Raw genomic sequence first — 57,671 nt, 5'->3', positions numbered from 1 at the left:
CAGCAATACTGATAGCATTCATCTTGATGGTCAACACGTAAGTATGCTGTGTCCCTTTTTTAAAAGTTCCTTGCGGCAATTTGACTTCTTTATCCGTCACAGTACTTGTCAGATTACTACTATCATTCACCTTTGTCACAACATCATAACTAATCTTTAGGCTCAAATCCCCTTCCTTGGCTGTACCGTTTTGGTTATTCACAGGAATGAAATAAAGAGCTTCCTTTTCTGAGAACAAAGCTGTTGCATCGGTATTACTACTCACGTCGACAGCACTCTTCTTATACCCCCATTGGTCAATGCCTGTTCTATTCACAAACTCACTAAGGTCTTGCTCAGCCGAAAAATAGGATGCGGAAGGTGAGATGGCATTCCAAGCATCAGTACCGAAATCATAAACCGCTTTGTTGTAAAGTATTCCACTTCCCGGAGACAGTTTTAATCCTGTTACAAAGATTCTTGTTTCAGCGCCCAGATTCACGTCCGGCTTCACCTTGACATTGGCTATTTGGGTAAGCACATGGCTGAATTTAAACTGGACTGTTCCTTTGTTACCGACATTGCTCTCAGAAGTCAAGTCTTTTATGGCAGTACGGCAATCCGTTACTAAATCCACCATATCTTTCCAATTATTTGAAGTTTTTACTTCAAAGGTGATTTTAGGAGCCTCTTTATCACTTTGTGCCGATAAAATTATTTTTTGGTCTGTTCCCTCTCCCGGATTGGATTCATAAGGTGCATAAGCGAAGAAAGTTATTTTATCATCATTCGTCGGCCAAAAACGCAGAGAAGCATACCCCCAACTACCGGAAGTCCATGTAACATGTTCATTATACATAAAATCGGGTGTTGTACTCGCTTTCTCACTATCCCATCCTTCCTTGCTTGTTTTATAGGCAAAAATACCGAAACCGGCATCCGCTTCTTTCAGCGTGGACGTAGTGGTTTCCGTTCCTCTGGTCTGTACTCCCGTATATACATCCAAACCGATTGTCCGGTCTGCATCCGGATTTATCTCCGTAACTTCATTTTGCGAGCAACCGGCTATCGTCAGCGCTGCCATTGCCATCAATAAACTTTTCGTTCCCATCTTCTATTCATTTTTTCAATTAATATTAATTATGTCCTCAAATATCTATATCACTGTTCACTTCATCCTCCCAGTCATCCACGTTGGCGTCAAAACCCGAACTTCCTTCAACTTTCACATTCGGTACTTTTTTTTCGCACGTCATGTCGATGAAAATGCTCATTCTTCCATCTCCTTCTTCCAACTGGCTTATTTTCAGATCATCAAAACTTTCTTCAAATGTGGTTTTCCCGTCCACCAATTCTGCTCTCAAATGCAGGTTATGTGAAATCTCCGTATCAAAACCAAACACGCTGATAGAGGCGCTTAGTGTTCCGTCCGTCGCCGATCCGGAATTATAAACGGGATTACCGAGACAAAACTCCTGCGCCACAGTCTTTTCTGAAATCTGTCCCGAAGCGAGAAACACAGATTCTGCAATACCATCCAATTTACAAGTGGCATTACGTATATTGTTCATTCCTTTAATACGGATTTTAACTGTTATCTTTTGAGTCAGTTTTTGGGGAAGGAAACAGAGCTGGCAACCATTTTTACTACCGTCAATCTTTTTGCTCCCCCAGTTAGTCATGCCCGATGAATAGTTTCCCGACATGCCCGGAGTCACTTCAAAACTTTCCATACAATCGGCTGCAAGTTCGTCGGGACTATCCATAATGATTATCTCCGTGGAAGGGACATTCTTTGTCACCACATTTGTGGCATGTGCCTCCAACGTCCGGTAGGCATCTTCTCCCCTAAAGCCCAGGTTACCAAAATCGTCAAATGAACGGTTAAAGAGAACAACGTCATAACGTCCTTCTTTCAGATACACAGTCTTATACGTTCGGTCGCCCATCAGTACCATAATGGGACTACTGCCGTCTGTAGGATAGAATACAGTGGTGGCACCATAATCCTGTTCCTTCTCATTCAATCCCGACCGACTCCAATCGGCACTGATCATGATTTCAGTTTCAAGGGAGTAAACCTGCTCACGGTGACTACAAGCGACCAACATGAAGAAGGTGAAGTTGTAAAACACCCACAATAGCAGCATGTTTCCCGATGCAAAAAGCAAGTGTTTTATTTTTATAAGTATCATTATAATTTGCTTTGTCAAGCCGTTACTTACCAATAATCATAAAGACATATATAAAATGAAAACAAGTTCCAAATAAATATAGATAAATCATCTATATATCAATAATTTATATACGAGTTTTTATTTTCAGTTGTTTTCTACGTTTTCAGTTGCTTTGCTCTTTTTAGGTACATTTTTGTTTCTTGTTTGTTTCTTGATTTCGTTTTTTATTTGTACCTTTGTGATAGGAAATAACGAATAAAAGGACACAAATATGCCAAGGACCAGAAAGCCAATAAAAGTAAAGGAGCCGATTCGTCTTCGGACGAAGGAGTTGGCCAATGGCAGCAAGAGTTTGTATCTGGATATATACCGAAATGGTAAGCGGACATACGAGTATTTGAAAATGTATCTTATTCCGGAAACGGATCGTAATGCCCGCCAACAGAACGAAACGACAATGGCTGCCGCAAATGCAATCAAATCGAAGCGTATCATAGAGTTGACAAGTGGTGAAGCCGGTATCATGAATCACAAGGATAAGGTTTATCTGCTGGACTGGATGCAACTCTATAAAGAGGAACAGAAGAAACGTGGTAAGAAAAACATAGGCCAGATAAAATCTGTTACCGGTATCTTGAAAGAGTATGCAGGAGAAAGATTCACATTAAATCAGATTGACCTCACTTTTTGCCACGGCTATATCGACTATATGCTGACAAACTACCGTCCCAAAGGAAAACCCATCTCGGCTTCTACGCGTAATACCTATTACCAGATTTTCAACGGTGCGTTAAATGCCGCTGTCCGTGCGAAACGGATCTTAAAGAATCCATTCAACGAAATGGAAAAATCGGAGAAGCCCAAGATGCCGGAAAGTGTGCGTTCGTATATGACTATTGAAGAAGTGAGATCATTAATCGCTACACCAATGCAGAACGAAGGGGTAAAAAGTGCCTACCTGTTCTCCTGCTTCTGTGGACTACGTATCAGTGACATTATCGGATTGCAATGGAAAGATGTGTTTATTGACAACGGCCAATACCGCTTGGCAGTAGCCATGCAGAAGACGAAAGAACCGATTTACCTTCCGCTCTCCAATGAAGCGTTGAAGTGGATGCCGGAACGTGGGGACAAGACAGCAGACGACCATGTGTTCGATTTGCCTTCAGGTATCAACCAACTTATCAAACCGTGGGCCAAAGCCGCCGGAATTTCCAAGCGATTCACCTTTCATACCGCCCGCCACACGTTCGCCACAATGATGCTGACATTGGGGGCCGATTTGTACACTGTATCTAAATTGCTCGGTCATACATCTGTAAAGATGACCCAAGTGTATGCCAAAATCGTCAATAAGAAAAAAGACGATGCAGTAAATCTGACCAACGGTTTATTCGATTGACAATGCAATGAACATCAGATATGTAATCACTTATAAGGGTGTTGTTCCGACAGGATTCTCTTTCGGGAGCAACACTCTTATAATATATCATATAAATCCAATTTAAAATATTTCATCATGAAAAGACCTAACAATGGCCCTCTCTCTTTTTGGAGGGAAAAAACATCTGCACCATTTTGTTGCAGAACAGGATGTAGCGAAAGAATTATTCGCATTGCTCGTTGAAGCAAAAACAATGTATCTCCGTGATGTCGTGACGGGCAATAAGCAGTACTACCGTTACGTGGAGGATTTCGTAAACAGCCACCGGTATATCAACTGTGACCATGCGGTCTGCCGGAACTGCCATGAAATGAACATTCATATCGTCAAGGGGCTATTAAACGATTGCTCCCATCTTATCCGAGCATTTTTTACCGAAGCAGACTTCTCGTTCGAGAAGTGTATGGAACTGAAACGAACGTATGATACGTTTGTGCCACCATCACAGTCCGTCACGTGCTGCAAAGATGGACCGACAAGAATTTATCCTCTTTCTTTTGGATGCAATCTCACTCGTAAACAGATGATAGGTATTACAGCTTGTGCCAATGCTTATCATCTGTTTTGCGTTTCTACCCTACACGTTGAAGATATGGAAGCCCTGCTTTCCTGCAAAGAAGGATTCTGTATTCGTGTAAACAATATCCGCCATGTGGCCATCCTGTTTGATACACTCCTTGAGCACTCGTTTATCCAAGCCAAATGGCAGTCCGTTCTCAGTAATGGGCGGTTCTTGCAAACCAAGGATGGAAAAGGATTCGTTTCAGCTTCAAGCCTTTCATCCGCTCTGTCTGCCTTACGTAACAACATGACATCAACAGGTTACGGTATCAGACGAGCCATTGATGAACTGAGAGAGTGGTAAGAAGTGCCAATAAGCGAAGTATGTGAAAGGTAAAAGCGTGACAGTTGCCGTGATACGTGGTTACTATCACGGTACAAACTCACGCTGACCTTTTGGGTTGCCCTATCTTTGACCTCCGTTAGCGCGCTACATAACGGAGGATATACTTCATTGTCTAAATTTATAATAACTCATTTATGCAAAATAATAGATTGACATTCATGGAACGGCTGAGTGAACGGCTTACAAGCGTCGAAGTCATCCTAAAGAAATTAGATCCGATAGAAAGTCTGTTGGAACGCATCGCATTGCTGGAAAAAAATATATATACCACCAAACAGGTGTTTACCTTCCAAGAGGCTTGTATGTATATCGGAATATCCGAGAGTATGCTGTACAAGCTAACATCAGGCAAGGAGATTCCGCACTACAAGCCACGTGGCAAAATGATATATTTCGCCAAAGAAGATCTGGACGAATGGCTTTTGCAGAATTATGAACCAACCGTAGATGAAGCAGCACGTATGGCAAACGAGGCCGCTGCCACACAACCTTTCTTTAATCAAAGACGCCATGGAAAACGAAAGAAGAACTGAATATAATGTGGATATGAGGCCGGAGGAGGATTTCTTATCGGATATCCTCTCCGCCTCGCAGATTCGGGCGACGGATACCTATGAAACGCCGCCACAGATTATCTGGATAGACAACTCGACCATTGCTACGCTCGGCAACTTCAGCGCATCAACCGGCAAGGCGAAATCAAAAAAAACATTTAACGTTTCGGCCATTGTCGCTGCATCGCTGGCAGGGAAACAAGTGCTGAACTACCGGGCGCACCTCCCGGAAGGTAAACGCAAGATTCTGTACGTGGACACGGAGCAGAGCCGCTTCCATTGTCACAATGTACTGGAACGCATCTTGCGGCTTGCCGGACTGCCCACTACAACCGACAGTGAAAACCTCGACTTTATTTGCTTGCGCGAATACTCTCCGGCAATACGCATTGGGGTCATCGACTACGCCTTACGTCAAAGAAAAGGATACGGACTTGTTATCATCGACGGTATCCGTGACCTGATGCTTGACATAAACAGTACCGGTGAGTCCGTGGAAGTCATTAACAAGATGATGGAATGGTCATCAAAGTATGACCTGCATATCCACTGTGTGCTACATTTGAATAAAGGAGATAACAATGTGCGCGGGCATATCGGTACGGAAATGAGCAACAAGGCGGAGACTGTACTGGTCATCAGCAAAAACAACGATTGTCCCAACGTCAGCGAAGTTCATGCGTTACACATCCGTGAGAAAGAGTTTAAACCTTTTGCTTTCACTGTCAATGAGGGCGGGCTCCCGGTTCTCGCAGAAGGGCATTTGTTTGAGAATGCCCCACATCAGAAACCGAAACAGCGGACGGGTTTTATGGAACTAAGCATCGAACAGCACCGTGAAGCCCTTTCCGCTGCATTTGGAGACAAACCCATCCGTGGGTTTGAAAATATGCTGCAAGCCATGATGACTGCTTACGAGGCAATCGGGTTTAAGCGTGGGAGAAACGTAATGGTCAAACTGCTGCAATATCTGACTGACACCTTAAAACTGGTTATCAAACGAGATAAACTTTTTTATTATGACATGACACAGGCAGAAACCATGCTTTTCGATGAAGAATGAGAGCGGGCGCGGGCCTATATAATTCAGTTTAATTTAGTATTTATATATATAGGGGCGCAAACTAAACTAAACCGCTTTTGTACAAACAAGTGAAAAGAAATTTAATATGACCATAGACGAAGCAAAACGAGTGCGTATCGTGGACTTTTTGGCCCAGCTCGGCCACCGTGCGCAGTATATGAAATCAGAGCAATATTGGTATCTTTCGCCTCTCAGGAAAGAGGTGACGCCATCGTTCAAAGTCAATGACCGGCTGAATGAATGGTATGATTTTGGCGAGGCCACCGGAGGCGACCTTGTGGAACTGGGTAAGTACCTTTGCGGAACTAAAAGTGTGAGTGAAGCATTAGCATACATCAAACGGTATGTCAATGGTGTGTCGCTGCCGAGAACCCGGGCGTTGCCCGCAACCTCTCGACCAGTGGAAGCCGACATGAAGAATTTGATTATCGTGCCGCTGCGACACCACGCACTGCTCTCATATCTCCATTCACGTATGATTGATTCGGATATCGGACGAATGTTCTGCAAGGAAGTCCATTACGAACTGCGCCAGAGACGTTACTTTGCACTGGCCTTTGGCAATATATCCGGTGGATACGAGGTACGAAACCCTTATTACAAAGGATGTATCAAGAACAAGGACATTTCCTTGATACCCCAATCGCGTGGTGAGGCACAGAGCCGTGTCTGCCTATTTGAAGGATTCATGGACTTTCTGTCCTATCTAACCCTAAAACAGACGGACGATAGTGCCATTTGCATTAATGCTCCCTGTGACTACCTTGTTATGAACTCGGTCAGTAATCTGAAAAGGACATTGACGTATTTGCAAAAATACACGTATATTCACTGTTACCTTGACAATGACCTTGCCGGACAAAAGACAGTAGAAACCATAGCCGGGATGTATGGCAGATGCGTCTATAACGAATCAAACTGTTATGCCGGTTACAAAGACCTGAACGACTACTTACGTGGGAAGAAACAATGAACAACCCGCTCCCTAAGCCCTCCTTCATCACGGAGGGCTTTTTTATATCCCTACTTTTCCTGTTTTCTTATCCAAAATCATATTTGAATATGATTTTGAAATATGATTTTTGGATTTTGAAAAAATATTATATTGAAACGATACGTTTTATAATCAATAATTTTATCTTTCAAATTATCCATTCTTATTTTGCACACACAACCAAATATAAAAATCATATTATACAAAAATATATGAAATCATATTTTATTTTCACCATTGTCCTGACGGTTGCCTATCTCGTCTATTATGCAGTTATCATCGTGCAGGACCTTTATGGAAAAAAAGGAAATGGCAAGCCGGAAGAAGAGGTATTTGACCTCGGTGCGCCAGAAGATGAGCAGAGTGTGTACGTGACGGAGAGCGATACGGGATTCAATGTGGGTAATGAGAAATATGAAACAGATATTGCCCCTACCGCTTCGCCTGCACCACAGGAGACGGAAACCGCAGACAATAATGGCGAGATAGCCGTGGCGGAGAAGCTAAAACGCCTGAAAGCCCAAGCGGAGGAACAGATGGAAGAAACCGAGACCTACCTGTCGGACGCATACACGGCAGACGAACTATACAAAGCGATGCTTGCCAAAGGAAAGACGGGCAACCGTCCGAAACTGGTATGGAAACCTCTCAAAGACCGATTGTAAAATGTCGAAAGCAAAAAAAATATTATGTGCACTGTGCTTTGTCCCTTATGCGGCATTCGCCAAAAGTGGCAGCGTAAACTACAGTTGGGGTGCAGACGCACTGGCAACGATGCACGACTTCGTGGTGACGATGATGCTGTACGTGCTGTACATCTGCTACGCTGTCGCCTCGGTTTTCGTAGTCGTTGCCGCGCTCCAGATCTATATCAAAATGAACACAGGCGAGGACGGCGTGGTGAAGTCTATCGTATCACTTGTCGGTGCGTGCCTCTTCATCATTGGAGCTTCAATCGTGTTCCCTGCTTTCTTCGGCTACCGCATATAGGTGGCTGACAGAAGTGTAAAATAAATTCAAAAAACAAGAGTACCACAAAAATGTAATAAATATGTTTCAGAAATTTAAAAGAATGTGCCGAAAGGCAAAGAAAACTATCATGCAAGTTTCCACCAAAGTAAGAATGTTAATCATTGCCCTGTTGGGAGGCATACCTGCTATGGCTCAAAGTACGGCAGGCGATTACTCGGCCGGTACGACAGCTCTATCAACCGTAGCGGAGGAAATTGTGAAATACGTTCCTGTCATGGTCAAACTCTGCTATGCCATTGCTGGTGTCGTGGCCATCATCGGAGCCATTTCGGTGTATATCGCCATGAACAACGAGGAACAGGATGTCAAGAAGAAGATTATGATGGTAGTTGGGGCGTGCCTTTTCTTGATTGCGGCAGCCCAAGCATTACCTCTGTTCTTCGGAATTAACGCATAAACAGTCAGGGGAAATGATTAATGACGGACGTTATCCGGATTATCCGCTGTTCAAGGGGTTACAACGGCCTTTGGAGCTGATGGGATTACAAGGTCGCTACATCTATTGGGCGGCAGGCGTGGCTGGTGGAGCCATTGTGGGCTTTATCGCCGCCTACTGTCTTATGGGCTTTGTGGCCGGACTGGTCGTATTGGCAACTGTCTTATCTGCGGGAATCGTGCTTATCATCCTCAAACAGCGAAAAGGGCTGCACAGCAAAAATGTAAAACGTGGAGTGTATGTGTATGCCTATTCGCACAAAGTATGACTATAAGAAAAACCATCACGGCAATGTGTGTGGCTGATTGATTGTTGAACGCGGGCGGGTTCGCCTCCAGCCGAGGCAGACCTGCCCCTATTTAATGAACGCATATCGGAATGACCCTATATATCATTTTATTTTTCATCGCCCTATGTACGGGTATGGCCTTGTCAGTCTATACGTTCGGTACGGGCGGCAAGCGCAAGCACATCTTTCAGAATATCTATTTCTCTGTGGAAGATACAGATGGTGTGGGTGTGCTGTACACCAAGACGGGTGAATATTCCGCCGTCTTAAAAATCGAAAATCCGGTACAGAAGTATTCGGCGGACATTGACAGCTATTACGATTTCACGCATCTATTCTCTGCCCTTGCGCAAACACTGGGCGAAGGATATGCCTTACACAAACAGGACATCTTCGTGAGAAAACAGTTCGCGAAGGAGCCGGAGCATAATCAAGAATTTCTTTCGGCATCGTACTTCCGTTATTTTAATGGGCGTCCGTACACGGACAGCCTTTGCTATCTGACTATCACACAGGAAGCCAAGAAGAGCCGTCTTTTCTCTTACGATAGCAAGAAATGGCGCGATTTCCTCGTGAAGATTTATAAGGTTCGAGACCTACTACGCGACAGCGGTGTACAAGTGAAATTCCTGAACAAAGCCGAGGCAAGCGAATATGTGGACCGTTACTTTGCGATGAACTTCAAAGACCGTACGGTCTCGATGACGAATGTCAAGGCTGACGACGAAACGGTATCTATGGGTGACAAACGCTGTAAGGTGTACAGCCTCGTGGACGTGGACTGCGCCGCACTCCCCTCGCTGATACGTCCCTATACCAATATTGAGGTGAATAATACCGAGATGCCAGTGGATCTTGTCTCGGTGGTGGATAATATTCCGAACGCAGAAACGGTGGTGTACAACCAAATTATTTTCCTGCCCAGTCAGAAGCGTGAACTGGCATTACTCGACAAAAAGAAGAACCGGCACGCAAGCATACCCAATCCGAGTAACCAAATGGCCGTAGAGGACATCAAGCAGGTACAGGACGTAATAGCCCGTGAAAGCAAACTGCTCGTGTACACGCACTTCAACATGGTGGTGGGCGTGCCTGCCGACACCGACCTTCAAAAATGCACGAATCACTTGGAAAACGCTTTTGGGCGCATGGGCATACATATCAGTAAGCGTGCATACAACCAACTGGAACTGTTCGTCAGTTCATTTCCGGGCAACTGTTACAGCCTGAACGAGGAATATGACCGTTTTCTGACCCTCTCCGACGCTGCGGTATGCCTGATGTACAAGGAACGGGTGCAGCATAGTGAGGAAACGCCGATAAAAATTTATTATACTGACCGTCAAGGTGTTCCGGTAGCTATCGACATCACGGGAAAAGAGGGAAAGAACAAGCTGACCGACAACTCGAATTTTTTCTGCCTGGGGCCTTCGGGCAGCGGAAAGAGTTTCCACATGAACTCCGTCGTGCGCCAGTTGCATGAACAGGGGACGGACGTGGTAATGGTCGATACGGGTAACTCATACGAGGGGCTATGCGAGTATTTCGGCGGCAAGTATATCAGCTATACCGAGGAACGGCCCATCACGATGAATCCGTTCCGCATCAATCGGGAAGAGATGAATGTAGAAAAAACGGGATTCTTGAAAAACCTCGTCTTGCTTATCTGGAAAGGTACGCAGGGAACGGTCACAAAGACGGAAGACCGTCTGATAGAGCACGTCATCACGGAATATTACGACGCCTACTTCAATGGTTTCGAGGGCTTCACACCCCAACAGCGTGAGGACTTGCGTAAGAGCCTCGTTATTGATGACCGCAACAGCAGTGAGAAGCGGCACGAAAGCGAACGGGAACGCGCGGTCCGCATCGAGGGTATCATTGACGAGATAGAGGGCCGACGCAAGGAACTGAAAGTGGAGGAACTGTCATTCAACTCTTTCTATGAATATTCCGTGCAGCGCATCCCGGATATCTGTGAGGAGAACCGTATCACGGGCATCGACCTCTCGACATACCGCTATATGATGAAGGACTTCTATTTGGGCGGCAACCACGAAAAAACGCTGAACGAGAACATGGACAGCTCGCTGTTCGACGAGACGTTCGTGGTCTTCGAAATCGACAGCATAAAAGATGACCCGCTGCTTTTTCCTTTGGTCACGCTGATTATCATGGATGTTTTCTTGCAAAAAATGCGCATCAAGAAGAACCGCAAAGTCCTTGTCATCGAGGAAGCATGGAAAGCCATCGCCAGCCCGCTGATGGCGGAGTACATTAAATTTATGTACAAAACAGCGCGTAAATTCTGGGCCAGTGTGGGCGTGGTGACACAGGAAATACAAGACATCATCGGCAGCGAAATCGTGAAAGAGGCCATCATCAATAACTCGGATGTGGTGATGCTGCTTGACCAGAGCAAATTCAAGGAACGTTTCGACACCATCAAGACGATTCTTGGCCTAACAGACGTGGACTGTAAGAAAATTTTTACCATTAACCGCCTTGAAAACAAGGAAGGACGCAGCTTCTTCCGCGAGGTGTTTATCCGTCGGGGCACGACCAGCGGTGTTTATGGCGTGGAAGAACCGCGCGAGTGCTACATGACTTACACGACCGAACGAGCGGAGAAAGAGGCTCTGAAGCTTTACAAGCGCGAGTTACAATGCAGCCACCAAGAGGCTATCGAGGCATATTGCCGCGACTGGAATACCAGCGGTATCGGCAAGGCATTGCCGTTTGCGCAGAAAGTTAATGAAGCGGGATGTGTACTGAACTTAACCACTAAAATAACATCATAATGAAAACGAAAAGGATTTTAATCACCCTGTCACTGGGCTACGGGATAAATATGATGGGGTTTGAAAGCAGCTTGACGCGCGAACAAATCTCTGTCAGCAATCCGGAACTCACTGTTTTGTCCCTCCGGGAGTTTTGTATGCTGTCCAAGGAGAACCTGCTCCGCATGGATGACATGACACCGGACAAAGTAGCCGCCATCGAACGGTTGTTGGCAGAGTATTCCCTTCGGTTGGGTATGTCCGATGTAGAACTGGAAGCGTATTTGAACCGGTATTATGAAGAAAACCCCAAAGAAAAGGAGTTTTACGATATGTGCGACAGGCTATGTAACAGCAAACCTGTCTTCGATGAAAACAGGTTTCGAGAAGAACTATTCAGGGAACTGAACAGTAGTCCGATGAGTGAAAAAAGACTAAGTGACTTGGGATGGCTACGTTATCAGACCGTGCGCGAAACTTATCTAAACCAGCCTTTCTTTTTGAGATGGTTCGGCTCCCAAGAAGCCCGGATCAAAAGGGCCATCAAGGATACTACCATCATACATGATATGTTCTGCCGACTTGTCACGGAGAATTGTATCGAATCTGAACGGTGGTATTTCAATCACAAGGAACCGGAATACATAAAAGAGGTCTGAAACGATGAAACGGCTGTTTATCTTTTGGGTTATCCTATTGCCTGCCCTGACACAGCATGTTCACGCACAATATTACAGCGTGAACTATGACGCTCGTACCGTGGCGGCCATGGCCGCAGCATTCGGCACGGAGGCAGTAGCCGAAAGCTACTACCGCGAGCAGGTGGATGATATTCTGAAACACTATACAGCGGCAGAAGTGGCGGCAGCAGGGATATTTTCTTCCAAATTTTTGGAACACAAGGCTCTGTCCGACCTTGGCATCTGGTGCAGCAGCACGGAAAATTACTACTATCGTCGAATTTACCACATGGTGGCAGAAAAAATCATGCCGAAAATATGGGTGGTGGCGAAGCTGATGCTGCGCTCACCACAAACAGCAATCCACTGGGGCAGCTACCTGATGAAAGTGTGCGACGATACGAAGAGCCTGTGTATGCAGTTCGAAAGTGTGGTGACAAACAGCACGCTGTCGTTCTCGGACATCGCTTTTCTGGAAATTGACCGTGACATTGCCACCTTGCTGAACCTCGCAGAACTGGGCGGTACCGATTGGCAACGGATGTTGGACAACTTTACCAAAGTGCCGGGCAATTTCACGATTGAGAACTTAAAGGGCGACATTGACAACCTTTATAACATGGGCGTAGGGCTGGCAACATCAGGTATGGAGAACCTCGGTGACGCTCTACTGCAAAGTAGTGCGTTCCATGACCTGTTGGGTGGCAAAGTCAATGAAATCGGCAACCTGTATGAACACTACGGTACTCTCTTCGAGCAGGCGGAACATGACATCGGCAGTCTGCTAATCGACATGATGGGCGGTCAGGATAGCGTGGCCGCATTGTTCAATTTCAGCAACTACGACCTCACATCGTGGATGACCGACTATATGGACAATGCTGTCGGGAACTATTACACGCAACGGTGGTATATCGCACGGCGTGATCAAGGAAGCATTTCTCTATGCGACTACTACCCACCGACAGACGACAACAGCATATTGAACGGGGGCGCATGGACACGCTTTAACACGAGTGATCCGGGATTTTATCCGAACGCTTCGCAACGGGAGCAGGCCCTCGCCAATTCAGAACGGTATGCCGGATGGTCAAGAAGCCGAGTGCAACAGCTCAACAATAGCAACGATGGCTACACCTATACTATCAATACCCGACAACAGGCCTATATCATCAGTAAGGGTAACAAGCAGACAAAGAAGGCATACGCCTACGAGATACACGTGACACAGAGTTGGAATCGGACGGAGGTGGTCTATGAGGATGTCTTCAATTCCTATTCGATGGATTTGAATACGTTCAAAGCGCAGCTCAATGCCCGCCTCTCGGAGTTCAATGACAACGAGGAAGGCTATGTCTATTACATAGCATCCGATGCACGGAACTATTATCAGGCGACGGACGCCGCAAAATTGCAGGGATGCGAAAGCGTGACCATCAGTGTAACCTGTTCAGACGGGGCGACGCTGGGGCAAGGCTCGACACAATACAAGTGTCGCAAGTGTGGCGGCTCACTGGATGCCCACTCCAAAGAGTGTGTCATGCAGACCTCGGTAACGGAGAACGAACTGGACCTTTCAGAACTGGACGCACTGATACGGGAAGCGGACAATCAAGTCGCCGTTCTTCAATCTCAGATTAGTGCCTTGGAAAAGGAAAACGCCGACCTTCTGAAAAAAATTGCCGAGGCGAGCGTGGAAGACGCAGCAGCTTACCGGCAACAATATAACTCCAACCGGACACGTATCGAGGAACTGAAAAGCGAACTTGCCGAGTGGCAACAAAAACAGAAGGAGTACGCAGATGCGAAGCAGGAAGCGGAAGCAGAGAACGATGTGCCGACAGATGATTACTACCGCCTACCGGCTATCATGCAGGATTGCAAGACAGCCTATAGCCTCACTTGGCAGGACGGAGGTACATGGAGCGGCTATACGTTCGTCCGTAAGGCGACGATGCCGAACATCAATGGTATCATTACGTTCCGTGCGACTATTTCTATCGCACGGAAGCCGAAATACTTTCTGGGTATCAAGATTCACCGTGCCATTATCCAAATCAGTTGGGAATTGACTTCGGCATACACAGACACGCACGTTGCCGATGTACTGACACTCGATCCGAACCTGTCGAACGAGGAAAAGACTAAAATCGTGAATAATCGCATATCGGAAATCGCACGGGAATATCCCAACTGTAAAATCACTACCGAGTATGCCCGTACAGAACCTATGGAAGAAGTACCGAACAGCGACGTGTACCACCTGCTTTGGTCAAGTGACCGCCTCGAAATCGCACGAGAAGTGGATTCACGTATCACGAAAATATACGCCGACCTCGTATCCTTGGAGAAGATGATGCACTACAAGCGGAACATCATCGACGTACTGAAGGATGTGCTACCGGAACTCGATACGGACGAGGGGCGTAGGCTGACACTCGTGGAAGAGTGCCATGACCGCTGGGTAGAAAACGCACGGACATCCCGAAGTGGCAGAAAGGAGGTACGGCCATGAAACGCACTATACTGATAGCCATTACGTTGCTTGCGCTACTACCCGATGTCGCCAAGGGCCAATGGACATTCGATATCGTGTCGGTGGAAGCGTACATAAATGACCACAAAAAACAACGCAGCCTGTTGCTGGCCCGAAGCACGCTGGAATACAGCAACCAACTGCTGCACGAGTACAGCCGTGAGGAGACGGGCAAATACAAGGAAGTAAATATCGACCTTGACCGCTATACCCGTGCCTTTGATGTCATCGACGTGATGTACCAGTCCCTGCGGACGGTGCTGAACGTGAAGGATACCTACAGTTCGGTAAGTGACCGTATCGGTGACTATAAGACCATGCTGGAGGCTTTCCATGAGAAAATCCTGAAACATGGGAACATCGGGCCGTCAGACGCACTGATACTGACTATCAATGAAAAAGCAATACGGGACATCGCCAACGAGGGCGAACACCTCTATAAGTCGGTGAGCGACCTCGTGCTGTATGCCACGGGCGCAGCGGCCTGCTCGACCAGCGACCTGCTTATGGTACTGGAGTCCGTGAACAAGTCGCTGGACAGCATTGAGCAACACTTGAACCGGGCATACATCGAGACATGGAGATACATACAGGTACGTATCGGCTACTGGAAATCGAAGATTTACCGGGAACGTACCAAACGGGAAATTATTGACGGTGCTTTCGGACGATGGCGCAATGCGGGACGACTGGATTATTGACGGTAAAAGAGGAAGGAGGTAAATAATGCCACAAGTTAGATTATGACTTCTATGTACCGAAATTGATAAGGAATATCTTAAAACGCAGGAAAAGCGTTTCGTCCTGAATGTTCGGAGAAGTACAAACAGAGAAAGAAACTTTAAGTACAAACAAGTCTATCTGGCCTATAACCAAGAGGCAAATGGACATTAATAAAAGATGTAATGAAAAAGATCGTTTTTGAAAAAGACATTACGCTATATAAAGCCGATTGCCTTGAAGTAATGCCTCTTCTCCCAGAATCAAGTATTGATTTAGTTCTATGCGACCCACCTTTTGGAATTACAGCCTCGCAATGGGATAAGATAATACCATTCTCGAAAATGTGGGAGGAGATTAGAAGAGTGAGAAAGGATAATGCGCCTACGGCTTTATTTGGCAGCGAACCGTTCAGCAGCCTTTTACGCTGTGGCAATTTAGCCGAATTTAAATATGACTGGGTATGGGAAAAGTCAAAAGCAAGCAATTTCCTTCTTGCTAAAAAGCAACCTCTAAAAGCGCATGAGCTAATCAGTATCTTTTGTAACGGCAGAACTCCTTATTATCCAATCATGGAGGAAGGTGAGCCTTATGAGAATCGTACAAAGAGAGGAAGTAACTGGACAGGAGTAAACAAGGTACCAAATCCTACATTCAGAAATGAAAACAAAGGAACGAGATACCCACGAAGTGTGAAATATTTTAAAACTGCGGAATCAGAGGGCAAAACGATTCATGTTAATCAAAAACCAGTCGCATTGTTGAAATATCTGATAAAAACATACACAAAAGAGGGTGACACAGTCCTTGATTTTGCCTCTGGAAGCATGAGCACTGCAATCGCCTGTATTCATACGAATAGAAAATGTATTTGTATTGAAAAGGATGATATGCACTTCTTGCGGGGAGAGGAAAGGATTAGAAATGAATATAATATAAAAAGAAATGTGGAATAATACTGGTGATTAACTGATTGAAGCACATTGAGTATTGAAAGATTAATAACAAATAACCGAAAGTAAATATGGACAGAATACTCTTACTCGTGACGGTTACAATAATTGCAACCACGGCGGCAAAGGCACAATCCGTGACCTATAACCACGATTCGCCGAAACAAAACCAAGTAACAGTAATGGAAACCGGTACGGGAGCACTCTCGCCCGACCTCTACTATTCCATACTGCACAACAAGTATAAAAAGTCGGCAGCAGTCAAGAACAAACTGTCGTTCCGCACACTGGCGGGCGTCAACCTATACAACCAAACGGACGAAGCTGAAGCCATCGACTCGGCATTGGTGAGCCGGGCAAAGATAGAAGCCTTGAACGTGGCTGACCGTCAAGCGGACATCGCATGGGTCGCTGAAGGCGATAAGGTCAACGGACAGATGGTACGGCTCAAACGAAACATAGACCGTATCTTGCCTGTCGGGGGGACACCGGAGGATAAAGACAGATGGACGGAATATTACCATATCTACCAGTGCGCCATTGATGCAACGAAAGATGCCTATATGCCCAACGCACAGCGGAAGAAAGAGTATCTGCGCATATACGAAGATATAACTCGACAGAACGAAATCCTTGTCGGCTACCTTGCCAAACGGCAGAATACTACGATAACAAGTACGCTACTGAATGCTACCGCTGACCGTACTCTGGATAAGGAGAGTATTGTCCGCGATGCGGTGAACCGATGGCACGAATCGCGCTTTGCCGTGCGCGGCCCGCAATCAGGCAATAACACGGGTGGCAGCGGCGACGGAGATGAAACAGTAAACAAAGGGAACTGAAAAAACAAAAACGTATGGCAGACGGAAATATACTCTCGGATTTCGGTATTAATATCCTTGAAGAAGAAATAGACGATGTGATTTTTCAAACGAACGAGTTCCTGACTGATGCGACTTTTACCGGCTCGCAGGGACCGTTCTGGTGGATACTACAAATGTGCATGGCACTGGCTGCCCTGTTCGCTATTGTGATGGCAGCGGGAATGGCGTACAAGATGATGGTGAAACATGAGCCACTGGATGTGCTGAAGCTGTTCCGTCCTTTGGCTGTTTCAATCATCCTCTGTTGGTGGTATCCGCCAGCAGACACGGGTATGGCTGGCAGTGGGAGCAGTTGGTGTTTCCTTGACTTCCTGTCTTACATCCCGAACTGCATCGGCTCGTACACGCATGATCTGTACGAGGCAGAAGCCACCCAAATAGCGGACAAATTCGAGGAAGTGCAGCAACTTATCCATGTACGTGACACGATGTACCAAAGCTTGCAAGCACAGGCAGATGTCGCTCACACGGGTACCTCCGACCCGAATCTGGTAGAAGCGACCATGGAACAAACCGGAGTGGACGAAGTGACGAAGATGGAGAAAGACGCAGCCGAACTGTGGTTTACCTCACTGACGGCAGGAGTCATCGTAGGTATCGACAAAATCATCATGCTTATCGCTCTGATTGTGTATCGTATCGGATGGTGGGCAACCATCTATTGCCAGCAAATCCTACTGGGCATGTTAACAATATTCGGACCTATACAATGGGCGTTCTCGCTGTTGCCCAAATGGGAAGGTGCATGGGCGAAGTGGCTTATAAGGTATCTGACAGTACATTTCTATGGTGCAATGCTCTACTTCGTCGGCTTCTATGTGCTACTGTTATTCGACATTGTACTGTGCATACAGGTAGAAAACCTGACGGCAATCACAGCAAGCGAACAGACAATGGCGGCCTACTTGCAAAACAGCTTCTTCTCCGCCGGCTACTTGATGGCGGCAAGTATCGTGGCACTGAAATGCCTAAACCTCGTGCCGGACTTGGCAGCATGGATGATACCTGAAGGCGACACGGCCTTCTCTACACGGAACTTTGGAGAAGGTGTGGCGCAGCAGGCCAAAATGACGGCTACGGGCGGTATCGGCTCGATGATGAGATAATGATAAACCTAATATTAAATATCCAAAAGATGAATGTACAACAGAAAATTGAGAAATGGTGCAGGAACGAGCGTTTCGTGCACTATGCAAATGAACGCATAAGCGAAGAACTCGTTTATGCACCTAACCACCGAATTGATCCGGAATATGAAGAACTGGACGAAGCCATTACATGGGACAACCGATATATTGTCCCTATGATGACTTACCTTACCTATCGTCTGCAACTGGTCAAATTGCAGAAAAATGCCAAGAATCGAAACCGCCGTGTCTGGTGGATATTCGTGCATGTAATCATGCGGGAAGATTACACACAGCTTTTTGACGGGAAGTTCGAAAAATTTCTGACGGAGTTGCATGATACAGTCATGACAATGTTACATGACGAATACACACGATTGTCTAACAAGAAAAAATAAAGGTATATGGTCATCAAACATTTGGAGAATAAAATCCGACTGGTGGGCATCATCTGCACTGCTTTTCTTGCAGGGTGTATCATCATCAGCGTATCAAGTATCTGGACTGCCCGGACAATGGTGACGGACGCGCAGAAAAAGGTGTATGTGCTGGACGGAAATGTACCTATACTCGTAACCCGCACGACGATGGACGAAACACTGGACGTGGAGGCCAAGAGCCACGTAGAAATGTTCCACCATTACTTTTTTACTCTCGCACCGGACGACAAATACATCCGCTATACGATGGAAAAAGCGATGTACCTGGTCGATGAGACGGGACTGGCACAGTACAATACCCTCAAGGAAAAGGGATTTTACTCCAATATATTGGGTACGAGCGCGGTGTTCTCGATATTCTGTGACAGTATCTCCTTTGACAAAAAGAATATGGAGTTCACCTACTATGGTCGGCAGCGAATCGAGCGCCGGAGTAATATCCTGATGCGCGAACTGGTTACGGCAGGGCAACTTAAACGTGTGCCGAGAACGGACAATAATCCGCATGGACTGCTCATAGTAAACTGGCGCACATTGCTGAACAAAGATATCGAGCAAAAAACAAAGAGTAACTATTAAATCACCAAAGATATGAATATCAAAGGATTCAAACGGATGTTGTTCGGCGAGAAGATGCCGGACAAAGATGACCCGCAGTACAAGGAACGCTACGAGCGAGAGGTGCAGGCCGGGCATAAATTCGCCAAGGCGACACGCATCGACCAAGCGGCGGCCAAGGTGCAGGGCTTTGCCAACGCACACCGGACGCTGTTTCTGGTCATCGTCTTTACATTCGTCATCGGAGCTTTCGTATGGAACGCCTACCGCTTGGTAACTGTGTACAGACACAGTCCGGTAAGTCGCACGGCGACGGAAAAGCAGGATTCAGTGCTTCGGGAACGGCACAAGCTGTTGCAGGAAGTCGAAATAAGGGAACATAAAAACAGAGGGGACAAACCATAGTAAAAAGAGTACTTATGAATACACGGCTTGAAAAATCAGTCCGTTCGTCAGACGAATGGTACACGCCAAAGGAGATACTGGACGCATTGGGCAAATTCGACCTTGACCCTTGCGCTCCCATCCATCCGTTGTGGCCGACTGCCGAGGTCATGTATGACCAGAACATAGATGGGTTGTCCCAGATATGGGAAGGGCGTGTGTGGCTCAATCCTCCCTATTCGCGTCCTCTTATCGAGCTATTCGTCCGGAAATTGGCAGAACATGGCAACGGCATTGCATTATTATTCAACCGTTGCGATTCCAAAATGTTTCAGGACGTCATCTTTCCAAAAGCGACGGGAATGAAATTCCTACGCCACCGCATCCGATTCTACCGACCAGGCGGAGCACGAGGTGACTCTCCCAGTCGCGGTAGCATCCTATTAGCTTTCGGAGAAGACAACGCAGAGATACTGAGAAATTGTGCCATTGAAGGCAAATATGTACAACTCAATTAAAAGATGTATAATGAAGATATTGGAGAAAATCAATTTTCGCCAGCCGAAATATATGCTTCCCGCCATCCTTTATTTCCCCCTGCTCGGCACGTCTTATTTCATCTTCGACCTGTTTCAGACAGAAACGATAGAAATACAAGACAAGGCGTTGCAGACGACGGAGTTCCTGAACCCCGAATTGCCGGGGGCACAGATCAAGGACGATGGCATAGGCAGCAAATACGAGAATATGGCGAAATCATGGGGTAAGATACAAGACTACTCCGCTGTAGATAACATAGACCGGGAAGAACCCGATAAAAACAAGGAAGAGTATGAATCGAAATACACGCAGGACGACATCGACCTGCTCACGGAAGAACAACAGGAAAAAGCTGCGGCAGCGGAAATTGCCTCTGCCAAGACACGAGAACAGGAAGCACTTGCCGAACTGGAAAAAGCACTCGCAGAGGCGAGACTGAGAGGGCAAAACGCGACTGTACCCCCGGCAGAAACGGACACGGCCAACATTGCTCCACCACAAGGAGCAGCAGCCTCCGGAACCATCAACGAAGAGAGCCGGGCTGTGAAAACGCCATCAGCGGACGAACCGCCCAGCGAGGTGGTACGCAAGGTGAAGACAACCTCGGACTACTTTAACACACTGTCGAAGAATGTCCGTGAACCGAAACTCATCCAAGCCATCATTGACGAGAACATCAAAGCGGTGGACGGCTCGCGCGTGAGGTTGCGCCTGCTTGACGATGTGGAGATTGGCGAGTGTGTGATAGCAAGGGGAACATACCTGTACGCTACGGTAAGCGGATTCTCATCCGGGCGCGTGAAAGGTAATATCAGCAGCATCCTCGTGAATGACGAATTGGTGAAAGTGAGTCTCTCACTCTATGATACAGATGGCATGGAGGGGCTGTATGTGCCCAACAGCCAATTCCGGGAAACGAGCAAGGATGTAGCAAGCGGGGCAATGTCGGGCAATATGAACATGAGTATGGGAAGTACAACAGGAAACAGCCTTGCACAATGGGGGATGCAGGCGGTGAACAATGCCTACCAGAAAACAAGCAATGCCATTAGCAAAGCTATCAAGAAAAACAAAGTCAAGTTGAAATACGGAACTTTCGTGTATTTAGTGAACGGACAGGAAAAAAGGAATTAAAATGATGATGACATGGAAACAGATTTATCAGAATATCACAAAGGTACGGATGGGCTTTATTATGCGGACTATATAGCCCCAAATAAAGCCGAAACATTTATCGGAAAACTTGTGAGTACCGAATGGTGGCATCACAGAGGGCAGTTTGCCCTAATATGCAACTTCCGAACAGAAGACAGACGGAGGATTGCCTTATTCGCTTTTCAAAAACATACCGGTTTTTACGGACCAAGATACGGGAATGTTAATTTCAAAACAGTGGAGAAGGGCACTCTTTGGCAATGTGAAATCCAAATGACCCGGACGGGACGTTGTACTTGGGCGCGTGCCAGGCAGATAAAGAAATGAAGCGAAATAGGGAAAAGAAATCAATATAAATATTTTTAATCATGTGCCTATGAAATCTTCAAACTACTTAAAAAAATTATACGGGAATCCGACAGATGAAAAATATACACCGGGATATGGTGTATTACCCATTATCAAATATATACCCGAAGGCAAGATAGTCTGGTGTCCTTTCGATACGAAGCGCAGTGAGTTTGTGCAGAAATTCAAGGATGCCGGTTTCCATGTCGTGTATTCCCATATCTATAACGGACAGGATTTTTTCAACTATGAACCGTCCCAATGGGATATACTCGTATCCAATCCTCCTTTCAGCCGGAAGGTGGAAGTCTTTGAACGCTGTCTGAAACTCGGAAAACCATTCGCCTTGCTGATGTCCAACTATTGGCTGAACAACGTAGCACCCTGCCGACTTTTCCAGAATACTGATCTGGAATTACTCATGTTCGATAAACGTATTCAGTTCGGAAAAGGGAAAAACGTACCGTTCAACAGCAGCTATTTCTGCCATAAAATACTTCCGAAACAAATCATATTCGAACAGATAGATGTTACGGACAAATCTCCAAGTTGTATGCAGGATGACATCCCAGATAAGGCAAATATCAATTCGCAAGAGAATAAAGCAATCATGAATTTTCAATTATAACTCTGTATTTCAATGAAAAGGAATTTATTTGGCATTATGCTTCTATCAGGTATTTCCATTTTACCGAAAGCTAACGCACAAACTACCTACGAAGAAATGGAACAACTGACGGTGAACGAACAGATAACAACTGTCATCACGGCATCGGAACCGGTGCGTTTCGTGGATATTTCCACTGACAAGGTGGCGGGCGATCAGCCCATTGACAACATCATTCGCCTAAAGCCCAAGGAAAGCGGACACGAGGATGGTGAAATACTCGCCATCGTCACCATTGTGACGGAACGATACCGCACACAATACGCACTGATTTATACCACAAGGATGAAAGAGGCAGTAACAGATAAGGAGATATTGCTACAAGAGCGTAATGCGTACAACAATCCGGCAGTCTCAATGTCCACTGCCGACATGACACATCATGCACGGCGCATCTGGAACTCACCTGCAAAAATCCGCAACGTAGCTACCAAAGCACACCGCATGGTGATGCGTCTGAACAATATCTACTCGGTGGGTGACTACTTCTTCATAGACTTTTCCATCGAGAACAAGACGAACATCCGTTTTGACATTGATGAGATACGGATAAAGCTGACAGACAAGAAACTCGCCAAGGCAACCAACGCACAGACTATCGAACTGACACCTGCCCTGGTTCTGGAATCGGGCAAGACATTCAGACACGGCTATCGGAATGTGATTGTCGTGAAAAAGATGACCTTTCCCAATGACAAGCTACTGACCATCGAAATGACGGAGAAACAGATTAGTGGCCGTAACATCAGTCTGAACATCGACTATGAGGATATACTGGCGGCAGATTCGTTCCATGCAGATTTATTGGAGGAGGAATGACTATGAAAAAGACAATCATCGTGATAATTACCTGCGTGTGTATCGCTGCAAGTGCAAATGCACAACAAGGTAGCGGACGCCTCTCGCTTGGCACAGGACTACTCTACAAGAACGGCATGGATATAACGCTCGCCTACGAACACGAAATGAACTATCGCCATATGTGGGAGTTCTTCGTCAACGGCTATCTACAATGGGCAGAGTGCGCTTCGTGCGGGCATATCTGCCCGGAATCATTTTGGCGAAACTACCGCAGCTACGGTTTTGGCGTGGCCTACAAGCCGTGCATGACGCGGGGACGCAACCACTATGGCAGTCTGCGTATCGGAGCTTCAGCCGGAAGCGACATGAATAAGTTCCTCGGTGGCCTGCACTTCGGTTACGAACACAACTATGTGCTACGGGCCGGATGGACACTGTATTGGCAAGTGAAAAGCGATGTGATGATAAAAGGTGCGGACGTGCTGCGAGCAGGTGTCGTGCTGGGTGTGAAACTACCTATAAAATAGGGAAACAAAAAAGAAAGCAATATGATACGAAAGATACATTTGGTGGCAGCGGCAACGGCTGCCGTGCTTTGCGCTGCCTGTGACACGCATATAGACGTACCCGATACAGCAGTTCGTCCAGGACATATCCTCTGCGAGGATGGAACAGCCTTGCCTTACGCACAATATGAACAATCGGGGAAAAAAGCGATAGCGGTGGTCTTCGATACCGAAAAATGCGGAGATACGGAGGGGGACGGTTATGCAGTTTACCTGTGGGACATTGCTCCACAGGCATTCGCCGACAGCCTCGGCATCGCACAAGGCACATCGGCTGACATCATGGCTTATGATGGCAATGAGAATACATTCGCACTGTATGATACACAAGAAACCGCTTCGCCAATGGCAGAAGCGGTTTTCGACCTATGGCGGTACGGGCAGAGTGCCTATGTACCGTCCGTGGCAGAGATGCGGCTGCTCTACACCATGCGAAAGATAATCAACCCTGTCATCGAACAATGTGGCGGTGAGCCGTTACCACTGGATGAAAACGACTGTTGGTACTGGACATCCACAGAAGTCGAAAAGCAACAGACAGCCAAGGCATGGCTCTATTCCATGGGGAGCGGTGCAATGCAGGAAACACCTAAAGTACAGGCGCACAGAGTACGCCCCATAATTACCATAAACGAATAAAAGATAGAAAGATATGAAAGATACGGATATATTTTTCAGCATAGCATTGATGATATTGGGAATTGTCCTCATGTATAAGTCCATGAAAGGTAATTCATGCCGACAAATACTGGCAAAACTCGCAGATTCCATAGCATCGGATAAAGAAGATATTAATTTTCAAATTAAAAGGTTCGGCTACCTTTTGGACGAAATGACTGCCGATAATGAAAAAAATTCAATCTTGAAGCGTCATGCCGACAGACTGGAGGAACTTGTCACGCAATTAGACCGCACACGAAACGAGCTTGAAACAAGTAATCTGTCAATGGCGGATATTAACGGAGAGTTGAAAAGAAGTAATGCCGAACTTGTAAAGAGAGCAACCCAATTACGCAATGAGATACAGCAAGACGAGCTTGTCATCCAAAAGATGCAAGAACGCCTTGATTCTCTCAAAAGAATCAAAGTGGGGCTTGAAATAGCCCTGAATAACATTCAGGCAGAAGAAGTACACTATCTCTCGGAACCGGTATTCAGTTTGGGTATTACCCCATCCATCAAAAGCCATCTTGAATCTCATGGAATATTATATATCGGAGACCTGATTCATCTTAACGAGCAATATCTCATGGAAATCTGGGGTATCGGTCCGGTAACACTTGATAAGATAAAAACAAAACTGAACGAGAATGGTGCATGGTTCGGTATGGATGTAATCAGAGTAGGTAATCATTGGTATCGTAGAAAACAAGGACTAATAACAGACTGACTTATGGAAGAAAGTAAGGAATTGCAAGGGTTCTATAAAATATTCCGCACAGTGGTATATGTGTCCGTGCTGCTGGAGTTCTTTGAATATGCCATTGACCCTGCAATGCTCGACCACTGGGGCGGCATACTGACCGACATTCACGGACGCATCAAACAATGGATGATTTACCACGACGGCAATCTTGTGTACAGCAAAATCGCAACGGTACTGCTTATCTGCATCACTTGTGTCGGAACGCGGAACAAGAAGCATCTGGAGTTCAACGCACGCCGGCAGGTGGTGTATCCATTGACGAGTGGGTTATTGCTGCTCGTACTCTCCGTATGGCTGTTCGGCCATACGATGGAAACAAGGCTTTATACCTTACCTCTGAATATCATTCTCTATATGATTGCCTCCATTGCTGGCGTAGTACTGGTACATATCGCATTAGACAACATTTCAAAGTTCATCAAGGAGGGATTGATGAAAGACCGTTTCAACTTCGAGAATGAAAGTTTTGAACAATGTGAAGAAAAAGTCGAGAATGAATACAGCGTAAATATCCCCATGCGATACTACTATAAGGGTAAATTCCGTAAGGGGTGGATTTCTGTAAGCAACTGCTTTCGAGGAACATGGGTAGTTGGAACACCGGGATCGGGTAAGACTTTCAGTATCATAGAGCCGTTTATCCGACAGCATTCGGCCAAAGGTTTTGCCATGGTGGTGTATGACTACAAGTTTCCTACATTGGCGACCAAGCTCTACTACCATTACAAGAAGAACGAGAAACTGGGCAGAGTACCCCAAGGGTGCAAGTTCAACATGATTAATTTTGTGGATGTGGAGTACAGCCGTCGGGTGAATCCAATTCAGGCAAAGTACATCAACAATCTTGCGGCGGCCAGCGAAACGGCGGAAACATTATTGGAAAGCCTACAAAAGGGTAAGAAAGAGGGAGGCGGCGGAAGCGACCAGTTCTTCCAAACCTCGGCGGTAAACTTCCTTGCCGCTTGTATCTACTTCTTCGTGAATTATGAACGTGAACCCTACGATGCCAACGGCAAGCCTCTATATGCGGAAAGACAGCAAGATCCGCAGACCAAATTCTGGAAACCGACAGGTATCGTGCGCGACCGTGAAGGCGGCAATATCGTGGAACCTGCCTACTGGCTGGGAAAGTATTCGGACATGCCACATATTCTGTCATTCTTGAATGAAAGTTATCAGACGATTTTCGAGGTACTGGAAACTGACAATGAGGTTGCTCCGCTGCTTGGTCCATTCCAGACAGCTTTCAAAAATAAGGCAATGGAACAATTGGAGGGTATGATTGGCACGTTACGTGTTTATACCTCGCGTCTGGCAACCAAAGAGAGCTACTGGATATTCCACCGGGATGGCGATGACTTCGACCTGAAGGTGAGTGACCCGAAGAATCCGAGTTACCTGCTGATTGCAAATGACCCGGAAATGGAATCCATCATCGGTGCATTGAACGCTCTTATCCTAAACCGTCTCGTTACCCGTGTGAATACCGGGCAGGGGAAAAATATTCCTGTGAGTATTATAGTGGACGAGTTACCGACACTCTACTTTCACAAAATAGACCGTCTGATAGGTACAGCGCGAAGCAATAAGGTGAGTGTAACGCTCGGCTTTCAGGAACTACCGCAACTGGAAGCCGATTATGGTAAGGTAGGTATGCAAAAGATCATTACGACGGTAGGTAATGTGGTAAGCGGCTCGGCACGTGCCAAAGAAACGCTGGAATGGTTGTCCAATGACATCTTCGGCAAGGTGGTCCAGGTCAAAAAAGGCGTGACTATTGACCGGGACAAAACAAGTATCAATCTCAATGAGAATATGGATAACCTTGTGCCTGCCTCGAAAATCTCGGATATGGCAACCGGATGGATATGCGGTCAGACGGCACGGGACTTTGTGAAGACGAAAACAGGTATGGGCGGTTCAATGAATATTCAAGAATCGGAAGAGTTCAAGACTACAAAGTTCTTCTGCAAAACAGATTTTGATATGGCAGAAATCAAGAAAGAAGAAGCGGCGTATGTGCCGCTGCCGAAGTTCTACACTTTCAAGTCGAGAGAGGAACGGGAGCGCATCCTATATAAAAACTTCGTACAAGTGGGGCAAGATGTGAAAGAGATGATAAAAGACGTTCAAAATAAGCGCAACGCGAAATAAAAATCCGGCTGTCTGACATATAATGTAAATAAAAACAACAAAAACCGTCAGTACAATCGTACTGGCGGTTTACTACTAACTAATCTCTTCTTCTGGTTTATCAGGAGAGCTACCTGCTTAATAATTGGGTGAGTTGCTGATGGCAATTTTTTCGTATTCCTCTTTGTCAGTACCGCATTCAATTGCCCTGTCAATGACATCCCCTAACTCGTTGTAACAAACTTCTTCATTGACACACTCTGCATCTTTGCCTTTCAACAGATATACCTCATAATAGTCCGACCCATTAAGTGCAATAATGACGTATCCGGTGTGTAACAGTCCGTTTACTTTGATACGAAGTGCAGGCAGGTCTTTGAAGATGGTGGCTGCAAACTCTGCGATACCCCATGACATGAGGACGGGCATAGGGGTAAGTCCTATCAACTGCTCTTGAATGGTCTGTGCTATTTGTATTACATACTCTTTTTCCATAACTATGCTATTTTTAAGATGATTATTGTTTTTTTATTCGAACCATTCCGGGTTGTCCTTTTTCAGTTCGGCAACCAATTCTACGTCTGTCAGTCGCAGGTTTGCCATGTCGGTAAAGAAGAAAACCTCATCATAGATTCTTTCGGCTTCCTTGCTTGCGAAGCCTTCGTTTTCATCGTTGAAACTACCGGGCTGAAGGGCATCAAGCAAGGTAATCGAGCCGATAAGGAGTTCTTCACCCTCGTTGGATTCCACCACACGGCAAGGATAGTTATTGCCGCCAAATTGTACTTCTTGTGTTTTCATACGCTTGTTATTTTAATGGGATATGCTTTCCATTTGTCTTGAGGTATTCCATAAGACACTTTGCTTCTTCATGTGATGCACGATTGCGGTCATCATAGCGACGTGTCTCATCCGCCATCACAATGATGCACTCCTTAAACAATCTATAGAGGCTCTGTTGCAGTGTGGGGTGCATATCAGGTATAGCGGCTGCAAAACGCTTGGGATTGAAACTAAAACTATTCACTGCCATTTCCCATTCTTTGGCAAGTTTGTACTCTTTGCTTTCTTTGATGTTGTCCATTGTCATGAAATTTTAATGATTTATTTTTCTTCCCTCTGTTCGGTTCTATATTCTGTCTGAACCGCTTGGGATTTACAGATGCTTTACAGGACTGACGAACAAGCTACTTCCAACACTTTTTTTGGAAAATTACTCTTTCACAGAAAGGAAGAATTTTATAAAAATGCACTTCAAAGCGATGGAATCAAGCGCGGCAGTCCACCTTCGCGTCTGGAAAACCAACCGGCGAGGACAGGAAGGAACCGGAGAAGGAATAAGATGGAAAAGATAAAAAGGAGGAAACTGATAGGTATAAATGAAGACGGGTGGCGGCGGGGTATCGGGAGGTAGCTATAAATGGGATAGAAAAGGCATAATCGCGCGGATGGCGGGTTTGCCCGGCAGACGCGCCGCCCGACAACGGTTTGGAGCAGTTGTCCGTGAACATCTTCACCTTAATCTAATTACAAATTAGGAACGAATAGAGGACAGATTACTCCACCCTCTATTCGTTGGTTACTGATTATGGTTAAGCTGCAATATCTTCCTCTTGTGGCTGTTCTTCGGTCTGCATCCCTACTTCGGATTGCTGTTTGTCAGATTGCTCCGCTTCCTGCTTTGCTTGTTCCTGCACCAAAAGAACGGCTTTTTTCTCTTCGATACGTTGGTGACGCTTCTCATACACTTCATTATGTCCGTTCTTGATGTCTGCCAACAGGTCGGGCATATGTTTTTGTGCGAAGTCAAGCAAGAGGGATGCAATGGCATTGTTGCCGTATGCGTTCTTGAAATTAGCAATTAGAAAATCCCTGCGAATAATCGCTTTCTGCTTGCTCGTGAGGTTGGCAATGATGTTTATCTTTTCTTCATCTGTAAGGTAGGAATAAGGCTTTTTTTCCTCGATACCTACCGCTTCGAAATGCTCTTTGCGGAGGGATGATAGCAAGAAGAAATAAATCATCTTGTCCTCGTCTTGCCCAAACTTGCAATCGGACATATCAACCTCCAAAATCTGTTTTTTTGTGTCCTCTACAGTCTTTTCAAGGGCAATTTCCTTGTTGCGTTTGTCTTGCTTTTCCAACTTCTCTACCGGTGAAAGCGTCTGCTCCTGTTTTGTGTCATTGGTAGTACAGGTAACTTTCGGAACATAACAGAGTACGATGTCCTTGCTCTCAATACGGAAATAAAGGATGATTTCACCTGCTTCACTTCGGGTACGGATTTCTTCGCATTCTTCCGTGTAATCGTTCAAATCCTGTTCGAACTCGCTCTGTGCCTGTTCGTATTCTTCGGTGGTGTCGTACTCTTCTTTTCGGGGTGCTTCGGGCTGTTCGGGATATGCCTTTGCATAATAGTTAAGGCTTTCCACTTCGTAACCCATGGCGGTAAGACGTTCTACTACGGCTTCATTGCTGTTGAAACTTTCATAGCAGAGGGATACCTCAGGGCGTTCTTCCATAAGGCGCACGGCTTTCTCCGTGAGATATGCTGCATTCATTTCAGCAAGGCAAGTACGATTGGCGCAATTTCCGCAACCACCCTCGCAAAATAACATCATATTATTTGTATTGTGAGGACACGACAGACAGAGGGTCTTGTCAAATGCGTATCGCTCCAAGTCGGTGGTATATTGCCGTTCGATGTTCCGTGCAACATCAGAGGCTTTCATTCCTCGCCAACTATTGTACTGCACCCCCTCTTTAAGATGCTTGTTGTACACCTCTTTCTGAATATCTTCCCCATAACGGCAAATTTCGCTCGCTACGCTGATTGTGATTTCGTCCTGTTCCAAAAGCTGTGCGATTTCGGGCATTAAGGAAACGAATTTAAGGCGTGTGCGGATATAGCTTTCGTTTTTACCGAACTGCACCGCCAAAGACTGCACATCGTGGCGACCACTATCAATGAGCTTTTGGTAGGCATTTGCTTCCTCTATCGGGGTAACATCCTTGCGCTGGAGGTTTTCAGTTACCGCCATTTCTTCGGCAACTTCGTCTGAAATTTCCATAACGACAGCCGGAATGTCTTCCAATCCTGCCATGAGGGAGGCACGATATCGGCGTTCTCCAAAAACAATCTCAAAGCGGTTGTCTTCTATTGGGCGTACTCCAATAGGCTGTAACACACCCTGCTGACGAATACTCTCGGAAAGTTCTGCAAGGCTCGCTTCGTCAAAATTCTTACGTGGGTTGTAATTGCTCGGCTGCACGTTTGCCAATGCTACCATTGTGATGTTTTTCTCTACTGATTGAATTGCTGTTGCTTCCATAATCATAAAAATTTAATTGGTTTTAATATTTAATTTTTTATTTTCCCTTTGTTCGGTTCTCTTTTCTGCCTGAACCGCTTGGGATTTACAGATGCTTTACAAGGACTGACGAATAAGCGATTTCCGACGCTTTTTCCGGAAAATTACTCTTTCGCAGAAAGGAAGAATTTTATAGGAAATGCACTTCAAAGCGACGGAATCAAGCGCGGCAGTCCACCTTTGCGTCTGGAAAACCAACCGGTGATGGCAGGAATGGACCGGATGAGTGGCATTAAAAGAATATAGAAAAGGAAGAATACGCTGAAAGGCGGATGGTAAAACGGATGGAACTATAAAGGGATGATTAACGATACAACGGGACAAGCGGAAGGACGTAAGACCAGACGGTGTAAAACAGGAATGGAACTTACCAGATAAAAATCCTTTGAGCCATTTCGCTAAATAAATCTGTATCAATTGCCTGTTTTACCAGAAATTTGCATTATTTTTGCAGTAACGAAACAGCCGTTTCGGAAACAGACGTTTCGGAAACAGACGTTTCGGAAACAGCAATAAAAAAGGATAAGGATATGAGATTTTTTGACAGGACAGAAGAAATAGCCTCTCTTCGCAAGATTCGCGAAATGGCCAAAAACAATGCTCAGTTTACAGTGGTAACGGGACGTCGCCGTATCGGTAAGACATCACTCGTGTGGAAGGCATACGAGGACGAACCGATTCTCTATTTCTTTGTTGCCCGGAAAGCCGAAGGCGATTTGTGTGAGGACTACCGGCTTGAAATAGAGAACAAGTTGGGAGTCCCAACCATGGGGCGGGCCGAGCACTTTACCGATGTGTTCGAGTACCTGATGAAACTTTCGGCAGAACGTCCCATCACACTCTTTATCGACGAGTTCCAGGAGTTTTTCCGTGTGAACAAATCGGTGTTCAGCGATATGCAGCGCATCTGGGATCTATACAGCCCGAAGTCCCGTATTAACCTGATTGTCTGTGGTTCGATTTATTCCATGATGACAAAGATATTCAAGGATAAGAAAGAGCCGTTGTATAACCGGCAGTCGCGCTTTATGACTGTGCGTCCGTTTACCCCAACTGTTCTGAAAGATATTCTTTCGGAATACAACCCCGGCTACACGGCGGAAGATCTGCTGGCATTGTACGCTTTCACGGGCGGTGTGGCGAAGTATGTACAACTACTCGTGGATGCAGGAGCAACAGCCAAAACGACTATGCTCGACCAGATTATAAAGGCCGACTCCATATTTTTGGGCGAGGGTAAAGCGATTCTTATCGAAGAGTTCGGCAAGGATTACGGAATCTATTTCTCCATACTATCGGCCATTGCACGAGGAAAAACATCCCGTTCGGAAATTGAAAACGTGGTAGGCAAGGAAATCGGCGGTTATCTTACCAAGCTGGAAAAAGAATACGAAATCATATCGAAGAAGCAACCGCTGTTCGAGAAGAGTTCCGCCAAGAATGTCCGGTATGTCATCGAGGATAATTTTTTCACGTTCTGGTTCCGCTTCATCTACAAGTACAGCTATATGCTGGAGATAGAGAACTATGGAAGTGTGAAGATGATTATAGGTCGGGATTATGAAACTTTCAGCGGTCTGATGCTTGAACGTTACTTTAAGCGTGTACTGATAGAACGGCAAGTCTATACGCGTATCGGAGGCTGGTGGGACCGCAAGGGTGAGAACGAAATAGACATAGTAGCTGAAAACGAACTGGACGATACGGCGACATTTTTCGAAGTCAAACGCAAGGCCGAAAATATCGACATGGAAAAACTGGAAGCGAAAGCAGCCGCTTTCATGCGTGCAACGGGAGAGTTCAAAGGTTATTCCCTGTCATACAAAGGGTTGTCAATGACTGATATGTAGCAATACATATCGGCATAACGTACTAACAGAAGTCACAGATTTAAAAGAACGGTAAGCGAGGAACATACCCTCACTTACCGTTTTTTTCCAAATACTCCTTCATCGCCTCATTTACAATGTCTCTCAATGACATATTCTTCTCAATAGCAAGGAATTTCATACGCGTATGAACACTCTTGTCGATAACGAAATTGCAATGTACCGCAGGCTCTTTTTCAGTTTTAAGTGGTGTGGCTTCCTTCTTTTGCGGAGATTTCTTCGTGGATGACAGCAATCCGTCCAGTCCGCTTTTCATACTGTCTTTCAATAAATCACTCTTGCCCATATTGTCTTATTTTAATTTCAAAACCTCTTGTGCTAAAGCCATATAATCTTTGGCTCCATTGCAGTTCTTATTGTACTCAAAGACGTTCTTTCCCTTTATAGGAGCTTCGGCCAGTGCCACATTGTCCCGTACAAGCGTTTTGAACACTTTGTCACAGAAAGAGTCATTGATAATTTCAGCTACGCTCTTGTTGAGTGTCTTGCGCTTGTCAAACTGGGTAATAACAATGCCACCAATACTCAGGTTCGGGTTCAGGCGTTCCTTGACAATCTCAATTACGCTTGTAATCTTCGCCATTCCGCGCATGGCGAGGAATTGTGCCTGCACCGGAATAATCAGAAAGTCCGCTGTGGTAAGGGCATTGAGTGTCAGCAAGCCCAGTGAAGGTGGACAATCAATCAGGATGTAGTCAAACTTCCGACTGTCAAGCAACTTCGTAATCAGACCTTTCAGTATCAACTCACGTCCCGGCTCGTTTATCAGTTCGGATTCTGCCGCCGACAGGTCGAGACAGGACGGCACAACAGCAAGTCCGTTCTCCAGTTCGATAACCGGTAAGGGATATTCACCTCTCATTGCCCCATACACCGTTTGTTCTTCCTCAATGGAGAGACCACACGATTCTGTAAGATTTGCCTGCCCGTCCATGTCGATAGCCAGTACACGCTTTTTCTTCTGTCGCAAAGCAGCGGCAAGATTGATGGTGGTAGTTGTCTTGCCAACCCCACCCTTATGATTCAAAACAGCTATAATTTTTGTCATAATTTGATGTCTTTATATGCGATACAAAGATAATACTATTCTTAGTAAATACTATAATTAGTATATACTATTTTACTAAAAAGAGTATTTTAGTATTTACTACTATACTAAAATACTAATAGACTAAATGTAGTAAATACTACTTTCAGTAATAGGTAACTCACTAACTTCCTACTTTACTATAATTAGTAAATACTACATTTAGTATTTATTGTTGTTCAATACTATATGCACATCATCAGAACGGCAAGTCTTCCTTGTCCTCTTGCGGCATAGCTACCGGTGGTACAGGTACATTACTTGCGGCATCTGTCGGACTCTCTGCTTCTGAAGTTGTACCCTCACGCTTTCCGGTATTGATGAACTCCAATGCGTCTGCCGTAATGGATAGTTGAATCTGACAGTTTTCATCCTTATCCTTCCACAGTGAAGCTGAAAGTGTCCCTTCAATGAGCAGTAACCGTCCTTTGGTAAGATATTCGGATAGTCGAATATGGTTCTCTTTCTTACTCCGTACCCTTACCCAAGTAGTGATGCTGTTTCCATGTGAATAGTCATCTACCGCAATATCAAATGCAATGAATGAACCGTGTGCTCCAGTAATAACCTGGCAATCCTTGCCAATGCGACCAATTGTGTGAACGTATAACATAATAAATTCTTTTTGTGGCAGGTGGTTAATCCTACCGTTACCTTAGTTTATAAATATTCTTTATTTCCCTCTGTTCGGCCTGTTTGCGACCTCCGGGATGATTTTTTCTGCATCCAAAGGCGGCAGGAACAATCTGGCAAGGCTGAAGAGGAAAAATACGCTCACCAGCGGAGAGGAAGATTTTTGCGCTTCACTTGCGGCTGAATGCCGGCATTGACACGACTGGGACTGGCGATTACCTTCGCGGAAAAATTCAATCCACGGCAGGTTGCACGGCAGCAGAAAAGCGATAAATAGAAGTATATAAAAAAGGAATAGAAAACGCTAAAGCAGGGAATAATAAAACAGGAGAACGGACATGCAGGACTAAGCTCCAAAGACTACCTTGAAACTGTGAATAGTGATATAGTTATATCATTATCCGCAATTTCAAGTCTGTTCGTGTACCCTTTGAAAAATAACTTGACGCATTTTATGTAACGCGCTACACAAAGCGTGTCAGATTTTTCTTGTAGCAGCCTATCAGTCCTTATACAGAGGGATATAGAAAAAAATTATAAAAGTAACCGACAATAGCTAACGTCAAATACCCCTTGCTCCAATGACCTGATTAGACTATTAAGTCCATAATCACTTATATGTTCATAGATACACACGACGGCCATACAGATAATGACCGCTATTAATACAAAGTATCCGGATAGGGATTTACGCAGCAATGGAGCTTTGCGAATATTTTATGGTATTCTACTTATCAATATGATATGTACTATAAATAAAATTTTTAGCTTTCCTTTGAAAGTTCTCGTGAATTTCTATGGCTATTTGAAAGTAACATTTTTAAGTCATTTTTATTGATGCCCATGTATTTACATATTTTAAACTCACTTATGCCGTCTGATAACATTTCTTGAGCTGCTTTTCTATTCCTTTCATACGCTTCCAGTTTGTCAAAAATGGCATCTGTTAGAAAATCTATCCATTCGAAAAAGACCTTTTCCCCTTCTTGAGTACTAAAATCTATTGTACAGGTTTTCGCACACCTCCTATGAAGTATCAGATAATAAATTCCTCCAATCAGATTCGCCATAATAGCTTTAATATTGATTTTCGCCGGTTTAAACAGATTGTCATAAAACGCAATCAAATTTAGATTCATAATATCCCGTGTTTCTGCTGTTCTCTTTGTCGTTTCATTAATAACCGACATTTCATAAAGTAACAACTTTTGCATTACAGTGTTATCAGACAAGTTCCTATAAAGGGTCTTGAATGTTTCCGCAAAAAACTTTTTAGGTCCCAATATGTTCAGGCTGGAAACGTCAATAGTATCATTGATCCAGAAATCATACTGCTTGGCAAGCCTGTCGTAAAGGTTTTCCATTGAGCCGTATCTTCTATAAAACACATTAGCTTCTATGTTTGCAGCTTTCATCAATGCACTCAAATTGACATTACCAAAACCATATTCAGCTACAAGCTTTTCAAGTTCGGATATTACCTCCTTGTCTATTTGTTCATTTGTCCTCCTATTTCGAGCTTTCTTTTCTTTCTGTTTCACTATTATATAGTATGTTATAAAAATAAATCTGCAAAAATCAGTAAAAGGAAATATTTTTATTTTAGCTTTCGATAAACTTCTTCTTTTCTGAATTGACGATAATATCCCAAGGTAGGCTGTAAGTATTTATACAGCTATTCCATTCTCTTTTCATTTGTTTTGATATAGAGCAATTGGGTCTGTTGCAAATATACATTTTTATGCTTTACAAACAATAGACAGAATATAAAAACTACGTTTACCAATAAATTTGCATTTCAATAATAGACGTATTAATTTACTTATTTATTGCTATATTATAGGAAAATCTCCAATTTGAAAAAAGAACACTCACTACACGAAGAAAACTTGCTGCACATCTACATTAAATCCCTGATAGTTTCCGGTTGCGATAAGAGAAGTCAATTTAAATGAGACCCTAATGATTTCATATAAAGAAAACTTCATGTTGGATTATTCATGTGAGAATTATAAGAATGAAGAAGCATTATATATCGAAAAATGAAACTCTATTTTTTCTTTGAAAGAGGATGTATTACGTTTTATATTCACTGTGTAATGACATCTTATTATTTTGTTGAGAAGTGTTCTTTTACAAAGAATTTCGAAAAGGATAATACATCATCAAAATCATAGAACATATTATAAGTTACGGCTACTAAATAATCAGCTTCCACAAAAACAAGACACATAACAGGAGCCTCTGATATAATATCAATAATCGCATAGTCCTGTTTTTTTAATTCTTCTATTTTTGAGGTTATGGGGGCATGACTCTTTATATTAGATAGAATATTGATTTCTATAGAGTAATATTGTATATTTTTCTTTGATTTATTTGGGACTTTAATGAGATAATGCTTACAACAATATCCGATCTTAGCCAACTCTGTCTGTTCGTTCACATTATTACAAAAAGCGTTTAAAATAGGAGAGATTATGTATTTATGAGACGAGACAAATAAAGCAGTATCTTTGGAATTAGTATCCTCATAGACAATATTATTATTATCCCAACAATAATTGAAATTTTCAAGTACCTTATATGAAAACTTATCAGATATACTATCGCTACAGATTGCAGCAGCATGAAGATATGCACACATACAAAATATAGTACATAGTATATATTTTATGTTACACATAAATCTTATCTCCTTTTTATACTAACTTCTTTATAAAAATTCGCTTTAATATTGGGTGGAGTAGCATATTCAATTTCTATATAAAGTTTTTTATAAAAAACTAATTCAGAAATTGCACTATCCGCATCAACTTGAGTTGACCCCGATAATTCTTTTACTTGATCTTTAAACTCACTAAAACTTCCTATTATTTCAACGCACCCTGCTGCTCCCCATCCAATATGAGTAAGATCTTCAGGACCAGCGTGAATGTAAAAAGTTCCTTTTAGAACTATTGCACCATTATGTTGAGAATATGTATTATGTACCTCATAGGCTTTTTTATATTCTGGTGCAGGCTGCCTATTGAGCTTATGCAAGCCACTATTAACCCATCCAATTGTTTTATAAGAACTAAAATTTGGTGGGTTATAATACGGCATGAAGCGTAATGCTTTCCATGTATATTTTACACTTTGACCTTTATCATCAGTACCTTTGATATAGACATAATATACAGGGACTCCATAGAGCTCTATTTTGCTATTCTTATCCATATCACTGCATGGATAAGATTTTGCATAATAGGTATCCCCAGTTTTTGTACCAGAAATAATAATATCCACATCTCGGAGTTTCATATAAGTAAAGATTTCAATAATAAGACATATAATTTCAGCAACACATGACCCTGATAAATGATTTACAGATGGGCATAACTATGCCCATCTGTAAATTTAAAATTATTCAATACTATTCTTGATGATATTCGCTTTCCCAAATAGCATCCTCCGGATTATCGCCTTTATGACCGGCAAGCTGTATCACGAAGCTTTTTGCCGGGAAATACGGTGTGATGTGGATGTCAAGAAGCACACGGTCTTTCTGATTCGGGTCTTGTTCAATCTTCATAACCTTGAAGCGTTCGATGAGTTTGTTCGGTCCCATTACACTATCGAGGAATTTCACAACCTGACCACGTAAATCTGCTTCCGTGCGAGTAGTCCAATTTTCAAATGCCCGACGGTTCAGGAAGTCAATCAGTACCTTCGTTATATAGTCGAATACACGAACTACGGAGTAGGTCTGCAAGCCAAGATTATCTCCATTAAATAATGTCTTGGCGGAGAAAGCCATAACCTTGCTGTACTCGTTCACCATCGGCACAAGCCCCATACGTTCAAGCTCTGAAATCTCGCTCTTGCGAAGGTCGAAGCGTACACTTTCTACTTCATTAAGTCCACCAAATTTCTTTCCGGCTACTACCTGAGACATTAAGGTGTTGTATATTTTTCCGGCAAGTGAAGAAGATGGCGGAATATAAAGATTTTCTTCTTCTCCAACGCTTTCCTCTCTTTGACGACCAAGCAACCAGTTACAGGTCATAATAGTATTCGATTTGAACACATCTCCACTCGTATGATTGGCATTGAAGAATATATCTACTACATCGTCCGGAGTTTCAAGGTCTTGGAAGTCTGTAACAAGAAAAACCTTGTTCTCGTATGCCATTTTAGACCACTTATCCAAAATGGCATTTGAGCCTATATATCCAGGAACGACAAGCAAGGAGTAGTTGCGACGCAGGTCAAGACGGTCAAAATTCTGTTTGAGTTCGTTGCTAATGTGGTCAGCGAAAATGGTATTGTCCAAATCCTGAAGCTGCTCCATGGTCGCATTGACAATGGTGACATTCTTCACCTTATCACTTTCCGTGTTCTTGTAAAAGAACGCAATAGTGCGATATGCGCTTTCAAGTTCCCGTGTCCTGGCAAGAGCATTCTTCAAGTTATGATTAAGAAGGTTCTCGGCGTTTTCTGCGGTTTCTTTGGCCTTGTCCCGCATTTGTTCGGCAGTGTCATTCTCACGTAAGAGTTTGAGCCATACGCTTAAGCGATTAACCAAGGCCTTACGTTCATTTTCCCACTGTTCATCCGTGAGGAAGATGTTGCGACGGGCCTTTCGTGCCGGATTAAGATTGGAATACCCATCTATGATATTTTCAAGAAAAGCGAAGCCACCAAATTCTTTGAGTTTGTCTATTGCCGATGCAGATGACTTTTGCGCCTGTTGTGATACGACTTTCTGTGAGGTTGTCGTACTGGCTGTCTGTTGTTGAGTTTCCTGCTTCATCTTAGTAAAAGATTAAAGTTCTACTTTCTTTTGATTTGCCAGAATCTCCTCGATTGATGATTCAATCACGTCCATAATGGCATTTTTGACTTCCGGATTTTCAAGTGCTTTCTGTAAAGCGCGGTTGGAAGTAAGCTGGCGAGTTATTCTGACACCCTGCTCTTTCTCAATGTCAAGTTTACTCAAGAAATCACTCTTCTCTTTAATCTTCTTGGCTCCGAAGTCTCCAAGTCCGGTGAATGTCATGATTTCCTTGATTTCATTACCTTCCGCATCCACGTGGCATAAGTCAACTGTTGGTTCAAAACGTTGGAACACATCTTCAATGGTTTCCAAACCATACACGCTTTCCGGAGCCGCAGGAGCTTCATCTGTCAGTTTTTGAACTATCAAAGTTCGGTTGGAGGGGATTTCCGCGATGGATTCGTTCGCATCGACTTTTACTTCGTTGCCTCCAATTCCATAATTGTAGATTGCCATAGAATTTACTTTTTAATATCATACTTTTTTTATAGCTCTCTTTTGGTTTTGTGACCGTGCGCAATATATGAATTATTTCTGAAACCGTCAAATTTTTAGGAGCATTTTATTGGCATCTAACAAGGAAAAGAGTATATTTGCGAAATAGAATAAAATAAAAGAATAGTATGACTTACCTGAAAATGCCATTACAATTGCAATCGGCTGTTGCCAAGAAATTGCAAAGGTGTTCCTATCAGGAATCGATAGCCCAACACATCATGCTACTGATTCTTTCTCACCATGGGGAAGTTATCGGCCGAGAAGACTTTGGTTCCATGATATGGGACCTTGAGTTCAACCAACTTGTGAAAATCAGCGATTGGGAGGAAGGAGTAAAAAACTCCTTAATAAAAACGATAGAGAAATATGAAAAGAGACTACGGAATGTAGATGTGAACGTCACCCTTTTGGAAATAGAAGAAGAAAATATAGATAAAGTATCTCATATCCGAAGAAAGGCACAAATAACGGTGACCGGAATAATGGATAGAACCAACGAGAAATTCAGTTTTAACACCTCATTATATATAAGCCCTTTATCACAATAATCGAACTATGTCAGACAAGAAACAAATCGCAATAAAGGAACGAATATTAAAGCAGGCTATGGAGTTTTGGGGTGTATCCGATATACGCGATATGGACCCCGTGATAGATTTGCTGCTTGAAGTTTTTGCCCATGAGTCCAACAAGCTGCATCAAGAAATAGATCAGTCCGATTCACGGATACTTCACCGCCTGTCCAGAATACTCATAGGAAACAAATGGTCGCTGCCAAAGCCGGCCCATGCGCTTATGACTATTACCCCCAATCATGGGGAATGTTGCGAACTTGATGCCGAAGATCACTTTTATGCAGAGAAAAACATATTTGGCAAAGGGGATATTCAAGTCTTTATAACCCCTTTGTTTTCCTATAAACTGGTTGATGCAAAAGTCAAAGCAATCGCATACAACGATAGTATAAGGCATTCAACCGATAGCTTTAGCACTCCAACACGCTTCCTTGGCCCTAAAAACCGGATAGCGGATTATTGCGTCTGGGTCGGGCTGGATGTGTCTAAAGAAGTCCTGCAAAAAATGGACTCTGTAATGTTTTGTATCAAGCCTTCCGATATGGGGTTGCTTCCGTTTATGAATATGGCTTTCTTCTATGACTGCACAGGAAACCGATTGAATGCAAAAACAGGCCTTCATGTTGAAGATCCATATAGTAATGCGCACTACTTTGATGAAATCCGCGATTTTTATAGTGACCTATATTTTAATGTGAGTATAAAAGATGCTTCCAAAGAGAAACATACCTACCGAGAAATGTTTCCCGGTTATGTGGCCGACTGCGAGGTCCCGGATGACTCTGAGAATCTCTTTTGGGTCAAGATAGTCTTTCCGGAAATATTCACGAAAGAAAGTCTTGAAAATCTGGAAGTATATTTGAACACATTTCCGGTTGTAAACAGACAAATCGTTTACAAACAGCATAATTTCCGTTCCACCGGACGAATTATACCCCTGAAATGTCCGGGCCGTACACAATTCTTGAACATACGCTCGTTTCAAGACAACAAAGGCCGGGAATATGTAAACCGACTGAACCAGTATGAGGAAAATCCGACAGGTATATTCAGTCTGTATTTTGGCGACCTTGAACGATTTGATTCGGACAGTGCCCGCTCATTAATTTCAAAAGTGTTACAATTAATGAAAGAAGACGGGAGTGCTTTTGCTTCAATGAATCCGGATGCACTTTCGACGCAGCTCAAAGAGTTGTTCAACAAGATAAATGATATAGAGAAAGGATTGGAGGCCACGCTAAAAGGAGATAACAAAATAAAGGCCTTTGTTTTAAGTGTCCCACAAAAGGATGCGACCAATGCCGAGATAAAATATTGGGTGACTTCCGGATCTCTGGCGAACGGTTTCAATGAACGCACATTGATACAGCAATTCAACATAGAAAAATATGACGCTTCAGGCATCATGTTGCGCACTTGTATGCAAGGAGGAACAACGCATGATAGCGAACAGGAACTTATTAATAGTTTAAGGTATGGTCTGTTGTCCCGGGAACGGATTATATCTAAAGAAGACATCAAAAGCTACTTGTTTCACAAGCTGGGAAAACATGTTGAATCAGTCGAAGTCGGTAATGGCGTAGCTATATCTCCTGACAGCAAAAAAGGATTAATCAGAGTGACAGAGGTCAAGATAAAACTTGGACAATTTGATAAAGATGAAATTCCCAATCTGGAAGAATTGGCCCATTATCTTGAAAAAGATTTGACTGAACGCTCTGTATGTAATTCAAACTATAAAATCAAATTCGTATGAATGATAGCAATTATAGTCCAAGTTTGGTGTCTGCCCTTAAGATAGCAAGAGGAATGGCACTTCAAGACAAGCATAACACGTTCGGCGTGTCACATCTTGTCATGGCCATGTTTGCAGAAAACACGGGTCTAAAAGAAATTTTATCCTCGATGCAGAAGGATGTCGGCTACATAATGGAATGGTTTGACACCCACCGCGAAATGTATAGGTCCAGTGGCACTTCCACAGAAGAAGTGGAGCCTGACGAAGAAGTGTCAAAAGTCTTGGATGAGTCCGAACGGTCTAAAATTAAATTAGGAGCGGATTCCATAGACTCCATCTGTGTGTTTACCGCCATATTGCGTGAAGGTGTCGTATATTCGCATCAGCAGATAGAGATGCTGGATGTTTCGGAAGATGACATATTGTCCCACTACAATGCCCTTACCCCGTTGCATTCTTATCAAGGAGAGGAAATGCAGATAACAGCAAGCGTTCCTTATGCCGACAACCTAAAAAAGCAAGAAACCATCAATGCCGGTGGCTTTGTCGTCGGTAGGGAAAAAGAGGTCCGTACTATTTTAGAATGCCTCGAACGCTCAGAGAACAAGGGCATACTGATTGTCGGTGAATCCGGTATCGGGAAGAGTTCCATCATCAACGCCTTTGTCAAAGATATCTGTGAGAATGAAGACGAGATGTTAAAGCAAATATCTATTGTCGGACTCAATACGGCAAAACTGCTCGCATCAACCTCGTCTGAAACGGAGATAGCACAAAAAGTTGTCAATCTGATGCACAAACTCAACCAATTGGAACAAGCTGTGCTGGTGATTGATGATTTACAGGTCCTTTTGGAGAACAGCGTATCAGGCAAAGCATCCACACTTATCAACATATTAAGTGCGCAAATCAGCGAGGGAGCCGCAAATCTTGTTCTCACACTCACGAACGATTCTTACCGGAAGAACATCGAAAAGCATCCGATAGAAGGGCGTCTTGATATCATAAAGATTGAAGAACTGGATACGGCTACACTTGAAAGTGCCATACAATTACATAAAAAAAGGATTGAAAACTATTACGAGCTGAGAATTTCAGATGCGTGTATTAAAGATTCAATCGCACTCTCCAAACGATATTTTAAGGAACGCAGCCTGCCATATGCCGCCATCGACCTGCTTGACAGAACCGCTGCTGCCGTCCGGCTATGCAATAAGAATGCACGAGCCAGTGTTTCTGATTTGGAAGCGGATTTTGAGGAAATAAAGAATCTCGACGAAAAAATATCTGAAGGGCCGCTTTACTTACTATACCGTTCTGTATTCAGCAAAATCAGTGTCGTATTGACCACCAAACTGTCAGACAACTATGTATGGGATAAAGAAGATGACATCGCGATAAAAGCAGGACGTTTGTCGGGCATCATCAAAGAATTAAAGGCACTATCCGACCAGTCTATTGAAGAGATACGCTCTTCGGAAATAGAGGCGATTGTAGCGGAGTGCACCAATATACCTATCGGAAAAATACAAGCCCGCGAGAAGGATCGACTTTTGAGCATCGAGAGCAAATTGCAAGAACGGGTCAAAGGACAGAACCGGGCCATTACGACTTTATCAGATGCCATTATAGAATCACGCAGCGGACTGAGTGACCCCAAGAAGCCTATAGGTTCATTCTTCTTCCTTGGCCCTACCGGAACGGGAAAAACAGAACTCACAAAATCACTGGCCGAGTTACTGTTTGATGACGAATCAGCCATGATCAGATTTGACATGTCCGAGTTCAAGGAAGAACATTCGGCTGCATTGCTGTATGGTGCACCTCCGGGATATGTAGGATATGAGGAAGGTGGTTTACTGGTCACTCAAATCAGACAGAAACCTTATTCGGTAGTGTTATTCGATGAGATTGAGAAAGCCCATAGCAGCGTTTATGATGTTTTCCTGCAAATGATGGATGAAGGCAAGATACATGATAAACTGGGCCGGGAAGGAGATTTTTCAAATTCCATAATCATTTTCACCTCCAATATCGGAAGCCAGTGGATTGTGGAACAAATACAATCCGGACATACTCCTGATTCCGGAAAGCTCATCGAGGTTATGGCACAGTATTTCCGACCTGAATTTTTGGGACGTCTCACCGAGGTGGTTCCGTTTGCGCCAATAGATGAAAATGTCGCCAAACAGATATTCAACCTCCATTTTGGAAGATTGCAAGAACAACTGATGAAACAGAAAAACATCCAGTTGAATTTGTCGGATGAAGCATTGCAACATCTGGCAAACAAAGGGTATTCTCCCAAATACGGCGCACGTCCGATAGCAGGAGTCATAAGAACTTATATCAAGAAGTCCGTATCTCGTCTGATTGTCTCTGAGCAAATCAAGTCGGGTGACAACATCGTCATAAACTATCGAAACGGTGAACTGATATGGGAACAATGTTAGCGCAAAAGAAACCCTTGGAAAGCATCCAACGAAGTCAGGCAATAAATTTTGTCGCAGAAATCTTTTATGATGAACTTCAATTTATTCTTGACCGGCGGCTGTTGGACCATACTATGGTTAATTGCCATGGTATGAACAGTCGTGTGAAATCCAGAGATGTATTAAGTGTTTCGGTACAGCATATCGCGGCGACAAATGCCGACAAAGAATATATATTGCTGAATCTGGCAAGAAACAGCATCTATCATCAATTGCCGGAATTACTATTTCATCCATTGGTGCTTAGCACACCGGGCATGAGCAACAAGGAGATAGTTGAAGCCATCCGAGCCAATGAAAAACAGGATAAAGAGCTTATACAATTCTTTGCACCCTTTGATACAGAGTTTTTCAAAGAAAAGGTCCGTATCAATAACCGCCATCTGAATTTCTTTTCAGACCCGGACTCCAAGAAGAACTTCATCAAGATGATTGAAGTAATGGAAAATGTCGAACTATCCATTACTTCCCATCAGAAATATAAGCTGTTCCTATTCCTCTGCAATGCAGAACGGTATAAAGAGAACCTGCCTGCTATCGAGCAACTGCTTCTTATCGTTTTGGGATTGAAGGTGAAACTGCGACTGGAAGTCCATGAGATTGATGAAACGGTTTACCTTTCCGTCGGTTCCGGATGTGTCGGACAGACATTAGGCCTTAATGGTCTAATGATAAGCGAAACCGATGATTTGACGGCGACAATCATCCTTGATACTCCGACAGATGACTATGAGGAGGTAAAAACGCATCTATCCAATGTCCGCCGGATACTTGAATTTTTCATCCTTTCAACAAGAAATATCGAAGTTGATTATCTGGTACGTGGAGAAACGGATTTTATACTCGGAGAAAACCGATTAGGATATAATATGAACTTATGAAAAATCTAATAATATGAAGATATTGCTATATTTCTTTGCACGTTATTTATTGGCTCCATTATTTGTAGCCGTGATGATATTTGTCTTGACCGGAATAAAAACGATCAAGAGCAAACTTAGCCTGAAGAAATTAATCATATTCATTCTTCTGGCTTCCATTGCCGTCGCTTTACCCAGCCTGTTCGGTTTCCTAAAAAACGAATACGTCTGGGGAGGCTTGACATTCACGATATTGTCCTATATCCTCCTTGGAGCATTGTTCTGCAAACTGTCAACCTCCGATTTGTTCGGAGCAATCGGTATTGGCAGTTCCCGAACAGCGGTTATTCTCACTCTAACCACAATATGCGCTTTAGGCGGATGGTGCTACTATCTGCTGTTTGAACTGATAAGCAAGCTACCTTATTCGCTATGGAACACAACAAATATCCTGTGGTTTGCAATCCCATATCTGATTATGTACAGCAGAACCCTGTTCCTGGACATCCCGCATCCGATATATACCCCATGGGAATTGAGCTATGGTACCTTTGACCGGAAATATTGGGACAACATAGACAACTTCGGCTTCCGAACGGTCAAAGTCAAGATCAAACGGAATATAAAAGACCCGACATACGCTTCGTTGGTTGTCCGCCTGCCCAATGAAATATCTCTTGGGAATTGGTTCAATTGGGTTATCGAAGACCAAAACAGGCGTTTCCCCCAAAACAAGATTGAAACAGAGAAGGAAGATATGCAAATCGGATGGATGTTCTATACCTCAAAATGGTTTAACTTCCCGTTGTTCATAAGAATACTTGACCCCACTCTGACGAGTGAGGGCAATAAGATTAAGAATAATCAAACGATATATATCCGACGTGTACAAGTAGAAACAAAAACATCATAATATATGAAAACACTAACATATTTGCCTGTAAACTGGGTCAATGGTCTGAAGCTGACCAGCCAGCATTTCTTTGCAAACCAGTATTGCCAAACGGAAGCTCTCAACCGCGAAGCAGGAAGGAGTCTGACCAGTTATAACTATGGTCTTGGAGAGGTCCTTGAAGGGATAGGTGACAATCTTGAAATAGAGATTTCAGGTGATACCATGTCCACTCTCTGTGTCCGCCTGAAAAGCTGTAACGCTATCACCAAAGGCGGTCTGCCCATCGTTTATTACGACGGTTTATACGGGGATGAGAAACCCTGTGCAACCATTTCAGAATCCGGTCTGCAAGCCGAGGACAGCGAGTATATGGTACTAATATCCGTAGATCCGTATCACTTGATACCTGTCGGTGAACCGGACCCGGAAGAGGTGCCTTTGCATCACCCGTATGTCTTGCCGAGCATAAAACTCCATATCGTTCCCAGAAACCAAGTCAACAAATCTTTCTACAGCCAGAATTTTTTGCTGGTGGCAGAGGTATGCAGACAAGGGAATACCTATAAAATCAATCATCAATATATTCCACCGGTACAACATTCCGCTTGCCACGATGGGATTAAAACATTCATTTCCCAATTGGCACGTACCCTACAGTCGATAAAAGAAGACGTGAAACTCATTTACAGCAGGAATGTTGCTGACAAGCGTAGAGATACGCTTGCCAATAATACATTTGAGCTGTGTAAGGCTTTCTCGGCCTTTTACAACTCAAGAATCTTCTTTATCGAACAAATCGCCTTAGAGCAACCGCCGATATATCTTGTGCAGGCCGTGAATGAGCTTGCAAACGGTCTGAACTCCGCTCTTCAAAGTCTTTCTGAAACGGAAAGAGAACAATTGCTCCAATATTTCTATGAGTGGACCAATGTCACACCCTCTGAATTTATCACGAAGATAGAGAGCCTAACCAAGCTTATGTATGATCATACCAATATAAACCAGTCATTGCAGACGGCAGGGGCATTTGTGACACTGCTCAGCAATATGTTCCACAAAATGAGTGAACTGGAATACATCGGAATGGTTCGTGAGAATATTATAGTAGGAGACGAAAGTCACGAAACAATAGAGGCTCAAAAGAAACGATCATGGTCATTTATAGGTTGAGCGATTAAATCATAGCAAGTATGGAAGCAGAAAACAAAAAAGCTCGTTTGAAAGCGAAGCTCCGATTTACTTTGGTATTCGCTATCGCACTGATTGTTACCACAACCGGAGGTATCGTAACGATTGTGACTGCACAAAAGGGAATATCCCTTCTTGAAAGCAAGAAGGCCGAATATGACAATGTGTTCAAGAAACAGGCAGAACTTAACTTCCAGATAGAAGAATTGTTCCGGGACTTGAACAATCTGAAGACCAAGCGGCGAAATTCGAGTGAACACAAGCACATGCAAAAATTGATAACCAAAAAACGGTTATTAATGGAAAATGACATTGCAATGCAGGCCGATAAAAGCAAGTACGAAGTGTATAAAGCTATGCTTGAACAGATCCGTGTCATCCAATCATCAATGGATGACCTTGACCGCGAAAGCAAAAAGCGTGAAAGCAACATGGAGCAACTTGAAAAGTGTAGAATCAAATATCAGGAATTAACCAAGAATAAACTGACGAAGCCATGACAAAAGACGAAATGCTATGGGGAAACATCCGTTTCCTCCTGCTGCTGATTTTCTCAGTAGCCGCAATTTATATCATACTTTGCCGGTATATACTCAACGTACCGACAGAGGACAGTTCGGAGTTGATAAACGAAATCAACCATTCCGAACGCATTTTTGAAATCCAGCATACACATATGCAGCAAGCGCAGAGCATCTGGAATGAGATTGACTCTCTGGACTTCAACATTCATCAGGTACAAAAGATGGACGAGGTGAAGGATGGGATTTACCAATTGCAGCATATATACAAGGAAAACAATATGAATACGAAATTCCTTTTCGGCGTGTTGTCCTCCAGAATGCTTAAATGCCAATTCGACATAAAAGAGGAATTGAACAGTCTGGTACATAACAATGCACTGATTGAACGGGATTTGGAAGAATGTAAAGCCAATTTATAAAACATTCGCGATGGATAATAAGAAAACTATAACAATCATCATATTGGGACTGGTTGCCATGGCAGGTATCCTTTTGTTTTTGTTCCTGCCTTCGAAGTCGCACCTTGCCAATATTGACTTTTATGTGTATGACACCAATGATAATTTTCATTATGAGGTCAATGAGCGGTTGGAGCTATTAGTCAACGATACGGCAGCGATTAAAGGCAAGCGGCTCATTTGGGAAATGGGAAACGGTGATACACTGATGAGAAATACGGATGTGTCATACACTTACCGTAAGGCCGGCAAATATCTTATTACTTTGAAAATAGACGGAAAACACTCCGTAAACAAGTATATCAAAGTTATCTCAGGACTGGAGCATGAGGCCATTGATTCCATACCCCGTATAAATGGAGTGTCAGAGGGTTATCAAGGTGAAGAGCTGGTCTTTTCGGCAGAAGGCTATGGTATGGACACGTGGCTATGGGAATTTGGAGAAAGCGGTACTGTGGACGCATACGAGCAGCAAGTCGTGTATTCGTATGATATTCCGGGAGAATACACCATCTCATTACAAACCAATACGACGAAATATCCGGTGAAGCACCGTATAACCATTCTCCCACGCTTTGAAAAAGCAGAGGAACTGGTCACGGTAGATTCGTTGGTACTGGTACAGAATGATATTAAAAAACACTTGCAAGCCATAGCTGACGCCAAAGTCTCACAAAAGTCGGTCTATTACGAACATACGAATTATATCCGTAACAAATATTTTTGTATTGATGCAGACCAGGTAGTGGTCGTCATCAATGATGAAAAATACAATGACTTCAACGGCTATTGCCAAGGACTGCATTTTCTTGAAAGCAACAGGAAAAAGCGTGTGAGTATTGATGATGTGAAAATTGACGATTTGAATTGCGTCAAGTCCATCCATGTGACACAAAGTTATATTGAAAAATGAAACAACTGAATCTCATACGAAATCTGTTTTCTGTGGCCGTGATGATTACTCTTGCGTGCAACGTATCTGCCCAAGTGTCCATCCGCGACAGAATACAAATAATGGATAGGGATATATTCAATTATCCGGAATCAACAGACGCTCCTGTCAAAACAAAGAAAAGCAAGACAAACAGAATTGTCTATTCGGACAGGACCGGAAATCAAAGTTATGAAGACCCGTATTTCCAGCGTAAGCGGTCTTCACACGGGATTGGCACACCCTATTACATAGTAGGTGAAAAGAACGGAACCTACAAGCTCGTTCAGGCTGACCCAGACATTACAGGCAAGCCCAAGTCGATAATAGGCTTCCTGTATAACAGCAAGAGACACTTTAAGGAACCCCGTAAAGTCAATTATGCCGGATGGATACCATCGGAAAATGTACTGATGTACGACCATGCCCGTATCAATCCCCGCAACAACCAGCCGATAAGGTACCGTATAGGCATAAACAGCATTAACAAGCTGTTCGATATCCATCAATTCTTCAATGGAGATACCCTGAAAATATATGGAGAGCCGTTTTTGAAAACAACAACGGATGCGGTAGTTGTCAGCGGAGAGGTTGTTTACCTATACAAGTTAGACAAGAGCGGCAAATCCGCATTGATTTCCAATGTTCCCGCATTATCAGACAGTACCAAACGCTTTTTAGGGTGGGTTCCCGCTGACCTTCTTGCAGAAGTCGGCCAAAATGAGGTGTATCATATTGATTATTCACGATACCGTGATTCTTTGTTGTGTGCTGTCAACCTAATGTATCCCGATACGTTGGCATTACATAATGCGAATATTCAGGGTACGATGTTGTTCAACCTGGATGGAAACCCGGCAGGGCCTATAACGAATGGGAATATCCGGCTGAACTATCCTTTGTCCGTCTGGGACAAGAACTGGAATAAGATTATCAATATCAAAGGCGGAGACATCATGGTTTCCGATGTCCGAAAGATGGAAGCGGAAAACAAAAACGTGAACATACATGTACTGTTCAATGATGCCGACCTGCCTTATCTATCCCCATATATCAATGTGCTACAGAACCTAAAGCTGAAAATGAAGCCCGGATATGACTACACTTTCTCAGCAACTTGCATATCCTCCAACGGAGAAAACAGACATTTGGCCCCAACCAAGGACTTTTCAGCCTGGCTCGACTATATCAAACAATCCATTTCTTCCAAACGGAAAAACGAGCAAGAGGAACAATCATCGTTTTACGGTTTTGGCGGGGCTATCAAACAAATCTCCCGTTATGATGACGAAAGCCGTTTCAGCAACAATGTATTTGTCATTTTAGGGTCAAAACAAACTTTATCCTTGCACGAGCAACAACTCTCGTGGCTGGCAACCCAACCGGCAAGGCTTCTGTTTGCCCAGATAGACAGAGCATCAGGCACTTCTTATCAGGACTTCCTATTGCAGGCCAAATCCATTCTGGACAGCCATTCTACGAAATACATAGACCATATATCCAATTATATCGCAGACAGCAGACTGGTAAAGACGGAGCTGTTCAAGAACATAGAAGCTACGGATGCCAACTTATACCTGTACGATGCTCCATACAACAGCCTTACGGTAGGAGGAATCTTATTCCCTAAAGGTAGAAACAGACTGGAAAGCAACGCTTTGGAAACAGCCTTGGATTCCGTATTATGGCAATCTTTCGAAACGGACAGCCTACTGTTGCACTCACTTAAAGATTATGAGCGAAATATAGGTGTCCTAAGAAGCCGTCCCACATCCGAACTGACGCATATATTCCATCATACGGAAAATCCTGACAGTATGAGCCTTGACGATATAGATAGAAACAGCGTGAATGACACCTACTATATAAAGGCCTCCGTAGCGGACAGTATAATGGACGGGTACGAATATGGATATCTACTCGATGACAAGGAAGTGATGGAACTGCTGCAAAGCTACAGGGGACTGCTCCCGGAGTTCTCAGATAACATAGGGAAAAAGGAGCTAAGAGTGCTTCGCAAGCAATTTAACCGGCAAAAGAAAAGCATAAACAGAAGTTTCTATCGAAAAGTATTGCCCAGAAATCCATATTTGGCTCAAATCTTCTATTGTAAGACGGGAGTCATGGCCAATGACAGCCTTTTAAATTCAACAAAGGTGAAGAAACTAAAGAAAAGAAAGGTTGAACTGACGGACTTTAATAGTGGCTATACAGCCCTGATTTCAAAGATGAAGAGACTGGAAGACATGTATCAACGCAACCTTTTCAGACCTGTATTCATCGCCGGCAAGAAATATTATTTTATTCCGAAACAATTAATACTGTAAATAAAATGGAACCAACAAGAGAACAACTACAGGCAGAGATTCTTGAAATCCTATATCAGAAGTGCCTCCAGAAGCCAATATGGGTATCTTGTGCAGAAATATTTTGGAGCATCAGCAACCTCAAGGTATCAGAACGGAGTGTCAAGGACGTTCTTGACTGGCTGGTAAAAAACGACCTTGTAATTTATCAAGCGGATAAATACCAGATTGCCAAGCGCGAATTTATGGATATATCAAGACGTAAGGCTCTTGAGAAAAAAGAGACCGAAGAAAATGCCGAAGTCCGGACTGTAGAGTATGGAACATCCATTCCGCCTCACACGATGAACCATCATCCATGGCTTGAACGAGAGTACCAACAACCTGTCGCGAAATCATCAAACACAATGTTTGCCATCATAGCATTAATAGCCTTTCTGATCAGTGGCACACTTGTTGGCATACTCCTGTTCAACAGCTTCGCAACGGAACGGCGCAATAATGCAGAACTGACATACCTTCCGGACAGCATACAAGTTCCCTCGTTACAGGTAAGCACGCCCGGATATATCCGTGACGCATATACGACCAACCGCAACTTCAAGAACATCCAAACTTCGCTGGAGACACAGCAACGGATTAATGCTGAACTTATGGATATCTGCAAGGCACAACAATCCCAGATTAATATACTGACAACTTGCTCCAAACAACAAGCGGCGGACATCGAACATTTGGAAAAGGAACGGAAGATCTATACATGGATGATTGCCCTTGCACTCCTGGTATTAAGTTCATTGCTCATCTGCCGATATGGACGTAAGAATTAGGACATCCGCAAACATTCAGACTGTATAGTCAATCTGCTAACGGTATCTGCCACTTTCATGCGGTGGATACCGTTTTTCTGCATTCCGGCAGCAGTTTGCTTTCCGACGGTTTCGTCCGTTCCTGATAAAACTTCTTCTACAAGTGTTATTACAATACCGAGAATCAATTTAATAGCGACACATCATCAACGGGGCGTATTTCTAATCATATAGGACAGTGGCTTTATACACGAACATTAGTTTAAAACGTGTTAAAATGAAAACAACAGCAAAAAAACGCGCTAAAAAATTTGGAAAAATGAATATAAGCACTTATATTTGCTCACATCAAAGATGATGTTTTATTTTCTTCTCTTTTTCCCACAATAAAACTGAGTCATCCGGAGGCTGAGAGGAAATTTCAAAAAATCGTTTTTGAGGTTTTCTCTTTTTTGCATCTATACCGGTTAGGGCGCAAGGACGGAGAAACCGAAGTAAAATAATTAAGTTTAACCCATTAAATCCAAGTATTATGGCATTTAGAGCATCATTGGAACTTAACAACAAGGAATTTGACGTCCTTTATTCAAACTATGAGTTTAGTCGTAACACGGACCCTAAAGGTATGCCCTCTTCAAGCGTATTGGGTGGTAGAGTAAAAGCAACCATCGAATCAACAGAAGACACTTCGGTCATCGAAGCGATGTTGAACAGCCCTTTCAAACCTGTAGAAGGAAAGATTATCTACAAAAAAACGGAGGAAGATGCCAAGATGAAGGAGATCCAGTTCAAGAACGCATACATCGTTCACTACTCGGAAACTCTGGACGCGAACAACGATGTGCCTATGACAATCACCATTACGTTCTCCGCTGAAGAAATCATCGTCGGCAGCGCAGCTCTTGACAACCGTTGGCCGAAGAAATAAATCGGCGTACATAGGTAAATCCTAAATCAAAACATTTGTCAGGCCGTCCGACGGACTTCCGCCGGGCGGCTTTGGCAATTTGGATATAAACCGTCAAATATAATGCCGCCATGCTGGAACAAAAAAAAGTCACATTGGAAATAGCCGGCATACCCATGCCGTCGTTTGTGCAGTTGATGCTCAAACAGAGCATCAATGAGCATCACTACTTTGAGATAACACTGGATATCCAAGCCATAGAAGCCTATGGTGTGGAAATCCCGGAGGCATCAAAAGACTGGGTTGGAAAAAAAGTAATCATGGACTTCGGCGGCACTGTTTTTGTCGGCGTGGCCACCATGGTGGGACTTCATCGTTCCGGTGGAACACACGGAAATATAAAAGTGACGGGATATTCGTCAACATTCCTACTGGAGTCAGACCACACTTGTGCCTCATGGTGCAACAAATCCTTGTCTGACATCGTTAAGGAACTTACAGACAAGGCGGGAGTGCAAGCTCTTGTCAATCCGGAAACAAAATCGAAGCTGGAATACGAATGCCAGTACGAGGAAACCAACTTCAGATTCATACAACGGCTTGCCCGCCAATATCAGGAATGGCTCTACTACGACGGACAGAACCTTGTATTCGGGAAGCCACAGGCCGGCTCGACGACCAAGCTGACATACGGCGAGGAACTATCCGTGCTCGATGTCTGCTCGCAGACACTTGCCCGACCAATAAAGGGAAGTTCTTACCATTCGGTGAACGACCAGACCTATAACGGCCAATCCCCCGATACCGCAGCCGGACAAAACACATTGGGACAAGCGGCCTTTGACTCGTCATTGGCTTTGTTTACCGCTCCCGCTGTCCAACGGGCGGAACCGCGCATAACCAATAAGGGTGAACTTGACGCCTATTTCCAACGCAGGCAGCAAAGCGACAGCGCCGCATCCAGTTTCATCACCGGGGAAAGCGATTGCCGCATCCTTACGGTGGGCAGTATCATAGATGTTCATACCGCTATCCATACAGGAATAGGTATCCACGTAAAAAATAGCATCGGCACCTATATCATTACGGAAATAACCCACGTAGCCGGTATGGGTGACAGTTACCAGAACTATTTCACCGCACTTCCGTCTTCTATTCCCACCCTTCCATGCCCGGATGTACCTCTGCCTGTCGCTCATACACAGCAGGCCGTGGTTGTCAGCAACGAGGACCCGAAAAAGTTAGGCCGCGTCCAAGTCAAGATGAACTGGCAGACCGGCCCGATGCAAACCTCGTGGATACGGGTGCTCACTCCCGACGCAGGTACAAGCGACAAAGTGGCCACAAACAGAGGATTTGTATTCATACCCGAAAAGGGAGACCAAGTCATGGTGGCATTCAGATATGATGACCCGAACCGTCCGTTTGTACTTGGCAGCTTATTCCATGGAAAGTCAGGCACCGGTGGCGGCAGTTCAAACAAAACAAAAAGCCTGACTACCCGCAGCGGTTGTACCATAACGCTTGATGATGAAAAAGGAAGCGTTATGATGAAAGATAAGGAAGGCAACAGCTATACGGCAGACGGAGAAGGAAATATCACAATATCTGCCTCTAAAAGCATCACCTTATGTGTTGGAGAAAACAAAATAATGATTGATAGCGAAGGCAATATATCATCTAATGCGGAAAAGGACATAACAGAGTCCGCGGGTGCCAATATTGCGCAATCGGCAGAAAATATTGATTGTACAGCAGGCAGCAATTATAATATCTCCAGTACTGATTTTACAGCAACCGGCAGCAGCAGTGCCACGGTCAGCGGTACAACAAAGGCTACGATAGATTCTTCCGGAACCACAGCCGTAGCCGGAACTATTGTCAAATTGAATTAACAGCATATGAGCAACGCCATACAACAAATAGCAGACAAGATGCTCTACCAATGGGAAGATGCAGTCAGGAAACCGGTCAAGTTAATCCGTATCGTCATCAATCCAGGAGACGAAAGTATGCTTGATGCTTTCTATGACTATATGCTTGCCCTTGATAGCGAAGAGGAAGATATGGTGTTCCTCATAGAACTTCCGTTCAGTTCCAGAACCGATTTCTCAAAAGATGTTGTAGGGTATATTGCACAACAAGTAGAATACTGGAATAACTCAAAGAAACCCGAAGATATTGTCTTTGAACGTGTTGATTGGATAGCTGATTATAAGTCGGAAGAAGCGGAAAACGATGCATCCGTCGCAGTTGCCAACTTCAACAAGCTGACAGAATCCCTTGTAAAAGGGACTGATATGAAATGCAGTTTTGTCTTTAACCTAAAGAACACATACGACTATGACGGATGTCGTGAATGGTTTGAAAAGGCTCTTGCTCTGCCATTCCACAAGCAAATGGTATGGGGGATATCCGACATAAAAGACTATGAACAGTTTGGTAAACTAATGGCCAAACACTCCAATGACGCGGTGTCTATTTATCCACCAATAGATTTAGACGGTGCAATGGAGCAACTCGCGGAACAAGCGGCGAATGAAGACAAGAGCGACCCGGCAGCCTCGAATTTCAGGCTGGCATTAATCAAACTGATGAACAGTGTGAAAAAAGGGAACGCAGCGCAAACAGAGGAATTTGCGAAGAAATGCCTCGATATCGCTCTCGAAAATGTGAAGAAAGACATTAACTGGATCAGTCAATTTGTAACCGTATATACAATTCTATATACAGACCAGATTTCCCGTAAGGACTACAAGACAGCCATGTACTTTGCCGACAAAGCCGTAGAAGCCGCTGAAATCGGGGAAGAAAAATTAGATCCCTCTTTAGCTTGCCGATTGCTTGGAAACACCTTATTGGGGAAAGCCTCCATCTATGTACGAGAGTCGCTTTGGAAAGAAGCGGCAGAGACGTACTATCGCGGTGCTGAAGCATACTCCAGATGCAACGATTACCTAATGCAAAGTGAAGCATTGAGATTGTGTGGTTGGTGCCGGGAAAATAATTATGAGAAATCGTTAGCTGCGGAATGCTATGTGGAAGGTTTCAGACTTTCAGATAAACTTTCCATAGACCTGATAAAAAACTCCTCTTATCCTCTCCTGTTATTAAGCCTGTTAAACAGTTCGGCACGCTCCAAGCTGGTCAGTGACGATGAAATAAATGAAGTTCTGACCAAAGTGTTAGGAGATAACTGGGAGAATTATTTGTATGAGTATAAAAGAAATTTAGGAAAATACAATGGAATGGCTGAACAACATATTGCGAAATCTTGAAGGGCTGTTCACTAATGCAACCGAATATGCCTATGCGAACCCTAAAGTGGGGTACTTAGTAGTAATTTTTCTGCTATTGGTTTGGCTTGTCGGACTGATATTCGACTGGAAATGGACATACACCAGACCCGGAAGCTGGGGAGGAAATTTCTTTCTTGACTTATTGGGTCCAACCGGATTCCGATTTTGGCTCGGTGTAATTATTGTGATTGCCATTGTTGCATCTGCCTATTTGTATTTTCGAGTTAAATAACGATAAAAACTGACAGTTATGGCGGACACAGGCTATTTCGACAGCGTAAGTGCAAACCTAAAGACCGGCGTAGGCGCGCAGGTCAAGGGTATCTCGGAAGGCGTCAAGGCGAACTCCGAGGCCGGTGTGTCACCGTCCGTCAATGCCCTCGACACGGGCATCAAGGCGGCAACCGCCATCGGCGGCCTTGCCGACGGCCTGAGTGAAGCCGCCATGCTCCCCGTACTGGGTGCCATGGGCATGAAGGGCATGGCCTGCCTGCCTATCTCCAAGCAGCTCGACCCGGTCATCGGCGTGGACATCCACCTCGTGACGATACCCCCGTCCCCCGTCGTGCCCATGCCTCACCCTTATGTCGGGGTTCTCCTCCGTCCGCAGGACTTCATCGCGGCGGCGGTCTCCTCGTTCATCCCCCCGCCACCGACAGCGGAACAGACGGGCGACGCCGACAGCGCGAAGCTCGCCGAGGTGGGCCACACCGTGCTGACGATGGCCGTCGGGATGCTGGGCGCCACCGTCAAGATAGGCGGCTTCATCCCCCGCGCGGTCGCATCCACACCCAC

The 57,671-nt window shown here is 44.2% G+C and carries 59 protein-coding genes and 1 pseudogene (1 of these 60 running past the window's edge); 46 read left to right on the top strand and 14 right to left on the bottom strand.

Features of this window, described 5'->3' with window-relative positions; genetic code table 11:
• Both DW039_RS12745 and DW039_RS12740 read right to left on the bottom strand, forming a co-directional pair.
• Window positions 1-1,090, bottom strand: partial view of a fimbrillin family protein gene (locus tag DW039_RS12745; RefSeq protein ID WP_120381997.1) — the 5' portion only. It extends 50 nt beyond the left edge of the window; the window shows 1,090 of its 1,140 coding nt (coding positions 1-1,090); the start codon lies at window positions 1,088-1,090; the stop codon falls past the left edge of the window.
• 37 nt (window positions 1,091-1,127) lie between these two features.
• Window positions 1,128-2,174, bottom strand: a complete 1,047-nt coding sequence (locus tag DW039_RS12740; RefSeq protein ID WP_227224231.1) for a DUF5119 domain-containing protein — start codon at window positions 2,172-2,174, stop codon at window positions 1,128-1,130.
• Window positions 2,175-2,427: 253 nt separating this feature from the next.
• Here DW039_RS12740 and DW039_RS12735 point away from each other — a divergent pair, with 253 nt between their 5' ends.
• From DW039_RS12735 to DW039_RS12600, 28 genes are all read left to right on the top strand, one after another.
• A complete protein-coding gene (locus DW039_RS12735) occupies window positions 2,428-3,558 on the top strand; it encodes a site-specific integrase (RefSeq protein ID WP_005777415.1) in 1,131 nt (376 codons plus the stop codon).
• Window positions 3,559-3,691: 133 nt separating this feature from the next.
• Complete coding sequence (locus DW039_RS12730) at window positions 3,692-4,465, top strand: hypothetical protein (RefSeq protein WP_118356352.1); 774 nt, start codon at window positions 3,692-3,694, stop codon at window positions 4,463-4,465.
• A gap of 176 nt (window positions 4,466-4,641) precedes the next feature.
• Window positions 4,642-5,040, top strand: coding sequence for a helix-turn-helix domain-containing protein (locus DW039_RS12725; protein ID WP_118356353.1), 399 nt, complete (start codon window positions 4,642-4,644; stop codon window positions 5,038-5,040).
• A complete protein-coding gene (locus DW039_RS12720) occupies window positions 5,018-6,124 on the top strand; it encodes an AAA family ATPase (protein ID WP_004310190.1) in 1,107 nt (368 codons plus the stop codon). Before DW039_RS12725 ends, DW039_RS12720 begins: the two co-directional genes overlap by 23 nt.
• A gap of 106 nt (window positions 6,125-6,230) precedes the next feature.
• Window positions 6,231-7,118, top strand: a complete 888-nt coding sequence (locus DW039_RS12715; protein WP_007901068.1) for a toprim domain-containing protein — start codon at window positions 6,231-6,233, stop codon at window positions 7,116-7,118.
• 233 nt (window positions 7,119-7,351) lie between these two features.
• On the top strand, window positions 7,352-7,804 hold the full coding sequence (locus tag DW039_RS12710; RefSeq protein ID WP_165853113.1) for a hypothetical protein: 453 nt from the start codon (window positions 7,352-7,354) through the stop codon (window positions 7,802-7,804).
• 1 nt (window position 7,805) lies between these two features.
• On the top strand, window positions 7,806-8,129 hold the full coding sequence (locus DW039_RS12705) for a DUF4134 domain-containing protein (protein ID WP_004310187.1): 324 nt from the start codon (window positions 7,806-7,808) through the stop codon (window positions 8,127-8,129).
• Window positions 8,130-8,190: 61 nt separating this feature from the next.
• Window positions 8,191-8,568, top strand: coding sequence for a DUF4134 domain-containing protein (locus tag DW039_RS12700; RefSeq protein ID WP_004322059.1), 378 nt, complete (start codon window positions 8,191-8,193; stop codon window positions 8,566-8,568).
• A gap of 13 nt (window positions 8,569-8,581) precedes the next feature.
• The gene (locus DW039_RS12695) at window positions 8,582-8,875 is read left to right on the top strand and encodes a hypothetical protein (protein ID WP_004310185.1); all 294 of its coding nucleotides are present in this window, start codon (window positions 8,582-8,584) and stop codon (window positions 8,873-8,875) included.
• A gap of 110 nt (window positions 8,876-8,985) precedes the next feature.
• Window positions 8,986-11,697 carry a helicase HerA domain-containing protein gene (locus tag DW039_RS12690; protein WP_005777401.1) on the top strand — a complete coding sequence of 904 codons (2,712 nt, stop codon included), beginning with the start codon at window positions 8,986-8,988 and terminating at the stop codon, window positions 11,695-11,697.
• Window positions 11,697-12,335 (top strand): hypothetical protein, encoded by a 639-nt coding sequence (locus DW039_RS12685; protein WP_004322062.1) that lies wholly within the window; start codon window positions 11,697-11,699, stop codon window positions 12,333-12,335. Before DW039_RS12690 ends, DW039_RS12685 begins: the two co-directional genes overlap by 1 nt.
• Before the next feature lie 4 nt (window positions 12,336-12,339).
• Complete coding sequence (locus DW039_RS12680; RefSeq protein ID WP_118356355.1) at window positions 12,340-14,871, top strand: hypothetical protein; 2,532 nt, start codon at window positions 12,340-12,342, stop codon at window positions 14,869-14,871.
• Window positions 14,868-15,593 carry a hypothetical protein gene (locus tag DW039_RS12675; protein ID WP_118356356.1) on the top strand — a complete coding sequence of 242 codons (726 nt, stop codon included), beginning with the start codon at window positions 14,868-14,870 and terminating at the stop codon, window positions 15,591-15,593. Before DW039_RS12680 ends, DW039_RS12675 begins: the two co-directional genes overlap by 4 nt.
• Before the next feature lie 204 nt (window positions 15,594-15,797).
• A complete protein-coding gene (locus DW039_RS12670; RefSeq protein ID WP_004310179.1) occupies window positions 15,798-16,568 on the top strand; it encodes a site-specific DNA-methyltransferase in 771 nt (256 codons plus the stop codon).
• Between the two features lie 68 nt (window positions 16,569-16,636).
• A complete protein-coding gene (locus DW039_RS12665; RefSeq protein ID WP_005777394.1) occupies window positions 16,637-17,407 on the top strand; it encodes a DUF5045 domain-containing protein in 771 nt (256 codons plus the stop codon).
• A 14-nt stretch (window positions 17,408-17,421) separates the two neighbouring features.
• Window positions 17,422-18,555, top strand: coding sequence for a hypothetical protein (locus DW039_RS12660; protein ID WP_004310177.1), 1,134 nt, complete (start codon window positions 17,422-17,424; stop codon window positions 18,553-18,555).
• Between the two features lie 29 nt (window positions 18,556-18,584).
• Complete coding sequence (locus tag DW039_RS12655; RefSeq protein ID WP_004310176.1) at window positions 18,585-18,974, top strand: hypothetical protein; 390 nt, start codon at window positions 18,585-18,587, stop codon at window positions 18,972-18,974.
• Window positions 18,975-18,980: 6 nt separating this feature from the next.
• The gene (gene traK / locus DW039_RS12650; RefSeq protein ID WP_004310175.1) at window positions 18,981-19,595 is read left to right on the top strand and encodes a conjugative transposon protein TraK; all 615 of its coding nucleotides are present in this window, start codon (window positions 18,981-18,983) and stop codon (window positions 19,593-19,595) included.
• Window positions 19,596-19,607: 12 nt separating this feature from the next.
• Window positions 19,608-19,979 (top strand): hypothetical protein, encoded by a 372-nt coding sequence (locus DW039_RS12645; RefSeq protein WP_004310174.1) that lies wholly within the window; start codon window positions 19,608-19,610, stop codon window positions 19,977-19,979.
• A 14-nt stretch (window positions 19,980-19,993) separates the two neighbouring features.
• Entirely contained in the window at window positions 19,994-20,476 is a 483-nt protein-coding gene (locus DW039_RS12640; protein WP_004310173.1) for a DNA N-6-adenine-methyltransferase, read from the top strand.
• Between the two features lie 10 nt (window positions 20,477-20,486).
• Entirely contained in the window at window positions 20,487-21,632 is a 1,146-nt protein-coding gene (gene traM, locus DW039_RS12635) for a conjugative transposon protein TraM (RefSeq protein WP_004310172.1), read from the top strand.
• Between the two features lie 12 nt (window positions 21,633-21,644).
• Entirely contained in the window at window positions 21,645-21,980 is a 336-nt protein-coding gene (locus tag DW039_RS12630; RefSeq protein WP_004322067.1) for a hypothetical protein, read from the top strand.
• A 49-nt stretch (window positions 21,981-22,029) separates the two neighbouring features.
• On the top strand, window positions 22,030-22,629 hold the full coding sequence (locus DW039_RS12625) for a hypothetical protein (protein WP_007218153.1): 600 nt from the start codon (window positions 22,030-22,032) through the stop codon (window positions 22,627-22,629).
• Between the two features lie 12 nt (window positions 22,630-22,641).
• Window positions 22,642-23,487, top strand: coding sequence for a conjugative transposon protein TraN (traN, locus tag DW039_RS12620; RefSeq protein WP_007218152.1), 846 nt, complete (start codon window positions 22,642-22,644; stop codon window positions 23,485-23,487).
• Complete coding sequence (locus DW039_RS12615; protein ID WP_007218151.1) at window positions 23,484-23,996, top strand: hypothetical protein; 513 nt, start codon at window positions 23,484-23,486, stop codon at window positions 23,994-23,996. Before traN ends, DW039_RS12615 begins: the two co-directional genes overlap by 4 nt.
• Window positions 23,997-24,017: 21 nt before the next feature.
• Complete coding sequence (locus tag DW039_RS12610; RefSeq protein WP_118356357.1) at window positions 24,018-24,674, top strand: DUF1566 domain-containing protein; 657 nt, start codon at window positions 24,018-24,020, stop codon at window positions 24,672-24,674.
• A gap of 13 nt (window positions 24,675-24,687) precedes the next feature.
• Complete coding sequence (locus tag DW039_RS12605; RefSeq protein ID WP_004310167.1) at window positions 24,688-25,425, top strand: DNA-directed RNA polymerase subunit alpha C-terminal domain-containing protein; 738 nt, start codon at window positions 24,688-24,690, stop codon at window positions 25,423-25,425.
• A 3-nt stretch (window positions 25,426-25,428) separates the two neighbouring features.
• Window positions 25,429-27,615 (top strand): type IV secretory system conjugative DNA transfer family protein, encoded by a 2,187-nt coding sequence (locus DW039_RS12600; protein WP_004310166.1) that lies wholly within the window; start codon window positions 25,429-25,431, stop codon window positions 27,613-27,615.
• A gap of 117 nt (window positions 27,616-27,732) precedes the next feature.
• Here the strand turns inward: DW039_RS12600 and DW039_RS12595 are convergent, their stop codons facing one another.
• The 4 genes from DW039_RS12595 to DW039_RS12570 form a co-directional block, all read right to left on the bottom strand.
• Complete coding sequence (locus tag DW039_RS12595; RefSeq protein ID WP_004310165.1) at window positions 27,733-28,089, bottom strand: hypothetical protein; 357 nt, start codon at window positions 28,087-28,089, stop codon at window positions 27,733-27,735.
• A gap of 33 nt (window positions 28,090-28,122) precedes the next feature.
• Window positions 28,123-28,395 (bottom strand): hypothetical protein, encoded by a 273-nt coding sequence (locus tag DW039_RS20940; RefSeq protein ID WP_004310164.1) that lies wholly within the window; start codon window positions 28,393-28,395, stop codon window positions 28,123-28,125.
• A 7-nt stretch (window positions 28,396-28,402) separates the two neighbouring features.
• On the bottom strand, window positions 28,403-28,678 hold the full coding sequence (locus DW039_RS12585; RefSeq protein WP_004322070.1) for a hypothetical protein: 276 nt from the start codon (window positions 28,676-28,678) through the stop codon (window positions 28,403-28,405).
• A gap of 508 nt (window positions 28,679-29,186) precedes the next feature.
• Window positions 29,187-30,926, bottom strand: a complete 1,740-nt coding sequence (locus DW039_RS12570) for a ParB/RepB/Spo0J family partition protein (protein ID WP_165853112.1) — start codon at window positions 30,924-30,926, stop codon at window positions 29,187-29,189.
• A 48-nt stretch (window positions 30,927-30,974) separates the two neighbouring features.
• On the opposite strand from DW039_RS12570, the gene DW039_RS21085 reads away from it, so the two are divergent.
• Both DW039_RS21085 and DW039_RS12560 read left to right on the top strand, forming a co-directional pair.
• Window positions 30,975-31,211 (top strand): hypothetical protein, encoded by a 237-nt coding sequence (locus DW039_RS21085; RefSeq protein ID WP_005777345.1) that lies wholly within the window; start codon window positions 30,975-30,977, stop codon window positions 31,209-31,211.
• Between the two features lie 284 nt (window positions 31,212-31,495).
• Window positions 31,496-32,815, top strand: a complete 1,320-nt coding sequence (locus DW039_RS12560) for an ATP-binding protein (RefSeq protein ID WP_008768657.1) — start codon at window positions 31,496-31,498, stop codon at window positions 32,813-32,815.
• 70 nt (window positions 32,816-32,885) lie between these two features.
• Here the strand turns inward: DW039_RS12560 and DW039_RS12555 are convergent, their stop codons facing one another.
• The 8 genes from DW039_RS12555 to DW039_RS12520 form a co-directional block, all read right to left on the bottom strand.
• On the bottom strand, window positions 32,886-33,140 hold the full coding sequence (locus DW039_RS12555; protein WP_004310159.1) for a hypothetical protein: 255 nt from the start codon (window positions 33,138-33,140) through the stop codon (window positions 32,886-32,888).
• A 6-nt stretch (window positions 33,141-33,146) separates the two neighbouring features.
• On the bottom strand, window positions 33,147-33,902 hold the full coding sequence (locus tag DW039_RS12550) for a ParA family protein (RefSeq protein ID WP_009041028.1): 756 nt from the start codon (window positions 33,900-33,902) through the stop codon (window positions 33,147-33,149).
• A 238-nt stretch (window positions 33,903-34,140) separates the two neighbouring features.
• The gene (locus tag DW039_RS12545; protein WP_009017601.1) at window positions 34,141-34,554 is read right to left on the bottom strand and encodes a single-stranded DNA-binding protein; all 414 of its coding nucleotides are present in this window, start codon (window positions 34,552-34,554) and stop codon (window positions 34,141-34,143) included.
• 784 nt (window positions 34,555-35,338) lie between these two features.
• Entirely contained in the window at window positions 35,339-36,115 is a 777-nt protein-coding gene (locus DW039_RS12540; RefSeq protein WP_004310156.1) for a TetR/AcrR family transcriptional regulator, read from the bottom strand.
• A gap of 569 nt (window positions 36,116-36,684) precedes the next feature.
• Complete coding sequence (locus DW039_RS21500) at window positions 36,685-37,260, bottom strand: hypothetical protein (RefSeq protein ID WP_084819792.1); 576 nt, start codon at window positions 37,258-37,260, stop codon at window positions 36,685-36,687.
• Between the two features lie 5 nt (window positions 37,261-37,265).
• Window positions 37,266-37,880 (bottom strand): hypothetical protein, encoded by a 615-nt coding sequence (locus DW039_RS12530; RefSeq protein WP_004310153.1) that lies wholly within the window; start codon window positions 37,878-37,880, stop codon window positions 37,266-37,268.
• Window positions 37,881-37,992: 112 nt separating this feature from the next.
• A complete protein-coding gene (locus DW039_RS12525) occupies window positions 37,993-39,372 on the bottom strand; it encodes a DUF5458 family protein (protein ID WP_004310152.1) in 1,380 nt (459 codons plus the stop codon).
• 12 nt (window positions 39,373-39,384) lie between these two features.
• The gene (locus tag DW039_RS12520) at window positions 39,385-39,852 is read right to left on the bottom strand and encodes a hypothetical protein (protein ID WP_004310151.1); all 468 of its coding nucleotides are present in this window, start codon (window positions 39,850-39,852) and stop codon (window positions 39,385-39,387) included.
• A gap of 167 nt (window positions 39,853-40,019) precedes the next feature.
• Here DW039_RS12520 and DW039_RS12515 point away from each other — a divergent pair, with 167 nt between their 5' ends.
• The 16 genes and pseudogenes from DW039_RS12515 to DW039_RS12440 form a co-directional block, all read left to right on the top strand.
• Window positions 40,020-40,442, top strand: a complete 423-nt coding sequence (locus DW039_RS12515; RefSeq protein WP_004310150.1) for a GPW/gp25 family protein — start codon at window positions 40,020-40,022, stop codon at window positions 40,440-40,442.
• Between the two features lie 7 nt (window positions 40,443-40,449).
• Window positions 40,450-42,225, top strand: a complete 1,776-nt coding sequence (locus DW039_RS12510) for a type VI secretion system baseplate subunit TssF (protein ID WP_118356360.1) — start codon at window positions 40,450-40,452, stop codon at window positions 42,223-42,225.
• On the top strand, window positions 42,222-44,660 hold the full coding sequence (locus DW039_RS12505; protein WP_118356361.1) for an AAA family ATPase: 2,439 nt from the start codon (window positions 42,222-42,224) through the stop codon (window positions 44,658-44,660). The genes DW039_RS12510 and DW039_RS12505 overlap by 4 nt, the downstream gene beginning before the upstream one ends.
• The gene (locus DW039_RS12500) at window positions 44,645-45,580 is read left to right on the top strand and encodes a hypothetical protein (protein ID WP_005777320.1); all 936 of its coding nucleotides are present in this window, start codon (window positions 44,645-44,647) and stop codon (window positions 45,578-45,580) included. The genes DW039_RS12505 and DW039_RS12500 overlap by 16 nt, the downstream gene beginning before the upstream one ends.
• Before the next feature lie 13 nt (window positions 45,581-45,593).
• The gene (locus tag DW039_RS12495; protein ID WP_004322089.1) at window positions 45,594-46,472 is read left to right on the top strand and encodes a TssN family type VI secretion system protein; all 879 of its coding nucleotides are present in this window, start codon (window positions 45,594-45,596) and stop codon (window positions 46,470-46,472) included.
• 3 nt (window positions 46,473-46,475) lie between these two features.
• Window positions 46,476-47,624, top strand: a complete 1,149-nt coding sequence (locus DW039_RS12490) for a hypothetical protein (protein WP_004322091.1) — start codon at window positions 46,476-46,478, stop codon at window positions 47,622-47,624.
• Between the two features lie 20 nt (window positions 47,625-47,644).
• The gene (locus DW039_RS12485; protein ID WP_004310144.1) at window positions 47,645-48,142 is read left to right on the top strand and encodes a type VI secretion system TssO; all 498 of its coding nucleotides are present in this window, start codon (window positions 47,645-47,647) and stop codon (window positions 48,140-48,142) included.
• Window positions 48,139-48,585: a type VI secretion system TssO gene (gene tssO / locus DW039_RS12480; RefSeq protein ID WP_005777315.1), complete on the top strand. Its 447-nt coding sequence runs from the start codon at window positions 48,139-48,141 to the stop codon at window positions 48,583-48,585. Before DW039_RS12485 ends, tssO begins: the two co-directional genes overlap by 4 nt.
• Before the next feature lie 10 nt (window positions 48,586-48,595).
• Window positions 48,596-49,537 carry a PKD domain-containing protein gene (locus tag DW039_RS12475; RefSeq protein WP_004310142.1) on the top strand — a complete coding sequence of 314 codons (942 nt, stop codon included), beginning with the start codon at window positions 48,596-48,598 and terminating at the stop codon, window positions 49,535-49,537.
• A complete protein-coding gene (gene tssR / locus DW039_RS12470; RefSeq protein WP_118356362.1) occupies window positions 49,534-51,882 on the top strand; it encodes a type VI secretion system protein TssR domain-containing protein in 2,349 nt (782 codons plus the stop codon). Before DW039_RS12475 ends, tssR begins: the two co-directional genes overlap by 4 nt.
• 5 nt (window positions 51,883-51,887) lie before the next feature.
• A complete protein-coding gene (locus DW039_RS12465; protein ID WP_117720364.1) occupies window positions 51,888-52,691 on the top strand; it encodes a DUF5457 domain-containing protein in 804 nt (267 codons plus the stop codon).
• A 511-nt stretch (window positions 52,692-53,202) separates the two neighbouring features.
• A complete protein-coding gene (gene tssD / locus DW039_RS12460; protein WP_004310139.1) occupies window positions 53,203-53,598 on the top strand; it encodes a type VI secretion system tube protein TssD in 396 nt (131 codons plus the stop codon).
• A gap of 110 nt (window positions 53,599-53,708) precedes the next feature.
• Entirely contained in the window at window positions 53,709-55,472 is a 1,764-nt protein-coding gene (locus DW039_RS12455; RefSeq protein WP_032589195.1) for a type VI secretion system Vgr family protein, read from the top strand.
• A 6-nt stretch (window positions 55,473-55,478) separates the two neighbouring features.
• Window positions 55,479-56,855: a hypothetical protein gene (locus tag DW039_RS12450; RefSeq protein WP_032555610.1), complete on the top strand. Its 1,377-nt coding sequence runs from the start codon at window positions 55,479-55,481 to the stop codon at window positions 56,853-56,855.
• Window positions 56,821-57,108, top strand: coding sequence for an immunity 17 family protein (locus DW039_RS12445; RefSeq protein WP_118356363.1), 288 nt, complete (start codon window positions 56,821-56,823; stop codon window positions 57,106-57,108). The genes DW039_RS12450 and DW039_RS12445 overlap by 35 nt, the downstream gene beginning before the upstream one ends.
• Window positions 57,109-57,126: 18 nt before the next feature.
• A pseudogene (locus DW039_RS12440) lies at window positions 57,127-57,671 on the top strand (type IV secretion protein Rhs); the annotation flags it as partial.

Origin of the sequence: Bacteroides sp. AF39-16AC (assembly GCF_003602735.1) — a bacterium.
In the GTDB taxonomy this organism is placed as follows: domain Bacteria; phylum Bacteroidota; class Bacteroidia; order Bacteroidales; family Bacteroidaceae; genus Bacteroides; species Bacteroides uniformis.
The sequence above is the reverse complement of the archived record's forward strand: the minus strand, read 5'-3'. Positions and strand labels throughout refer to the sequence as shown.

What these genes read in the sequence shown, in the direction of transcription:
- DW039_RS20940 (WP_004310164.1), bottom strand. Translation starts at nt 28,395, where the DNA reads ATGAAAACACAAGAAGTACAATTTGGCGGCAATAACTATCCTTGCCGT.
- DW039_RS12685 (WP_004322062.1), top strand. Translation starts at nt 11,697, where the DNA reads ATGAAAACGAAAAGGATTTTAATCACCCTGTCACTGGGCTACGGGATA.
- DW039_RS12545 (WP_009017601.1), bottom strand. Translation starts at nt 34,554, where the DNA reads ATGTTATACGTTCACACAATTGGTCGCATTGGCAAGGATTGCCAGGTT.
- DW039_RS12740 (WP_227224231.1), bottom strand. Translation starts at nt 2,174, where the DNA reads ATGATACTTATAAAAATAAAACACTTGCTTTTTGCATCGGGAAACATG.
- DW039_RS12610 (WP_118356357.1), top strand. Translation starts at nt 24,018, where the DNA reads ATGATACGAAAGATACATTTGGTGGCAGCGGCAACGGCTGCCGTGCTT.
- DW039_RS12510 (WP_118356360.1), top strand. Translation starts at nt 40,450, where the DNA reads ATGTCAGACAAGAAACAAATCGCAATAAAGGAACGAATATTAAAGCAG.
- DW039_RS12560 (WP_008768657.1), top strand. Translation starts at nt 31,496, where the DNA reads ATGAGATTTTTTGACAGGACAGAAGAAATAGCCTCTCTTCGCAAGATT.
- traK (WP_004310175.1), top strand. Translation starts at nt 18,981, where the DNA reads ATGGTCATCAAACATTTGGAGAATAAAATCCGACTGGTGGGCATCATC.
- DW039_RS12720 (WP_004310190.1), top strand. Translation starts at nt 5,018, where the DNA reads ATGGAAAACGAAAGAAGAACTGAATATAATGTGGATATGAGGCCGGAG.
- tssR (WP_118356362.1), top strand. Translation starts at nt 49,534, where the DNA reads ATGAAACAACTGAATCTCATACGAAATCTGTTTTCTGTGGCCGTGATG.
- DW039_RS12655 (WP_004310176.1), top strand. Translation starts at nt 18,585, where the DNA reads ATGAATGTACAACAGAAAATTGAGAAATGGTGCAGGAACGAGCGTTTC.
- DW039_RS12735 (WP_005777415.1), top strand. Translation starts at nt 2,428, where the DNA reads ATGCCAAGGACCAGAAAGCCAATAAAAGTAAAGGAGCCGATTCGTCTT.
- tssO (WP_005777315.1), top strand. Translation starts at nt 48,139, where the DNA reads ATGACAAAAGACGAAATGCTATGGGGAAACATCCGTTTCCTCCTGCTG.
- DW039_RS12455 (WP_032589195.1), top strand. Translation starts at nt 53,709, where the DNA reads ATGCTGGAACAAAAAAAAGTCACATTGGAAATAGCCGGCATACCCATG.
- DW039_RS12630 (WP_004322067.1), top strand. Translation starts at nt 21,645, where the DNA reads ATGGAAACAGATTTATCAGAATATCACAAAGGTACGGATGGGCTTTAT.
- DW039_RS12680 (WP_118356355.1), top strand. Translation starts at nt 12,340, where the DNA reads ATGAAACGGCTGTTTATCTTTTGGGTTATCCTATTGCCTGCCCTGACA.
- DW039_RS12645 (WP_004310174.1), top strand. Translation starts at nt 19,608, where the DNA reads ATGAATATCAAAGGATTCAAACGGATGTTGTTCGGCGAGAAGATGCCG.
- DW039_RS12465 (WP_117720364.1), top strand. Translation starts at nt 51,888, where the DNA reads ATGGAACCAACAAGAGAACAACTACAGGCAGAGATTCTTGAAATCCTA.
- DW039_RS12525 (WP_004310152.1), bottom strand. Translation starts at nt 39,372, where the DNA reads ATGAAGCAGGAAACTCAACAACAGACAGCCAGTACGACAACCTCACAG.
- DW039_RS12505 (WP_118356361.1), top strand. Translation starts at nt 42,222, where the DNA reads ATGAATGATAGCAATTATAGTCCAAGTTTGGTGTCTGCCCTTAAGATA.
- tssD (WP_004310139.1), top strand. Translation starts at nt 53,203, where the DNA reads ATGGCATTTAGAGCATCATTGGAACTTAACAACAAGGAATTTGACGTC.
- traM (WP_004310172.1), top strand. Translation starts at nt 20,487, where the DNA reads ATGAAGATATTGGAGAAAATCAATTTTCGCCAGCCGAAATATATGCTT.
- DW039_RS12640 (WP_004310173.1), top strand. Translation starts at nt 19,994, where the DNA reads ATGAATACACGGCTTGAAAAATCAGTCCGTTCGTCAGACGAATGGTAC.
- DW039_RS12730 (WP_118356352.1), top strand. Translation starts at nt 3,692, where the DNA reads ATGGCCCTCTCTCTTTTTGGAGGGAAAAAACATCTGCACCATTTTGTT.
- DW039_RS12725 (WP_118356353.1), top strand. Translation starts at nt 4,642, where the DNA reads ATGCAAAATAATAGATTGACATTCATGGAACGGCTGAGTGAACGGCTT.
- DW039_RS12495 (WP_004322089.1), top strand. Translation starts at nt 45,594, where the DNA reads ATGAAGATATTGCTATATTTCTTTGCACGTTATTTATTGGCTCCATTA.
- DW039_RS12485 (WP_004310144.1), top strand. Translation starts at nt 47,645, where the DNA reads ATGGAAGCAGAAAACAAAAAAGCTCGTTTGAAAGCGAAGCTCCGATTT.
- DW039_RS12670 (WP_004310179.1), top strand. Translation starts at nt 15,798, where the DNA reads ATGAAAAAGATCGTTTTTGAAAAAGACATTACGCTATATAAAGCCGAT.
- DW039_RS12530 (WP_004310153.1), bottom strand. Translation starts at nt 37,880, where the DNA reads ATGAAACTCCGAGATGTGGATATTATTATTTCTGGTACAAAAACTGGG.
- DW039_RS12520 (WP_004310151.1), bottom strand. Translation starts at nt 39,852, where the DNA reads ATGGCAATCTACAATTATGGAATTGGAGGCAACGAAGTAAAAGTCGAT.
- DW039_RS12700 (WP_004322059.1), top strand. Translation starts at nt 8,191, where the DNA reads ATGTTTCAGAAATTTAAAAGAATGTGCCGAAAGGCAAAGAAAACTATC.
- DW039_RS12660 (WP_004310177.1), top strand. Translation starts at nt 17,422, where the DNA reads ATGGCAGACGGAAATATACTCTCGGATTTCGGTATTAATATCCTTGAA.
- DW039_RS12500 (WP_005777320.1), top strand. Translation starts at nt 44,645, where the DNA reads ATGGGAACAATGTTAGCGCAAAAGAAACCCTTGGAAAGCATCCAACGA.
- DW039_RS12550 (WP_009041028.1), bottom strand. Translation starts at nt 33,902, where the DNA reads ATGACAAAAATTATAGCTGTTTTGAATCATAAGGGTGGGGTTGGCAAG.
- DW039_RS12555 (WP_004310159.1), bottom strand. Translation starts at nt 33,140, where the DNA reads ATGGGCAAGAGTGATTTATTGAAAGACAGTATGAAAAGCGGACTGGAC.
- DW039_RS12475 (WP_004310142.1), top strand. Translation starts at nt 48,596, where the DNA reads ATGGATAATAAGAAAACTATAACAATCATCATATTGGGACTGGTTGCC.
- DW039_RS12665 (WP_005777394.1), top strand. Translation starts at nt 16,637, where the DNA reads ATGGACAGAATACTCTTACTCGTGACGGTTACAATAATTGCAACCACG.
- traN (WP_007218152.1), top strand. Translation starts at nt 22,642, where the DNA reads ATGAAAAGGAATTTATTTGGCATTATGCTTCTATCAGGTATTTCCATT.
- DW039_RS12705 (WP_004310187.1), top strand. Translation starts at nt 7,806, where the DNA reads ATGTCGAAAGCAAAAAAAATATTATGTGCACTGTGCTTTGTCCCTTAT.
- DW039_RS12675 (WP_118356356.1), top strand. Translation starts at nt 14,868, where the DNA reads ATGAAACGCACTATACTGATAGCCATTACGTTGCTTGCGCTACTACCC.
- DW039_RS12695 (WP_004310185.1), top strand. Translation starts at nt 8,582, where the DNA reads ATGATTAATGACGGACGTTATCCGGATTATCCGCTGTTCAAGGGGTTA.
- DW039_RS12625 (WP_007218153.1), top strand. Translation starts at nt 22,030, where the DNA reads ATGAAATCTTCAAACTACTTAAAAAAATTATACGGGAATCCGACAGAT.
- DW039_RS12450 (WP_032555610.1), top strand. Translation starts at nt 55,479, where the DNA reads ATGAGCAACGCCATACAACAAATAGCAGACAAGATGCTCTACCAATGG.
- DW039_RS12690 (WP_005777401.1), top strand. Translation starts at nt 8,986, where the DNA reads ATGACCCTATATATCATTTTATTTTTCATCGCCCTATGTACGGGTATG.
- DW039_RS12570 (WP_165853112.1), bottom strand. Translation starts at nt 30,926, where the DNA reads ATGGAAGCAACAGCAATTCAATCAGTAGAGAAAAACATCACAATGGTA.
- DW039_RS12585 (WP_004322070.1), bottom strand. Translation starts at nt 28,678, where the DNA reads ATGGACAACATCAAAGAAAGCAAAGAGTACAAACTTGCCAAAGAATGG.
- DW039_RS21500 (WP_084819792.1), bottom strand. Translation starts at nt 37,260, where the DNA reads ATGTGTAACATAAAATATATACTATGTACTATATTTTGTATGTGTGCA.
- DW039_RS12710 (WP_165853113.1), top strand. Translation starts at nt 7,352, where the DNA reads ATGAAATCATATTTTATTTTCACCATTGTCCTGACGGTTGCCTATCTC.
- DW039_RS12515 (WP_004310150.1), top strand. Translation starts at nt 40,020, where the DNA reads ATGACTTACCTGAAAATGCCATTACAATTGCAATCGGCTGTTGCCAAG.
- DW039_RS12605 (WP_004310167.1), top strand. Translation starts at nt 24,688, where the DNA reads ATGAAAGATACGGATATATTTTTCAGCATAGCATTGATGATATTGGGA.
- DW039_RS12445 (WP_118356363.1), top strand. Translation starts at nt 56,821, where the DNA reads ATGGAATGGCTGAACAACATATTGCGAAATCTTGAAGGGCTGTTCACT.
- DW039_RS12615 (WP_007218151.1), top strand. Translation starts at nt 23,484, where the DNA reads ATGACTATGAAAAAGACAATCATCGTGATAATTACCTGCGTGTGTATC.
- DW039_RS12600 (WP_004310166.1), top strand. Translation starts at nt 25,429, where the DNA reads ATGGAAGAAAGTAAGGAATTGCAAGGGTTCTATAAAATATTCCGCACA.
- DW039_RS12715 (WP_007901068.1), top strand. Translation starts at nt 6,231, where the DNA reads ATGACCATAGACGAAGCAAAACGAGTGCGTATCGTGGACTTTTTGGCC.
- DW039_RS12490 (WP_004322091.1), top strand. Translation starts at nt 46,476, where the DNA reads ATGAAAACACTAACATATTTGCCTGTAAACTGGGTCAATGGTCTGAAG.
- DW039_RS12595 (WP_004310165.1), bottom strand. Translation starts at nt 28,089, where the DNA reads ATGGAAAAAGAGTATGTAATACAAATAGCACAGACCATTCAAGAGCAG.